Source organism: Klebsiella sp. CN_Kp100, assembly GCF_040065315.1.
In the GTDB taxonomy this organism is placed as follows: Bacteria; Pseudomonadota; Gammaproteobacteria; order Enterobacterales; family Enterobacteriaceae; genus Klebsiella; species Klebsiella oxytoca.
The window spans coordinates 1-55418 of the sequence record NZ_JBEAIJ010000049.1 but is presented as its reverse complement, the minus strand read 5'-3'; the positions used below and the strand labels follow the sequence as shown (position 1 = coordinate 55418).

Sequence of the window (55418 nt, the reverse complement as noted above, 5' to 3'; positions counted from 1 at the left end):
AACTCATTACCCTGAACATGAATTAAATTGCAGTTATCTTGATTGTTTATGCAATGAGGTAAGCGGCCGCGTTGACGATTGATCCAGGTCATCGCCGTCGGTAGCTAAAAATGGCAGGCTTGGCCCCTTTCTTAAGGCCGGTCTATCAGATTATGCAGTTACAAAAATTAGTCAACATGTTTGGTGGGGATCTTGCGCGCCGATATGGAGAAAAGGTTCACAAACTGACGCTGCACGGTGGATTTAGCTGTCCAAATCGCGATGGCACCATTGGTCGTGGCGGCTGTACCTTTTGTAATGTCGCTTCTTTTGCCGATGAAGAGCAGCAGCACCGTTCGATTGCTGAGCAGCTAGCCCATCAGGCGCAGCGGGTAAACCGGGCTAAGCGCTATTTGGCCTATTTCCAGGCCTATACCAGTACGTTTGCCGAAGTTCAGGTACTGCGATCCATGTATCAGCAGGCAATCAGCCAGGCCAGCATCGTCGGGCTGTGCGTGGGCACCCGCCCGGACTGCGTCCCCGGAGCCGTATTGGACCTGCTGAGTGAGTATCGGGAGCAGGGCTACGAAGTATGGCTCGAGCTGGGTTTACAAACCGCGCATGATAAAACGCTGCACCGAATTAACCGCGGCCACGATTTTGCCTGCTATCAGCGAACCACCCGCCTGGCACGCGAGCGCGACCTTAAAGTGTGTAGCCACCTTATCGTGGGCCTGCCGGGCGAGGGACAGGGTGAATGCCTGGAGACCTTAGAGCAGGTAGTGGAGACCGGCGTAGACGGCATTAAGCTGCATCCACTTCATATTGTGAAGGGGAGCATTATGGCCAGGGCCTGGCAGGCAGGAAGGTTAAACGGTATTGCGCTGGACGACTATACGGTTACCGCAGGAGAGATGATCCGTCACACCCCTCCGGAAGTGATTTTTCACCGTATCTCCGCCAGCGCGCGCCGCCCAACGCTGCTGGCGCCGCTGTGGTGTGAGAACCGCTGGACCGGGATGGTTGAACTGGATAAATACCTCAATGAACACGGCGTTCAGGGGTCTGCTCTCGGTCGTCGCTGGATCTCTCCATAGCAGGCGGATAACGTCATCGCTACGGCGGATTTATTTTGCTTTATCCTCTGAAAAAAAGTGGTGTGACCAATGTCACTGTCGTTGATATAAATCTGGTTATTTTATCTTGTATGGTAGTAGGCTATGACCGTTAATAATATTGAATCAGGTGATTTCGTATGCAAATGACAATGCGTTGGTTTGGGCCGGAGGAAGACAAGGTCTCTCTGGAATATATCCGCCAGGTTCCCGGCGTTGAAGGCGTGGTGGGGGCGCTCTATGATGTCGCGGTTGGTGAGGTCTGGCCGCTGGAAAAAATCCAGCGCCTGGTAAATCAGGTTCATGATGCCGGGCTAAAAATGGAAGTTATCGAAAGCGTCAATATTCATGACGATATTAAAATAGGCCTGCCTTCCCGCGATCGCTATATCGCCAACTATCAACAGACTATCCGTAATCTTGCCCGGTTTGGCGTAAAAGTGATTTGCTATAACTTCATGCCGGTTTTTGACTGGATGAAGACCGATATGAACTATGTTCTGCCGGATGGCTCCCGGACGATGGCTTTTGAAAAAAAAGATATTGATAAGAGCCTGGAAGAGGTGGTGAAAGAGGTTCTGGATAACTCAAATGGTTTTGCTCTGCCGGGCTGGGAACCTGAGCGTCTGGCCAAAGTTCAGGAGCTGTTTGCGCAGTACAAAGATGTTGATGACAAGACGCTGCGGGAGAATCTGGTCTATTTCCTGAAGGCGGTTATCCCCGTCTGTGAAGAGTTCGGCGTGAGAATGGCTATTCACCCAGACGATCCGCCGTACTCTATTTTTGGCTTGCCGCGTATCGTGAAAAATCGCGACGATCTGGATTGGATCTGCCGGGCGGTAGATTCTGAGGCCAATGGCATCACGCTCTGCACCGGTTCAATCGCGGAAGATCCTGCCAATGACGTCTACTCGATTCTGGCCGAGTTTACACGGCGCAAGCGTATCCATTTTGCCCATTTGCGTAATATTAATCTTATTAAAGATAAAGACTTTTATGAATGCGCTCATCCGTCAGAATTCGGCTCTTTGGACATGTATAAAGTGATGCAGGCGCTCTATGACAATGGTTTTAGTGGCTATATACGCCCGGATCATGGACGTTTTATCTGGGGTGAAACAGGGCGGCCAGGTTATGGATTATACGACCGTGCGCTGGGCGTGACCTACCTGAAGGGGCTGTGGGAAGCGCTCAGTAAACGCTAACGCTCGTTTTGTTCTCTTCTCTATTTCCGGCTGACGCCAGTTCAGCGTCAGCCGCGTAACTCCAATCCTTCCCGCATTTTTTGCACAACTTACAGCGTCTTGCTCAGAATTGAGTATTATTGTGCGAAGTTGTCGCGAAGGAATCCCTTATGAAGCAAATCCGTATGCTGGCGCAGTATTATGTTGACCTGATGATGAAGCTGGGTCTGGTGCGCTTTTCAATGCTGCTGGCCTTTGCGCTGGTGGTGCTGGCGATAGTTGTGCAGATGGCCGTTACGATGGTGCTGCATGGCCAGGTGGAAAGTATTGATGTGATCCGCTCCATCTTCTTCGGCCTGCTGATTACCCCATGGGCGGTCTATTTCCTTTCGGTGGTGGTTGAGCAACTGGAAGAGTCCCGGCAGCGCCTCTCGCGGCTGGTAGAGAAACTGGAGGAGATGCGCGAGCGCGATCTCAAGCTGAATGTGCAGCTCAAGGACAATATCGCCCAGCTTAATCAGGAAATCGGCGAACGTGAAAAGGCGGAAGCGGAACGTGAAACGACGCTTGAGCAGCTCAAAATTGAGATGAAAGAGCGTGAAGAGGCGCAAATTCAGCTTGAGCAACAATCCTCTTTTCTGCGCTCCTTCCTTGATGCTTCTCCGGATCTGGTTTTCTATCGTAATGAAGATAAAGAGTTTTCCGGTTGTAACCGTGCGATGGAGCTTTTGACAGGCAAAAGTGAAAAGCAGCTTATCCATCTGAAGCCGCAGGATGTTTATACCGAAGAAGTGGCGGAAAAGGTGCTGGAAACGGATGAGAAAGTCTTCCGCCATAACGTCTCACTAACCTACGAACAGTGGCTGGATTATCCGGACGGGCGTAAGGCCTGCTTTGAAATCCGTAAGGTTCCTTATTACGACCGCGTAGGTAAGCGGCGCGGCCTGATGGGTTTTGGCCGCGATATCACGGAGCGTAAGCGCTATCAGGACGCTCTGGAGCGAGCCAGCCGAGATAAGACCACCTTTATCTCAACGATCAGCCACGAGCTGCGTACGCCGCTTAACGGCATTGTAGGGCTTAGCCGAATTCTGCTGGATACCGATTTGACCGGCGAACAGGAAAGATACCTGAAAACCATCCATGTCTCAGCGGTAACCCTTGGTAATATCTTCAATGATATTATTGAGATGGATAAGATGGAGCGGCGTAAAATTCAGCTGGACAACCAGCCGGTTGATTTTACCGGTTTCCTTGCGGACCTGGAAAACCTCTCCGGCCTGCAGGCGCAGCAGAAAGGCCTGCATTTTGTGCTGGAACCCACGCTTCCGCTGCCGCATAAAGTGATCACCGACGGAACGCGTTTACGCCAAATCTTGTGGAATCTTATTAGTAATGCGGTGAAATTTACTCCGCAAGGCGGGAATGTGAACGTCCGCGTGCGCTATGACGAGGGGAATATACTGCACTTCGAAGTGGAAGATTCAGGTATCGGCATCCCTGAAGCGGAGCAGGATAAGATTTTCGCCATGTACTACCAGGTTAAAGATAGCCAGGGCGGCAAGCCTGCGACGGGCACCGGTATCGGTCTTGCCGTATCACGTCGCCTGGCGCGAAATATGGGGGGGGATATCTGCGTTTCCAGCCTGCCGGGTAAAGGCGCGACATTTACCCTCACCGTACATGCTCCGGCCGTTGCGGAAGAGGTTGAAGATACGCTGGCGGAAGATGAAATGCCATTACCTGCGCTGAATGTGCTGCTGGTGGAAGATATTGAGCTAAACGTGATCGTTGCGCGATCGGTACTTGAGAAGCTTGGCAATAGCGTCGATGTGGCGATGACCGGTAAGGCTGCGCTGGAGATGTTCGTCCCCGGCGAATACGATCTGGTGCTGCTTGATATCCAGCTGCCGGATATGACCGGCCTTGATATCTCTCGTCAGCTTAAACAGCGCTTTGCCGCCGACGAGCTTCCGCCGTTGGTTGCGCTTACCGCTAACGTACTGAAGAACAAGAATGAGTATCTGGAAGCGGGAATGGATGATGTCCTGAGTAAGCCGTTATCGGTTCCGGCATTAACCGCGATTATCAAAAAATTCTGGGATGCGCCGGAAGAAGAGGAGAATGAGATGCCATCTGTAGATAGCAGTAAATCGGCTTCAGTACTGGATATTCCGATGCTTGAGCAGTACATCGAACTGGTAGGGCCGAAGCTTATTTATGACGGTCTGGCCGTCTTTGAAAGAATGATGCCGGGCTATATGGCGGTTCTGGAGTCTAATTTGACCGCTCGCGACCAGAAAGGAATTGTTGAAGAGGGGCACAAGATTAAAGGGGCTGCGGGCTCGATCGGTTTGCGCCATATTCAACAGTTAGGTCAGCAGATCCAGACGCCGGATTTACCCGCATGGTCGGATAACGTTGGCGAATGGGTTGAAGAGATGAAATCCGAATGGCAAAGCGATGTCGCGGTACTGAAAGCGTGGGTCGCGGCGGCAGATAAAAAATGACCCCGGATAAACCGGGGTGCGCGAATACTGCGCCAACACCAGGGAACTGGACATTGCGCCAGAATCATTTAAGTGATTTTTTTACACGGCGCAACCTGAGGATTTGGCTTACTCGCTCATTAAGATAGCAAACCTTAAATATTTTGTTACGTGAAACAGTAAAATATGTGAAGCATAGCGAGTAAATCAAAATTTTTGACTGCTTTCATAAACTTGTACTAAGGGGCTGATGTGATGAAGAAAATTGGTGTCGTGCTGAGCGGATGCGGCGTTTATGACGGAAGTGAAATCCATGAAGCCGTCATTACCCTGCTGGCAATTGCCCGCAGCGGGGCTCAGGCCGTTTGCTATGCGCCGGATAAAGTACAAACCGATGTTATCAATCATCTGACCGGCGAAGCGCAGGCGGAAAGCCGTAATGTGCTGGTGGAAGCGGCGCGTATCGCGCGCGGAGAGATTCAGCCTTTGGCCAATGCCCGAGCGGATGAGCTGGACGCGCTGATTGTGCCCGGCGGTTTTGGCGCGGCAAAGAATCTCAGTAGCTTTGCCTCGCAGGGGAGCGAATGTGAAGTGGATAGCGATCTTAAAGCGTTGGCTCTGGCGATGCATCAGGCCGGTAAGCCGCTGGGCTTTATCTGCATCGCTCCGGCGCTGTTGCCGAAAATTTTCGCTATTCCGCTACGCGTGACCATCGGTACCGATCTCGATACCGCCGATGCGGTAGAGGAAATGGGCGCTGAGCACGTGCCTTGCCCGGTGGATGATATTGTAGTTGATGAAGATAACAAAGTGGTGACGACTCCGGCGTACATGCTGGCGCAGAACATCGCGGAGGCGGCGAACGGAATTGAAAAACTGGTCGCTCGCGTCCTGGTGCTGGCCGCATGACCCTCCGCTTTTCGCCGCTGCGGATGATGAAGCGTTTTGTTCTGAGGCTGCTGTTGGCTTGCGTGGTGCTTTGGGGCGGCGGAATTGCGCTGTTTAGTATCGTGCCCGTCCCTTTTTCGGCAGTGATGCTGGAGCGCCAGGTCAGCGCCTGGCTTTCCGGGAATTTTCATTATGTCGCCCATTCCGATTGGGTGGGGATGGATGAAATCTCGCCGTGGATGGGGCTTGCCGTTATTGCTGCAGAAGATCAGAAATTCCCGGAGCACTGGGGATTTGATGTTTCGGCCATTGAGAAGGCGCTGGCGCATAACGAGCGCAATGACAGCCGGATCCGCGGAGCGTCAACGCTGTCGCAGCAAACGGCAAAAAACCTGTTCCTGTGGGATGGCCGCAGCTGGCTGAGAAAAGGGCTGGAGGCGGGGCTGACCGTCGGCATCGAGACGGTCTGGAGCAAAAAACGGATCCTCACCGTTTATCTCAATATTGCTGAGTTTGGCGACGGAACGTTTGGCGTAGAAGCCGCATCGCAGCGCTATTTTCACAAACCTGCCAGTAGACTGACGGCTGCAGAAGCCGCGCTTTTAGCTGCGGTTTTGCCCAATCCCATTCGCTTTCGCGCCGATGCGCCGTCGGGTTATGTTCACCGCCGTCAGGCGTGGATCCTGCGCCAGATGAGGCAGTTAGGTGGGGAAGGTTTTATGCGGGCGAATAAGCTACTTCAATAAACTTGCTATCAGATCTCCCCGGTAAGCACCGCTGCAGCCGGGGAATACCTCTAGTCTTCATCAAACCCGGCGTTGAATAGCGCGATAACGGCGGCCAGCGCTTCAACCTCCTGCGGGCCGTTGGCTTCAATCTCAATCTGACGGCCTTTAGCCGAGTCGAGCATCAGCAAGGCAATCACGCTATTCGCTTCAGCTTCAGTACCTTCATCATTGCGCAGCAGGACTTCAGCATCATAATTCTGCATTAATTCAAACAGCTTCATCGCCGGGCGAGCGTGCATGCCCAGCTTATTGGTGATTTCAACGGTTTGCTTAACGGTCATGATTTGCGTTTTTCCAGCGTCCGATGACGGGACTGCACGTTCTTACCGCGCGAGCGGAAGTAGTCAGCCAGCTGTTCGGCGATATAAACCGAACGGTGTTTACCACCGGTACAACCAATAGCTACCGTCAGATAGCTGCGGTTATTGGTCTCCAGCATAGGTAACCATAGCTCAAGATAGCTGCGGGTCTGGTAAATGAAATTATGAACTTCCGTGTGCCGGTCGAGGAAAGCGGCCACGGGTTTATCAAGGCCGGTCATCGGGCGCAGCTTCGGATCCCAGTGCGGGTTCGGCAGAAAGCGCACGTCAAAAACGTAGTCGGCATCGATAGGGATGCCGTGCTTAAAGCCAAAGGATTCAAACACCATCGTCAGTTCGCGTTCGCGTTTACCCAGCAAACGCGTGCGCAACATTTCTGCCAGCTCATGCACCGACATTTCAGAAGTATCGACGATCAGGTCGGCGCGGGAGCGCAGAGGTTCCAGCAGATCGCTCTCTTCATCAATGGCGCTTTCCAGCGACAGGTTTTTGCTCGATAGAGGATGTAAACGACGGGTGTCGCTATAGCGGCGAATCAGGGTGTTACGATCGGCATCAAGGAACAGCAGCTGAGGTGAAAACTCTGCGGGCAGATTTTTCATCGCCTGCTCGAAGATTTCCGGCGATTCGGGCATGTTTCGCACGTCAATACTGACGGCCGCCGAGATGTTTCTGTCGGCGAGCGAACGCGCCAGCTCTGGCAACAGCACAACCGGCAGGTTATCGACGCAGTAAAAACCCATATCTTCCAGCGCTCGCAGGGCGACGGATTTCCCCGACCCTGAACGGCCGCTGACGATCATCAGTACCATGTACCGTTTCTCCTCAGTACGAAAAAGAGTAAGGTGCGACTTCCGTTATGCCTCATTGTTGCTTCCCGCTTCAGTGATGATTTCATAGAGCTCTTCATCACTTTGTGCAGCGCGCAGACGGCGGCAAATAGTTTTATCTGCCAGGCGCTTCGCCACCAGCGAGAGCGTATGCAGATGCGTTTTAGTTTGATCGGCCGGGACGAGAAGGGCAAACAGCAGATCGACAGGTTGATTGTCGATAGCATCAAAGGCAATCGGGGTTTCCAGTTGAACAAAAACGCCCACGGCGCGCAGCGTATCCTCTTCGAGTTTACCGTGGGGGATCGCAATGCCGTTACCAATCCCGGTACTGCCCATTTTCTCACGGGTGAGAATCGCCTCGAACACCACCTGGGGCGCTAAGCCTAACTGCTTTGCCGCCAGCTCGCTGATGATTTCCAGCGCGCGCTTTTTGCTCTGGCAGTGAACCTGGCTACGGGTACATTCCTGGTTAAGGACATTGCTCAGTTGTAGAGCCGAATCGTTATTTATCATAATTTCACCTGAGCTCACCCTGGCCAACCGCCTGCAGGCGGTTGGCGTAGGCTATTGCCCGGACAATTAGTGTTGTTTCAGTTTATCTTTATGTTTTGTTAACTGTCTTGCCAGCTTATCGATAAGGCCATCGATAGCAGCATACATATCCTGCCCTTCCGCACTGGCATGGATTTCGCCACCGTTGACATGCAGATTGGCGTCCGCAATTTGCGTCACCTTCTCCACTTTTAACACAATATAGACCTGATTGATCCTGTCGAAAAACTGCTCCAGTTTGCTGAACTTCGCCGTCACGAAATCGCGCATGGCGGGAGTTATTTCGACGTTGTGTCCTGTAATGTTGAGCTGCATAGTGTCTTCCTTATCGGTTGGGTCAAACCAGCTGCTTGCGCTGATTCGACGGCGGGATGGATAAAGACTCTCGGTACTTAGCAACGGTTCGCCGCGCCACCATAATACCCTGATCGGACAGCATGGTGGTGAGCTTACTGTCACTCAATGGTTTCGCGGGGTTTTCCGCGGCGATTAATTTCTTCACCAGCGCGCGAATGGCCGTCGACGATGCTTCGCCGCCGCCTTCGGTGTTCACATGGCTTGAGAAGAAATACTTCAGCTCAAAAATACCGCGTGGACTGTGCAGGTATTTTTGCGTGGTAACGCGTGAAATAGTGGATTCATGCATTTCGACGGCCTGAGCGATATCCGCCAGCACCATCGGCTTCATAAACTCTTCACCTTGTTCAAAAAAGGCCTGCTGCTGTTCGACGATGCAGCGGCTGACGCGCAGCAGGGTGTCGTTGCGGCTCTCCAGGCTCTTGATAAGCCAGCGGGCTTCCTGGAGATTGCTGCGGATAAACTGGCCGTCAGCATCATTGCGCGCACTGTTGCCCATTGCCGCATAGTGCTGATTGATCTTCAGGCGGGGAAGGCTATCTGAATTGAGTTCGACAACCCAACGATCGTGAACCTTACGCACCAGCACGTCAGGGATGACATATTCCGGCTCGCCAGTTTGAATCGACTGGCCCGGGCGCGGATCCAGCGATTGGATCAGATTCACCGCTTCCTTTAACACCTCTTCTTTCAGGCGGGTAACGCGCATCAGAGTACGGAAGTCATGGTTGGCCAGCAGATCGAGATGATCGCTGATGATCAGGCGAGCTTCATCAATCCACGGCGTCTCTTTGGCAAACTGTGAAAGCTGAACCAGCAGGCAATCGCGCAAGTCTTTCGCCGCCACGCCGACGGGGTCGAAACGCTGGATGCGCTTGAGCACCGCTTCAACTTCTTCAAGTCCGATTTCATCATCGCCAATACTTTCAACGATCTCTTCGACAGGAATAGTCAGGTACCCTGTGTCATCAACGGCATCGACGATTGAGGTCGCAATGGCGCGATCGGTATCGGTAAATGGCGTGAGTTCAACCTGCCACATCAGGTAATCCTGCAGGCTTTGCGTGGTCTCGCCCTGATAGACGGGCAGTTCATCATCCTGATAATCGACGCCGTTGCCTGAGGGCGTTCCCGCGGTATAGATCTCATCCCAGCTGGCATCAAGCGGCAGCTCGTCGGGCATCTCTTTCTGCTCAAGGGCATCGACGGTATCCAGAGATTCGCGATCCTCGGCCTCTTTGGTTTCTACCTCATCGTGAAGATCGGTTTGCTCCAGCAACGGGTTGCTGTCCAGCGCCTGCTGGAGTTCTTGCTGGAGTTCTAACGTAGACAACTGCAGTAAACGAATCGCCTGCTGCAGTTGTGGCGTCATGGCAAGCTGTTGGCTTAGCCTTAATTGCAAACCTTGCTTCATATTCAGGGCCAATATCTCCGGCTAAAACGTCTGGAACCTCTACCCTATCAGAGTCTGAAGTCTTCCCCAAGATACACGCGCTTAACCTGCTCGTCTTCAAGGATTTGCTGTGGCGTACCGTGAGCAATCAGGTGGCCCTGGCTGACGATATAAGCGCGTTCGCAAACGGCCAGCGTTTCCCTGACGTTATGGTCGGTAATCAACACGCCGAGGCCGCTGTCGCGCAGGTGTTCAATAATACGTTTGATGTCGATAACGGAAATGGGGTCAACGCCGGCGAAGGGTTCATCAAGCAGGATGAATTTCGGATTAGCGGCCAGCGCGCGGGCGATTTCAACGCGGCGGCGTTCACCACCGGAGAGCGCCTGACCGAGACTGTCGCGCAGGTGCTCAATGTGAAACTCTTCCATGAGCTCTTTCGCGCGATCTTCACGCTGTTCGGTGCTCAGGTCGTCGCGAATCTGCAATACCGCCATCAGGTTATCGTATACGCTCAGGCGGCGAAAAATAGAGGCTTCCTGAGGGAGATAGCCGATTCCGCGACGCGCGCGCGCGTGCAGCGGCAGCAGGCTAATATCTTCGTCATCGATGATAATGTTCCCTGCGTCGCGCGGTACGATGCCAACGACCATATAGAAGGTGGTCGTTTTACCGGCGCCGTTTGGGCCGAGCAGGCCTACAATTTCGCCCGAGTTCACGGTCAGACTGACATCTTCCACGACGCGGCGGCCTTTATAGGCTTTAGCAAGGTTCTTTGCAGTTAATGTTGCCATAACGAATTACTTACCTTTCTTTGACTGATCGCCACTTTTGTCCTGCAGCTGCGAAGGAACCAGAACCGTGGTCACGCGCCCGCCTTTATTGCTGAAAGCCTGCATTTTTTGTTCTTTCACCAGGTAAGTGATTTTGTCACCCTGGATATTGCTATCGACCTGCTCCAGATGCGCATTGCCGGTCAGGACGACAAAGTCATTTTGCAGTTCATAATGCATTTTCGACGCGCGGCCTTTCACCGGCTTGCCGTTGTCCTGCATCTGGTAGAAGGTGGCAGGGTTACCGTAGCCATCGATAACCTCTTTACCTTTTTCGCCGCCAGGACGGGTCACAACGACTTTGTCGGCATTGATTTTGATGGTTCCCTGAGTGACGACAACATTCCCCGTAAAGGTCACGACGTTGCCCTGCATATCCAGCGACTGCTGATCGGATTCAATGTGAATCGGCTGATCGGTATCACCCGTCTTTGCCTGAGCCGACAGGCTGGCCGCCAGTAAGGCGCTGGCGAGCGCAATCTTAAGGCTGAGTTTGTTTGTTCTGAATTTCATATGAGGTTCTAACCTTTTCAATCAGCTCGGCATTTTTGCTGCGCAGGTTCCCGCGCATTTTCAGGCCGCTGGAATTAAATGTTGTTCCGTACAACGTCACCATGTCATCGGAGGTAACATCCTGCGTCACCAGGTTTATCTGGGCGTTATCCGTCGTAATTTTGCGCAGTTGAGAGTCAGCCGACAGCGCATCGACTTCAACGTGCCCGTAAAGATACAGCATGCGATCATTGGTCAACTTAGCTTTATCCGCTTTGATAGACCAGGTTGGTGCTTTATTCGTATCAAAGGTGGTCATCACCGGTTTGGCAAACCACGACAGCTGCTGCGCGGAGAAGTACTCCACGTGTTCAGCGATGAGCCGGTAGTTAAGCGCCCCCTCGGGACTATACACGACGGTATCGGTATGTTCGCTGGTATACGTTGGGTCATCAGGATTGATCGCTTGCTGGGTCGTATCGTCCGTACTCGCCAGGTTCAGGCCGATCAGAATCAGCGCGACCAGCGACAGTAAAATGATAACCCAACGTCTGGTTTTACTCATATAGATTGCCCTTTGGCCTCATCCAGCTTGCCCTGCGCCAATAGTAGCAAATCGCATACTTCCCGTACCGCTCCGCGACCGCCGTTAATACGCGTGACGTAATCCGCGCGCGGGAGCAGCAACGGATGCGCATCGGCTACCGCTACACTTAAACCCACTTTAGCCATCACCGGCCAGTCAATCAGATCGTCGCCAATGTAGGCGACATCATCAGCATCAACGGCCAGCTTATTCAATAGTTCATGGAACGCCAGCAGCTTATCGGACTGTCCCTGGTACAGATGCCTGATGCCCAGCGTTTGGCAGCGATCTTCCACCAGTTTAGCTTTTCGCCCGGTAATTATCGCCACTTCAATATCTGAAGTCAGGGCGCAGCGGATGCCGTAGCCATCGCGCACGTTAAACGCTTTCAGCTCTTCACCGTTATTGCCCATGTAGATAACGCCATCGGATAGAACGCCGTCCACATCAAGTATGAGTAAACGGATTTTTGCCGCCCGGTCAATAAAGTCCTGGCTCACCGGCCCATAGCAGGTCGCGATCAGGGCATCAGCATTATTCATTATTTTTTCCTTACTTACACTACGCCCGCGCGCAGGAGATCGTGCATATGTATCACACCTACCAGGCGGTCGCCATCGGCAACCAGTACGCAGGTGATATGACGGGACTGCATCAGGTTGAGCGCATCAACGGCCAGAGTGCCGGGACGGATACGGATACCGCCTCGCGTCATCACCTCGGCAATGCTGGCGTTACGCATATCAATACCGGTATCAAATACGCGGCGCAGATCGCCATCGGTGAAGATGCCGATGATATTCATCTCATCATCGCAAATGGCAGTCATGCCTAAATTTTTGCGCGTGATTTCCAGCAGCGCATCGCGCAGCGTAGCCTCCAGGCTCACGTGCGGAATTTCATCACCGGTGTGCATGATATCATTGACCCGCAGCAGTAGCTTACGGCCCAGCGCGCCGCCGGGATGCGATAGCGCAAAATCCTCTGCGGTAAAACCGCGGGCTTCCAGCAGCGCTACGGCAAGCGCATCGCCCATGACCAGCGCGGCGGTGGTGCTGGATGTCGGAGCCAGCCCTAACGGGCAAGCCTCTTTGGGCACCTTTACGCACAGATGAATATCCGCCGCGCGCGCCATGCTGCTGTCCGGTCGGCTGGTGATACAAATCAGCGACACCTGCTGGCGCTTAAGCACCGGGATCAGGGCGAGGATTTCGTTTGATTCGCCGGAGTTGGACAGCGCAATCACCACATCGCAGGGGGTGACCATACCCAAATCGCCGTGCGCGGCCTCTCCGGGGTGAACGAAGAAAGATGAAGTACCGGTGCTGGCAAACGTCGCCGCCATTTTTCGCCCGATATGACCGGATTTGCCCATCCCCATCACCACAACTTTACCGTTACAGCGGAAGATGGTCTCACAGGCACGGGTAAAATCTTCATTAATATATTGATCGAGCTGGGCCAGACCTTCACGTTCAATTTCCAGAACCTCACGGCCTGCCCGTTGAAAGTCAAAATCCGCTGGCAAATCTGTTTGCGACATAATGTTATCCCGAATCATTCAACGAAGAGCGGCGCTGTCCAGTACAGCATCGCTAACCAAAGCATAAAACCGCCAACCAGCAGGGCGCCGGCAAGGCGACCTGGCTGCTGCTTACGGCGCCAGCACAGCGCAGCGAAGATCAGGCTGACCAGCAGCATAACGCCATAGTCGCGGGTAAAGGCCTCGGCGGCAAAGGTACCCGGCGCAATCAGCGCGGGGAGCCCGAGGACCAGTACAATATTCAGAATATTAGCGCCAATGATATTGCCGATGGCGATATCGTTCTCGCCTTTGCGCGCTCCGGCAATGGCGGTAGCCAGCTCGGGCAGGCTGGTGCCTATCGCGACGACCGTTAAGCCGACGGTCAGTTCGCTGATGGCAAAAAAGTTCGCCAGAACCGTGGCGTTATCAACGACCATTCGCGTGGCCATCGGCATCACTATCATCGCGACGCCCAACCAGAGCAGCGCGACGGGAAGCGAACCCTCCCGCGGCAGCTCCGCCAGCTGTTCGCGGGTCAGGCTGTCGTTCCCCTGACGCTCTGCCAGGCGGGCGATTTTAATGGTAAACAGCAGCCATAATATGGCCAGCGCCAGCAAAAAAAGGCCGTCTATCCGCGTGAGCTGCCCGTCGTACAGCACGAATCCCGCCAGTAAACTGACCAGCAACATTAACGGCAATTCGCGGCGCAGGATATCAGAATGCACGGTAAAAGGTTGAAACAGAGCTGTGAGGCCGAGGATCAGCAGGATGTTGGTGATATTCGATCCGAGAGCCGTTCCGATCGCCAAATCGGTTTGCCCATGCAGAGAAGCGGCGGCGGAAACGATCGTTTCCGGTAAGCTGGTTCCGATGCTAACCACCGTCATGCCAATAATCAGGGGAGGGATCCCCAGCATACGGCAGAGTATTGAAGCGGCGTAGACCAGACGATCGGCGCTGTAGACAACCAGCAATAAACCAATAATTAACAGAGCCGTCGCTAAGAGCATCTAAAGTCCTTTATTCAGGTATAATCGTCGCCTCGCTGGCCGTCCGTAGGCAGCGTAACGAATTCTTAATTTTGACTTTATGTGTGCCAAAAGTAAAACAAATGCCAGCTTTCGCTAACCTGGGCAGGTAAGATTCTGTAAAAATGTTGGGTTTGTGGTGAAAGAAAGCGCCATGCTTAGCCCGAAGGGTGTCTAGTAAGGATGATTTTATGAGCCAGAGTTTGGCGAATCTAGTCGAAGTGCGCGGTATTCGCTTCTCGCGGGGCGATCGCGTGATCTTCGATGATATCTCGCTATCGGTACCCCGCGGAAAGATCACCGCGATTATGGGGCCATCAGGGATCGGCAAAACCACCCTGTTACGCCTGATCGGCGGCCAGATCCCGCCGGACAAGGGCGAGATCCTGTTTGATGGTGAAAACGTACCGCAGATGTCGCGCTCGCGCCTGTACACCGTGCGCAAGCGTATGAGCATGCTGTTTCAATCCGGCGCGCTGTTCACCGACATGAACGTGTTTGATAACGTCGCCTATCCGCTGCGCGAGCATACTCGTCTGCCGGAAGCGCTGCTGCACAGCACGGTAATGATGAAGCTGGAAGCCGTCGGCCTTCGCGGAGCCGCTAAGCTGATGCCTTCCGAACTTTCGGGGGGGATGGCGCGCCGTGCTGCGCTGGCGAGGGCGATTGCGCTGGAACCTGATCTCATCATGTTCGATGAGCCCTTTGTCGGACAGGACCCCATTACGATGGGGGTACTGGTGAAATTGATTTCTGAACTCAACAGCACCCTGGGTGTCACCTGTATCGTAGTTTCGCATGATGTGCCGGAAGTGCTCAGCATTGCGGACTTTGCGTATATTGTGGCGGACAAAAAAGTCGTGGCGCATGGGAGCGCGCAGTCGCTGCGTGAAAATGCCGATCCTCGCGTTCGTCAGTTCATTGATGGTATCGCTGACGGCCCGGTGCCGTTCCGCTATCCGGCGGGTGATTATCATCATGATTTATTGGGCAAAGGGAGTTAAGCGACTCATGTTGTTAAATGCGCTAGCCGCGCTCGGACATCGCGGTATTAAAACTATCGCGACGTTCGGGCGTGCTGGATTGATGCTCTTCAACGCAGTTGTGGGCAGGCCTGAGTTTCGCAAGCATGCGCCGCTGCTGGTACGCCAGTTGTATAACGTTGGCGTGCTGTCGATGCTGATCATTATTGTATCGGGGCTGTTCATCGGTATGGTGCTGGGTCTGCAGGGCTATCTGGTGTTAACCACCTATAGCGCTGAAACCAGCCTCGGCATGCTGGTGGCGCTGTCGCTGCTGCGTGAACTGGGGCCGGTTGTTGCCGCGCTGCTGTTTGCCGGACGTGCCGGTTCGGCATTGACGGCCGAAATTGGCCTGATGCGCGCCACTGAACAGCTCTCCAGCATGGAGATGATGGCGGTCGACCCGCTTCGCCGCGTGATTTCACCGCGTTTCTGGGCCGGGGTGATTTCACTGCCGTTACTAACCATTATTTTTGTGGCGGTCGGCGTATGGGGCGGTTCGCTGGTTGGGGTTAACTGGAAGGGCATTGATGCCGGCTTCTTCTGGACGGCGATGCAAAATGCCGTCGACTGGCGGATGGATCTGGTCAACTGCCTGATTAAGAGTCTGGTTTTCGCCATTACGGTAACATGGATCGCGTTATTTAACGGTTATGACGCTATCCCCACTTCCGCCGGGATTAGCCGGGCGACGACGCGTACGGTAGTACATGCGTCGCTGGCGGTTCTGGGGCTGGATTTTGTGCTGACTGCGCTGATGTTTGGGAATTGAGTTCATGCAAACGAGAAAAAATGAAATCTGGGTTGGGGTATTCTTACTGGTTGCGCTGCTGGCGGCGCTGTTTGTCTGCCTGAAGGCGGCAAACGTGACCTCGATACGTACTGAACCGACCTACCGGCTCTATGCCACTTTTGACAATATCGGCGGTCTGAAAGCGCGCTCACCGGTGCGAATTGGCGGCGTGGTCGTAGGACGCGTGGCGGATATCACCCTCGATCCTAAAACCTACCTGCCTCGCGTGGCTCTCGATATTGATGAGCGTTATAACCATATCCCCGATACCAGCTCGCTGGCGATCAGAACTTCCGGTCTGCTGGGCGAACAGTACCTGGCGATGAACATCGGGTTTGAAGACCCTGAGCTGGGAACGGCTATCCTTAAAGATGGCGGCACCATTCAGGACACCAAATCCGCCATGGTGCTGGAAGATTTGATAGGCCAGTTCCTCTACAACAGTAAAGGTAGTGACAATAAGAATTCTGGCGATGAACAGGCTGCTGGAGAGAGTCATACTGACGCTACGCCGCCTGCCGGCACGACGCATTAATTTCAGGAGAGAGAAGACATGTTTAAACGCTTACTAATGGTCGCCATGCTGGTGATTGCCCCATTGACTGCGGCTACCGCCGCGGACCAGTCCAATCCGTATAAGCTGATGAACGAAGCGGCGCAGAAAACCTTCGACCGCCTGAAAAACGAGCAGCCGAAGATTCAGGCTAACCCGAACTACCTGCGCGAAATCGTCGATCAGGAATTGCTGCCGTACGTTCAGGTAAAATACGCCGGTGCGCTGGTGCTGGGGCGTTATTACAAAGAAGCGACCCCGGCGCAGCGTGAAGCCTATTTTGCCGCCTTCCGTGAATATCTGAAGCAGGCCTACGGCCAGGCGCTGGCGATGTACCACGGTCAGACCTACCAGATAGCGCCGGAGCAGCCTCTGGGCGATGCGACTATTATCCCTATCCGCGTCACGATCCTTGACCCGAATGGCCGTCCGCCGGTGCGCCTGGATTTCCAGTGGCGTAAAAATACCCAGACCGGCAACTGGCAGGCGTACGACATGATTGCGGAAGGGGTGAGCATGATCACCACTAAACAAAATGAGTGGAGCGACCTGCTGCGCACCAAAGGCGTTGATGGTCTGACGGCGCAGCTGAAGGCAAGCTCCGCGCAGCCGATTACCCTGGAACAGAAAAAATAATGACCGGGCAGCTGAGCTGGGCTCGCGATGGTGAGACGCTGGCGCTGCGCGGAGAGCTGGATCAGGATCTCCTGGTCCCGCTGTGGGATGCACGCGCTCAGGCGACGGATGGCGTGTCGGCAATTGACCTGAGCGCAGTATCCCGCGTGGACACCGCCGGACTGGCGCTATTGGTGCATTTTATCGCGCTGATTCGTCGGCAGGGTCGGGAAGCGAAATTGATCGGTAAGAGTGAAAATCTGCAAACCCTGGTCAGGTTATATAACCTTCCTGCTGATATGATCCCATAAATTTTTCAGTGCCTTACTGCTGAAGCTATTCTGAAAGCCCCATCAAACTTTTCGATGGGGCTTTTTGCTTGTTTAAGACAGCGCCACTTTCCTCTAAGATGTTGGGCTGTTTTCACTATCAGATAAATGTAGCCCATGGAAAATCATGAAATTCAGACCGTGCTGATGAACGCACTCTCCCTTCAGGAAGTCCACGTCTCTGGCGATGGCAGCCACTTTCAGGTTATTGCTGTGGGTGAGATGTTCGACGGCATGAGCCGGGTCAAGAAGCAACAGGCTATCTACGCCCCGCTGATGGAATATATTGCCGATAACCGCATCCATGCTCTGTCGATTAAAGCGTTTACTCCGCAGGAGTGGGCGCGAGACCGCAAACTTAATGGCTTATAAGCTGTGGGGATGTTCCCCGCAGCGTATGTGAATTCTTAACAGAGAACAGAATCAATGGATAAATTCCGTGTTCAGGGGCCAACTCGCCTTCAGGGCGAGGTCACCATTTCCGGCGCGAAAAACGCCGCCCTGCCAATCCTCTTTTCCGCGCTATTAGCCGAAGAGCCGATTGAGATCCAAAACGTACCGAAGCTGAAAGACATCGATACCACCATGAAACTGCTGAGCCAGCTGGGCGCGAACGTTAAGCGCAACGGCTCCGTCTGGATTGATGCCGGCCCGGTCGACGTTTTCTGTGCTCCGTATGATCTCGTTAAAACTATGCGCGCGTCTATTTGGGCGCTGGGGCCGCTGGTGGCCCGCTTTGGCCAGGGTCAGGTATCTCTGCCTGGCGGCTGCGCTATCGGCGCGCGCCCCGTTGATTTACACATTACCGGCCTTGAGCAGCTGGGCGCGGAAATCAAACTGGAAGAAGGGTATGTTAAGGCGTCGGTCAACGGCCGTCTGAAAGGCGCGCATATCGTGATGGACAAGGTCAGCGTTGGCGCAACCGTGACCATCATGAGCGCAGCGACGCTGGCGGAAGGCACGACCGTTATCGAAAACGCCGCGCGTGAGCCGGAAATTGTTGATACCGCAAACTTCCTTAATACGCTGGGCGCGAAAATCAAAGGTCAGGGTACCGATCGTATCACCATCGAAGGCGTAGCGCGCCTCGGTGGCGGCGTGTACCGCGTTCTGCCGGATCGTATTGAAACCGGGACGTTCCTGGTGGCAGCGGCGATTTCTGGCGGTAAGATTCTGTGCCGCAATGCTCAGCCCGATACCCTGGATGCGGTTCTGGCGAAGCTACGTGATGCCGGCGCGGATATCGAAACGGGCGAGGACTGGATTAGCCTCGACATGCATGGCAACCGGCCGAAGGCTGTCAACGTGCGTACTGCCCCGCACCCGGGCTTCCCGACCGACATGCAGGCCCAGTTCACATTATTGAATCTGGTTGCTGAGGGAACAGGGGTGATCACCGAGACGATCTTCGAAAACCGTTTTATGCATATTCCGGAACTGATCCGTATGGGTGCGCATGCTGAAATCGAAAGCAACACGGCGATTTGCCACGGCGTGCAGCAGCTTTCTGGCGCTCAGGTAATGGCGACGGATCTGCGCGCGTCAGCCAGCCTGGTACTGGCGGGCTGTATCGCGGAAGGTACGACGATTGTCGATCGTATTTACCACATTGACCGCGGCTACGAGCGTATCGAAGACAAACTGCAGGCGCTGGGCGCAAATATCGAACGCGTCAAAGGCGAATAAGCCTGTAGCAGCAGCCCTCTGACGTTGGTCCGGGGGCTGTTTTCTGCAACCTCGCTTTACTTGTTATTCTTCCTCTGACGCATCATCTGCGTTCTGTCGATAAACTGATGGGTATGGGGGTCGTGATAGCGCGATGGCCATATCACCCACGGATCGGTTTCCAGCGCATTCGCAATAATTAGCTCGCCTTTGGGCCAGGGACGAGTCAACGCGTTGGCAAGCGTTGAAGAACTTAAACCATTACGCCGCGATTCAGCTGCCAGCGACGTCCCTTTTTTGCGTAATCCGGCAATAATATCCGCCGGATGCCAGTCGATGAACTTATCCATAAATTCTCCTGGTATTAAACATTCCGTTCGTCCTTAATGGGCGACAAAATGACTATACCTTGAGTTCCAGTAATGTTCTAACAAGTTCTTTTAATGGATGGGATATTAGGAATATATCAAGAAACAAAGCAGCTTTTGAGTTTACAGGAGTTTATTGGAACTTTCCCGCGATTGACGCGGGAAAGGAGGGCGGGAATTAATGATCGCGCTGTACAGCGATGTGGGCGAGGCCAATTAGCGCTTCCCGCCATGGAGAATCGGGAAGGACCTGAAGCGCGGCAATAGCTTTATCAGCTTCTTCCTCCGCGCGTTTTTGGGTCCATTCAAGCGAACCACAGGTGGCCATGGTTTCCAGCACGGCTTCAAGAAGATGACGACCGTTACCCTGTTCAATCGCTCCGCGGATCATGGCGGATTGTTCGGCGTTGCCGTGCCGCATCGCGTGCAGCAGCGGAAGGGTAGGTTTGCCTTCATTCAGATCGTCACCGACGTTTTTACCGAGTCGCTCGCCGTCTGAACTGTAGTCCAGCAAATCATCGATCAGCTGGAAAGCGGTCCCCAGATAGCGTCCGTAATCCTGTAACGCTTTTTCTTGTTCCGCGGTACAGTCGGCCAGAATACCGGAGCACTGAGCTGCGGCTTCAAACAGACGGGCAGTCTTGCTGTAAATAACCCGCATGTAGTTTTCTTCGGTAATGTCCGGATCGTTGACGTTCATCAACTGCAGCACTTCGCCTTCAGCGATAACGTTAACGGCTTCCGACATCACTTCCAGAACTCTCAGCGAGCCAAGGCTGGTCATCATCTGAAAGGCGCGGGTGTAGATGAAATCACCAACCAGCACGCTAGCGGCATTACCAAAAGCGGCGTTTGCTGTGGCTTTTCCGCGGCGCATATCAGACTCATCGACGACATCATCATGCAGCAGGGTGGCGGTGTGGATAAATTCGATCAGCGCGGCAATGGCGACATGAGCGTTGCCCTGATATCCAACGGCACGCGCGGCCAGTACGGCGATCATCGGACGAATGCGTTTACCGCCTCCGCTAACAATGTAATAGCCTAACTGATTGATAAGCTGAACATCAGAGTCGAGTTGCTCAAGAATTGTCGCATTGACGCCCGCCATATCCTGCGCGGTTAACTCATTGATTTTTTCTAAATTCATCGCAAAAGCCGGGCCAAATGTCCTGTTATCGCGTATCCGAATAGGATCACAGAAGGATTAAGACAGAATTAAAAGAAGATGTGATTGTACTGAAAAATTGCCGTAGATAAACGCTGGAGTGAAAGTTGTGTTTTTTTTCTGCGTTGATCGCTGATCGCTCTTGTCAAAGGCTCGCGTTTTGCGTAATATTCGCGCCCTATTGTGAATATTTATAGCGCACTCTGAATCATACGAAGAGGTGCGCGGAAGCGGAGTTCTATATGTACGCGGTTTTCCAAAGTGGTGGTAAACAACACCGAGTAAGCGAAGGTCAAACCATTCGCCTGGAAAAGCTGGACATCGCAACTGGCGAAGCTGTTGAGTTCGCTGAAGTGCTGATGATCGCAAACGGTGAAGAAATTAAAATCGGCGTTCCTTTCGTTGAGGGCGGCGTAATTAAAGCTGAAGTTGTTGCACACGGTCGTGGCGAGAAAGTTAAAATCGTTAAGTTTCGTCGTCGTAAACACTACCGTAAGCAGCAGGGCCATCGTCAGTGGTTCACTGATGTGAAAATTACTGGCATCAGCGCCTAAGACCTGAGGAGAGATTTAAATGGCACATAAAAAGGCTGGCGGCTCAACTCGTAACGGTCGCGATTCAGAAGCTAAACGCTTGGGCGTTAAGCGTTTCGGTGGCGAATCCGTTCTGGCGGGTAGCATCATCGTTCGTCAACGTGGTACCAAATTCCACGCTGGCACTAACGTAGGTTGCGGTCGTGACCACACTCTGTTTGCTAAAGCAGACGGTAAAGTGAAATTCGAAGTTAAAGGCCCGAACAACCGTAAATACATCAGCATCGTTGCTGAGTAAGTTTTTCGTGGTCCGGTAACGGATTAAAGCCCCGCAACGTGTTGCGGGGCTTTTTACATTGAAAACCCGGAAAATTTTCTGCAGGGAAAACGGGCATGAAGCAGCAGGCCGGCATCGGCATTATTTTAGCGCTCACCACGGCGATGTGTTGGGGCGCTTTGCCGATCGCAATGAAGCAGGTTCTTGAAGTGATGGAACCGCCGACGGTGGTGTTTTACCGCTTTTTGATGGCAAGTATTGGTCTCGGCGCCATTCTGGTCATGAAAAGAAAACTGCCTCCGCTGCGTATTTTTCGCAAGCCGCGCTGGTTGATACTGCTGGTCATTGCGACGGGTGGTTTGTTCGGTAACTTCATTCTGTTTAGTTCTTCCTTGCAATATCTCAGCCCCACCGCTTCTCAGGTGATTGGCCAGCTGTCCCCGGTCGGCATGATGGTGGCCAGCGTTTTTATCCTTAAAGAGAAAATGCGCGGCACCCAGGTTGCGGGAGCGCTAATGCTGGTGAGCGGTCTGGTGATGTTTTTTAACACCAGCCTGATTGAGATTTTTACCCGCCTGACGGACTACACATGGGGGGTAATTTTCGGCGTAGGCGCCGCGACGGTGTGGGTGAGCTACGGCGTCGCGCAAAAGGTGTTATTGCGCCGTCTGGCATCGCAGCAAATCCTTTTTTTGCTGTACACTTTATGTACGATATCGCTATTGCCATTAGCAACGCCTTCACAGGTGCTGGCATTAAGCGACTGGCAGCTGGCCTGTCTGGTTTTTTGCGGGCTCAATACCCTGGTGGGCTACGGTGCGCTGGCGGAAGCCATGGCGCGCTGGCAGGCGGCGCAGGTGAGCGCGTTGATTACCTTAACGCCGTTATTTACGCTGCTATTTTCAGATTTATTATCACTGGCCTGGCCCGACGTTTTCGCCAGACCGCTGTTAAACCTGATGGGTTATCTCGGTGCGTTTGTCGTGGTTGCGGGCGCGATGTATTCCGCCGTCGGCCACCGTCTTTGGGGACGGTGGCGTAAGCGAGAAGCGGTTGTGCCGCTCCCCCGCTCAGGCGAATGATTTACGGAGAGTAAAATGAAGTTTGTTGATGAAGCAACGATCCTGGTCGTAGCAGGTGATGGCGGCAATGGTTGCGTTAGCTTCCGCCGCGAAAAATATATCCCGAAAGGCGGCCCCGACGGCGGCGACGGCGGCGACGGTGGTGATGTCTGGCTCGAGGCGGACGAAAACCTGAATACCCTGATCGACTACCGTTTTGAGAAGTCTTTCCGCGCCGAACGCGGGCAGAACGGCCAGAGCCGCGATTGTACCGGCAAACGCGGTAAAGACGTGACGGTGAAAGTGCCGGTAGGGACCCGCGTGATTGACCAGGGCACCGGCGAGACGATGGGTGATATGACCAAACATGGTCAGCGCCTGATGGTCGCCAAAGGCGGCTGGCACGGTCTCGGCAACACCCGTTTCAAATCGTCCGTTAACCGTACTCCGCGTCAAAAGACGATGGGGACGCCGGGCGATAAGCGCGATCTGCAGCTGGAGCTGATGCTGCTGGCGGATGTCGGAATGCTGGGGATGCCTAATGCGGGTAAATCGACCTTCATTCGCGCCGTTTCCGCGGCGAAGCCTAAAGTTGCTGACTACCCGTTCACTACGCTGGTACCGAGCCTCGGCGTGGTGCGTATGGACAACGAGAAGAGCTTCGTGGTGGCCGACATCCCTGGGCTGATTGAAGGCGCAGCTGAAGGCGCAGGCCTCGGCATTCGCTTCCTGAAGCACCTGGAGCGTTGCCGCGTACTGCTGCATCTCATCGATATCGAGCCGATTGACGGTTCCGATCCGGTTGAGAATGCGCGGATCATCATCGGCGAGCTGGAAAAATACAGTGAGAAACTGGCTTCTAAGCCGCGCTGGCTAGTCTTTAACAAGATTGACCTGATGGATAAAGCTGAGGCGGAAGAGAAAGCGAAAGCCATCGCGCAAGCGCTGGGCTGGGAAGATAAGTTCTATCTGATTTCCGCCGCCAGCCAGCAGGGCGTAAAAGACCTGTGCTGGGATGTCATGACCTTTATCATCGAAAACCCGATAGTGCATGCGGAAGAAGCGAAGCCCGCAGAAAAAGTCGAGTTTATGTGGGATGACTACCACCGTCAGCAGCTTGAAGAAGCTGAAGTGGAAGATGATGAAGACTGGGATGACGATTGGGACGAAGACGACGAAGAAGGTGTCGAATTCATCTATAAACGTTAATTCCGGGTAAACTAAAAGGGCCGCAGAAGATGCGGCCCTTTTGCTTAATTATTCTGATACAGGTCTTTATACAAGCGGCTTTCGAAGCGCACCAGCGGAATACGTCGGTTACGCTGGTCGGCCGGAGGCACGGCGTAGCCTGATAAATACTGCACGAACGCCATCTTCTGCCCGCTGGCCGTAGTAATGAATCCAGCCAGGTTATACACCCCCTGCAGTGAGCCCGTTTTCGCCGAAACTTTGCCGTCAACGCCTGCCTGATGCAGACCCGCGCGGTATTGCAGAGAGCCATCGTGGCCAGCCAGGGGCAGCATCGAGATAAAGTTAAGCGCGTTATCATGCTGGGCGATGTACTGTAGCACCTGCATCATCGTCGCTGGCGCGATCAGGTTATGACGCGACAGGCCTGAGCCATCGGCAATGATCGTATTCCCGAGATCGACACCGGCCTGCTGACGCAGGATCTGCCGTACGGCATCGGATCCGGCTCGCCAGGTTCCCGGCACGCCGAAGCGAGCATGGCCAATGGTGCGAAACACCGTATCGGCGATCATGTTGTCCGATTTTTTCAACATAATACGCAGCAAATCGTGCAGCGGCGCAGATTGCGTACTCGCCAGTACGGTACCCGGCTCGTTTGCCAGCGTCTGACGTAGCAGCGTACCGCTCCAGGTGATATCGGCGTCGGTCAGCTCCGCTTTCAGAATCGCGCCGGCATAGCTGGCGCCATCCTGAATGGCAAAAGCCAGCGGCAGCGGCTCGCTGCGCTGCGGTAGACAGCCGGTCAGGGTGTAACGGTTGAGATCGCCGGGAACCACGTCCAGCTCACAGTACTGTGCTTCAGAAGAGCCGCGAGCGAGGGTACGCACCTGGCTGAACATGGTCACCGGGTAATAAGACGCCACGCGGATAAACGCCAAATCGCCCGGCTTTTGCGCGCTATAAAGCGAGATGGAGAAACAGTTTCGATCGACAATCGCCGCCGCCGGAGGTGCGCTAAAGCACTGCGTCATATCGTTCCATGGCCAGCCTGGCGCTTTATCATGACTGGCGAAAATGGAGGTATCGATCAGAACATTGCCTTCAATTCGCTGGACGCCTGCTTTCTTCAGCGTGGCAACCATATTACGAATATCCTGGCGCTTGAGGGTAGGGTCGCCGCCAAAGCGCGCAATCAGGTCTCCTTTCAGGATGCCACCGCTGAGGCTGCCTTTCGTTTCCAGCGTCGTGGTGAAGCGGAAATCCGGACCCAGCTGCAGCAGCGCGGCCAGCGCGGTGATCACTTTTTGGGTGCTGGCGGGTAGCGCCATCTGCTGGCTATGGTAGTCTATCTCCGGCGTCGGGGAGCCTACCTTCTGCGCCATAAAGGCAAGGTTTGCGCCCGCAGGAAGCTGATTGATGTACTCGTCAATATTCGCCGCATGAGCGCTAATCGCTATACCGGCAGTCAATCCGATGATAAATCTGGGAAATCGCATAATCTCGCGCTAACAACCTGAAACCAGTCCGTCATACTACGGTGCAACGCCCTGTAAAGTAAACGATGACCCATAATGAACTTCGGGTTAAAATACGTATCAAATTGAAAATTGCTGCTGGCCTGGGGATCGCTTTCCGGGTCGGTTTTCTTTTGCTCCGGCCATGCTCAAGACTTGACCGGCTGCGGAGCAGCGGCGTCTGCTCCATGAAGGATCGATAAAGAGGTATAACAAATGCAAGCTATTCCGATGACCTTACGTGGCGCTGAAAAACTGCGCGAAGAACTGGATTTCCTGAAGTCCGTACGTCGTCCTGAAATCATCGCGGCTATCGCTGAGGCGCGCGAGCACGGCGATCTGAAAGAAAATGCTGAGTATCACGCTGCCCGCGAACAGCAGGGTTTCTGTGAAGGACGCATCAAGGATATCGAGGCGAAGCTGTCTAACGCGCAGGTCATCGATATCACCAAAATGCCTAACAATGGCCGAGTGATTTTTGGTTCCACAGTCAGCGTTCTGAATCTTGATACCGATGAAGAGCAAACTTATCGTATCGTCGGCGATGACGAGGCCGATTTTAAGCAAAATCTGATCTCTGTAAACTCACCGATTGCGCGTGGTTTAATCGGTAAAGAACAGGATGATGTTGTCGTCATCCGTACACCGGGCGGCGAAGTTGAATTCGAAATTATCAAGGTTGAGTACCTTTAATCCGAATTTAACGCTACGATGTTGATGGATTGTAAAGAAAGGAAAAAGGCCGCGTAGCGGCCTTTTATCAACGTCCGGAGCATGGCATTTTGCTCGTCTACCCGCAGAAAACCCTCGATTTACACAAAGTTGTGTCGATAACCAGGATATTCTTAGCGTGGCAGCGAGATTTTACGCTCTTTAGTCGGGCGGTACAGAACCAGCGTTTTACCGATGACCTGTACATTACAGGCGCCGGTTTCGCGCACGATAGCTTCCACGATCAAGGTTTTAGTTTCGCGATCTTCCGAGGCGATCTTCACCTTGATAAGTTCATGGTGCTCTAACGCTTGTTCAATCTCGGCCAGTACCCCTTCGGTCAAACCATTGTTGCCAAGCATAACTACCGGCTTGAGCGGATGTGCCAGACCTTTCAGGTGCTGTTTTTGTTTAGTACTCAGATTCATCGTATTTTTTTGCTTACGTTGGGATTGAAAACGGTTCATTCTACCGCCATCTCCCATATATCGCCAAACTACCGCGTCGATTTTTACGTCGCGAAGTACGATGAACCCGAAATGGGAATGTTAAATGACAGGTAAAAAGCGTTCTGCCAGCTCAAGTCGTTGGCTTCAGGAACACTTTAGCGATAAATATGTTCAGCAGGCACAGAAAAAGGGGTTACGTTCCCGTGCCTGGTTTAAACTTGATGAAATACAGCAAAGTGACAAGATTTTTAAACCGGGGATGACGATAGTTGACCTCGGCGCTGCACCCGGTGGCTGGTCGCAATACGCGGTTACGCAGATCGGTAACAGCGGCCGCATCATTGCTTGCGATCTTTTACCTATGGATCCAATCGTTGGTGTGGATTTCCTTCAGGGCGACTTTCGTGATGAATTAGTCCTGAAAGCGTTACTTGAGCGTGTAGGTGACAGTAAAGTACAAGTTGTCATGTCCGATATGGCGCCAAATATGTGTGGAACACCGGCGGTGGATATTCCCCGGGCCATGTATCTGGTGGAGCTGGCGCTTGGAATGGCTCGAGATGTATTAGCGCCAGGTGGTAGTTTTGTAGTGAAGGTGTTCCAGGGCGAAGGCTTCGATGAGTATCTAAGAGAGATTCGCTCCCTGTTTACGAAGGTCAAAGTTCGTAAGCCGGACTCTTCTCGCGCCCGTTCGCGTGAAGTGTATATTGTAGCGACCGGGCGTAAACCATAACCGGCAGATTTCAAACGAAAGTTTGAAAGACGCGGGATATAGAGTATCCTGACGCTGTTTTTAACACAGTTGTAATAAGAGGTTAATCCCTTGAGTGACATGGCGAAAAACCTAATACTCTGGCTGGTCATTGCCGTTGTGCTGATGTCAGTTTTCCAGAGCTTTGGGCCCAGCGAGTCGAATGGCCGAAAGGTAGATTATTCAACCTTCCTGCAAGAGGTCAATCAGGACCAGGTTCGCGAAGCGCGTATCAACGGACGTGAGATCAACGTTACCAAGAAAGATAGTAACCGTTACACGACTTACATTCCGGTTAACGATCCGAAGCTGCTTGATAACCTGTTGACGAAAAACGTCAAAGTGGTTGGCGAACCGCCGGAAGAGCCAAGCCTGCTGGCTTCTATCTTCATTTCCTGGTTCCCGATGCTGCTTCTTATCGGCGTCTGGATCTTCTTCATGCGTCAGATGCAGGGCGGCGGTGGCAAAGGCGCCATGTCGTTCGGTAAGAGCAAGGCGCGCATGCTGACGGAAGACCAGATCAAAACCACTTTTGCCGACGTCGCCGGTTGTGACGAAGCGAAAGAAGAAGTCGGTGAACTGGTTGAATACCTGCGTGAACCGAGCCGTTTCCAGAAGCTGGGCGGCAAGATCCCGAAAGGCGTCCTGATGGTCGGCCCTCCGGGTACCGGTAAAACCCTGCTGGCCAAGGCCATTGCAGGCGAAGCGAAGGTTCCATTCTTTACAATTTCAGGTTCTGACTTCGTTGAAATGTTCGTGGGCGTTGGCGCATCTCGCGTGCGCGACATGTTCGAACAGGCCAAGAAAGCGGCACCGTGCATCATCTTTATCGATGAAATCGACGCCGTAGGCCGCCAGCGTGGCGCGGGCTTAGGCGGCGGTCACGATGAACGTGAGCAGACGTTGAACCAGATGCTGGTTGAGATGGATGGTTTTGAGGGTAACGAAGGTATCATCGTTATCGCGGCAACCAACCGTCCGGACGTTCTTGACCCTGCGCTGCTGCGTCCGGGCCGCTTCGACCGTCAGGTTGTTGTTGGTCTGCCGGATGTTCGCGGTCGTGAACAGATCCTGAAAGTGCATATGCGTCGCGTACCGCTGGCGCCGGATATCGATGCGGCAATTATTGCCCGCGGTACGCCAGGCTTCTCCGGTGCTGACCTCGCGAACCTGGTAAACGAAGCTGCGCTGTTTGCCGCTCGTGGCAACAAGCGCGTGGTCTCGATGGTTGAGTTCGAGAAAGCGAAAGACAAAATCATGATGGGTGCGGAACGTCGCTCCATGGTGATGACGGAAGCACAGAAAGAGTCCACCGCGTACCACGAAGCGGGTCATGCGATTATCGGTCGCCTGGTGCCGGAACACGATCCGGTGCACAAAGTGACGATTATTCCGCGCGGTCGTGCGCTCGGTGTTACCTTCTTCCTGCCTGAAGGCGACGCTATCAGCGCCAGCCGTCAGAAGCTGGAAAGTCAGATTTCGACCCTGTACGGCGGTCGTCTGGCTGAAGAAATTATCTACGGCGTAGAGCATGTTTCTACCGGTGCGTCTAACGACATTAAAGTCGCGACTAACCTGGCGCGTAACATGGTGACCCAGTGGGGCTTCTCTGACAAACTCGGCCCGCTGCTGTATGCCGAAGAAGAAGGCGAAGTTTTCCTTGGCCGCAGCGTCGCGAAAGCGAAACATATGTCCGATGAAACGGCTCGTATCATCGACCAGGAAGTGAAGTCACTGATTGAGCGTAACTACAATCGTGCACGCCAGCTTCTGAACGATAACATGGACATCCTGCACGCGATGAAAGATGCGCTCATGAAATATGAGACCATCGATGCTCCGCAGATTGATGACCTGATGGCTCGCCGCGATGTTCGCCCGCCAGCTGGCTGGGAAGAACCGGGTTCGTCCAACAATTCTGACAATAACGGCACGCCTCGTGCGCCGCGTCCTGTTGATGAACCGCGTACGCCAAACCCGGGTAATACCATGTCAGAACAGCTGGGCGACAAATAAGTTAGCCGTCATTGATGCTGTTGTACTTTTAAAACCCCAGGGCGTTTGCTCCGGGGTTTTTCTTTTTCAATCTTTCTCTGACTCAGGGACATAGCGATGAAACTTGAAGCCCAGGGTTCAACCCTCGATCTCTCCCACCCCCATGTAATGGGAATTCTTAACGTCACCCCGGATTCGTTCTCTGACGGCGGGACTCACAATACGCTGGTAGAAGCCGTTAAACATGCCAATCTGATGATTAATGCCGGAGCGACTATTATTGATATCGGTGGGGAATCGACGCGCCCGGGGGCCGCAGATGTCAGCGTTGAGGAAGAGCTCGCTCGAGTCATTCCGACGGTAGAGGCCATTGCCCAGCGCTTCGAAGTGTGGATCTCCGTTGATACCTCTAAACCGGAGGTGATTCGTGAATCAGCGCGCGTGGGGGCGCATATCATCAATGATATCCGTTCGTTAACCGAGCCGGGAGCGCTGGAGGCTGCGGCGGAAACCGGCTTGCCGGTGTGCCTGATGCATATGCAGGGCCAGCCCAAGACCATGCAGGATGCCCCTAAATACGCGGATGTCTTTGCTGACGTTGAACGCTTTTTTGTCGAACATATTGTGCGCTGCGAGCGGGCCGGTATCGCAAAAGATAAATTGCTGCTCGACCCGGGATTCGGTTTCGGTAAAAATCTTTCCCATAATTATGAACTGCTTGCCCGACTCAGCGAGTTCCATCATTTCGGTCTTCCGCTACTGGTCGGTATGTCGCGTAAGTCGATGGTAGGCCAGTTGCTTAATGTCGGGCCGAAAGAACGCCTGAATGGCAGCCTGGCTTGCGCAGTCATTGCTGCAATGCAGGGCGCGCAGATTATTCGCGTCCATGATGTCAAAGAAACGGTAGAAGCGCTGCGTGTGGTGGAAGCTACCCTGGCCGCTAAGGAAAATAAACGTTATGAGTAACCGCAAATATTTTGGTACTGATGGTATCCGTGGCCGCGTAGGCGATGCGCCAATAACGCCAGAATTTGTCTTAAAGCTGGGCTGGGCGGCTGGAAAGGTGCTGGCGCGCCACGGTTCGCGCAAGATTATTATCGGTAAAGATACCCGTATTTCAGGCTATATGCTGGAGTCCGCGCTGGAGGCTGGCCTGGCTGCCGCAGGGTTATCCGCTTCTTTCACCGGCCCAATGCCAACGCCGGCAATTGCCTATCTGACGCGAACCTTCCGCGCGGAGGCCGGAATTGTGATCTCCGCTTCGCATAATCCGTTCTATGATAACGGTATTAAATTCTTCTCTATCGAAGGGACTAAGCTCCCGGATGAAGTTGAAGAAGCCATTGAAGCCGAAATGGAGAAAGAGCTGACCTGCGTTGATTCCGCCGAGCTGGGCAAAGCCAGCCGTATCGTCGACGCGGCTGGTCGCTATATCGAGTTTTGCAAAGGCACCTTTCCGAACGAGCTGAGCCTCAACTCCTTGAAAGTGGTGGTCGATTGCGCTCACGGCGCGACTTACCATATCGCCCCGAGTGTTTTCCGCGAGCTGGGCGCTCAGGTGATCGCCATGGGCTGTGAGCCTGATGGACTCAACATCAATGAAGAAGTCGGAGCGACGGATGTTCGTGCTCTGCAGGCGCGCGTGCTGGAGGAAAAAGCCGACCTGGGTATTGCCTACGATGGCGATGGCGATCGGGTCATAATGGTGGACCATGAAGGCAATAAAGTCGACGGTGATCAGATCCTCTACATCATAGCTCGCGAGGGTCTGCGCCAGGGGCAACTGCGTGGCGGCGCCGTCGGGACGCTCATGAGCAACATGGGGCTTGAACTGGCGCTCAAACAGCTGGGTATTCCTTTCGTTCGCGCGAAGGTAGGTGACCGTTATGTGCTGGAAAAACTGCAGGAGAAAGGCTGGCGCATCGGTGCCGAAAACTCCGGCCATGTGATCCTGCTGGACAAAACCACCACGGGGGATGGGATTGTCGCCAGCCTGCAGGTGGTGGCGGCGATGGTGCGTAACCATATGAGCCTGCACGATCTGTGTAGCGGAATGAAAATGTTCCCGCAGCTGCTGGTTAATGTCCGCTTTACCGAAGGTAGCGGTAACCCGCTGGAACATGAACACGTAAAAGCGGTCACGGCAGAAGTGGAGGCCGAGCTGGGCAATCGTGGCCGCGTCCTGCTGCGTAAATCAGGCACCGAGCCGCTGATTCGCGTTATGGTGGAAGGCGAGCATGAAGAAAAGGTGCACGAGTTCGCCCATCGTATCGCTGATGCCGTAAAAAGCGTGTAATTTGTCTGGCTAAGTAATTAAAAAGGCGACGCTTGCCGCCTTTTTAATCGACAAAAAATCGCTTTTTGCTGTTTTTTTCCGCACTTGATACAATGCGTTGAAATTGCCCTTGCGAAGGTCATTCGCTTTGGTTAGTATTCACACCCGCTTCAGTGGGAAACGTTAATACGTCCCGCTTTATTGGTCGAAGCACTTGGTATGCGGCGAATCCGCAAGGAACAGGTTGATTATGTACGAAGCTCTTTTAGTTGTTTTCCTTATTGTGGCAATTGGCCTTGTTGGTCTGATTATGCTGCAGCAAGGTAAAGGCGCTGATATGGGAGCCTCCTTCGGAGCAGGCGCTTCCGGCACTCTGTTTGGATCCAGCGGTTCTGGTAACTTCATGACCCGCATGACTGGTATCCTGGCTGCGCTGTTCTTCATCATCAGTCTGGCGCTGGGCAATATCAACAGCAACAAGACCAACAAAGGAAGTGAGTGGGATAACCTGAGCGCTCCGAAAACCGAGCAAACTCAGCCGACAGCTCCGGCACAGCCGAGCAGCGACATCCCGCACTGATAAGTAGTATCCGTACCGAGGTGGTGGAATTGGTAGACACGCTACCTTGAGGTGGTAGTGCCCTAACGGGCTTGTGGGTTCGAGTCCCATCCTCGGTACCAATTTCCTGAAAAAAGACGCTGAAAAGCGTCTTTTTTTTCGTCCAGAGAAAAGTGCGCAGTCGCATAAGCGGCTGATATTCCTCTTCAGTTGGGGGCGGGATTTCACAGCATAAAAAAGGCCGCTTGCGCGGCCTTTACTGTTTTCTCAGGGATGTTACTTAGCTTTATTTTCCAGGTTTTCCACCTGCGGCAAGCCGGTGGCGGAAGAGGCAGTCAGCAGTCCGGACTGAGCGTAGCCAAACAGCTTATCGCGGGTATCGGTGATATCCAGATTGCGCATTGTCAGCTGGCCGATACGGTCCTCAGCGGAGAACATTGAGTCGCCTTTTTCCATGGTCAGGCGTTCTGCTTTATAGGTCAGATTATCTGACACGGTATTCAGGATGGAATAGTCGTTGCCGCGACGCAGTTCAAGGGTCACTTCGCCGGTGATTTGGCTGGCCACCCAGCGCTGCAGGCCGTCGCGCAGCATCAGAGCCTGTGAGTCGAACCAGCGCCCCTGATACAGCAGACGACCCAGCTGACGACCGTGTGCGTGATATTGTTCGATGGTATCTTCATTATGAATACCGGTCAGCAGACGCTCATAGGCAATATGCAGCAGCGCCATCCCGGGGGCTTCATAAATGCCGCGGCTCTTCGCTTCGATGATACGGTTTTCGATCTGATCGCTCATGCCGAGTCCATGGCGGCCGCCGATGCGATTAGCTTCCAGCATCAGCTCAACGTCATCGCTAAAGGTCTGTCCATTCAGCGCAACCGGGTGGCCTTGTTCAAAGCGGACGGTGACTTCTTCCGCAGGAATTTTGACGCTTTCATCCCAGAACTTCACGCCCATAATTGGGTTCACAATCTTGACGCTGGAGTTCAGGAACTCAAGATCTTTAGCCTCGTGCGTAGCTCCCAGCATATTGGAGTCGGTTGAGTAGGCTTTTTCAACGGACATTTTATAGTCAAACCCGCAGGAAATCATAAATTCTGACATTTCCTGGCGGCCGCCTAACTCGTCGATAAAGTCGCTATCCAGCCACGGTTTGTAAATTTTCAGCTCTGCGTTGGTCAGCAGGCCGTAACGATAGAAACGTTCGATATCGTTGCCTTTATAGGTACTGCCGTCGCCCCAGATGTTAACGCCGTCTTCTTTCATCGCGGCAACCAGCATAGTACCGGTCACTGCGCGGCCCAGCGGAGTGGTATTAAAGTAGGTCAACCCGCCGGTGGTGTTATGAAACGCGCCGCACTGGATTGCAGCAATACCTTCCGCAACCAGCTGCTTACGGCAGTCGATCAGACGAGCTCCTTCAGCACCATACTCTTTGGCACGACGAGGAATGGCTTCGTAATCGTCTTCGTCTGGCTGTCCCAGGTTAGCGGTATATGCATAAGGGACTGCTCCCTTTTTACGCATCCACAGCAGCGCGGCGCTGGTATCCAGCCCACCAGAAAAAGCAATACCAATACGTTGTCCTACCGGGAGATGCTTGAGAATCGTCGTCATAAAATAAAACCCTGCTAGAGAGACTGTGGTGAGTTTGACTCAACAATCTTTATTGCATTTTTATGCATTAATTGTGAGTTTTCATTTAATCATCTTTTGCTGGTGACAGGAAGAGGCGAAACCGCTTTTTACCAAAAAACCCTGAAATACCAGCACGAACCGAAACCCGCTATGTGAAATTCATGTTGACAAAATATATGAAGTATCAATACAATTCACTACGATTTTATGTCCCGTCTCTCGGTACCAAATCCCAGCAGTATTTGCGTCTTTTGCTCAAAACGAGTAAAATATGCCACGTTTCAGGCGCGGGGTGGAGCAGCCTGGTAGCTCGTCGGGCTCATAACCCGAAGGTCGTCGGTTCAAATCCGGCCCCCGCAACCACTTTCCCATTAAGTACTTTTTCAAATATACTGTGAGGACCGGGTCCTTCGTAGACGAATTTGAAAGAATTCTTCTGGAAAGTGTTCCAGATCGCAGTTGCGATCTCAGGGTTCAGTTATCTAAAGCCCCGATTTATCGGGGTTTTTTGTTATCTGACTTCAGAATAACTGGGCTATACGCCCTTTTTTTATGTCTTGGGGGTGGGTTTGTCCACATTAGAGCAAAAATTAACAGAGATGCTCACAGCGCCAGTTGAAGCGCTTGGCTTTGAGCTGGTCGGCATCGAATTTATTCGCGGTCGCACATCCACACTGCGCATCTATATTGATAGTGAAGATGGCATCAATGTTGATGATTGTGCTGATGTGAGTCACCAGGTCAGTGCTGTTATGGACGTAGAAGACCCGATTACAGTCGCTTATAACCTGGAAGTTTCTTCCCCTGGTCTCGATCGTCCTATGTTTACCGCCGAACACTATGAGCGTTTCATCGGCGAAGAAGTTTCGCTGGTTTTGCGCATGGCGGTACAGAACCGACGCAAATGGCAGGGCCTTATCAAAGCGGTAGACGGTGAGATGATCACGGTAACCGTCGAAGGCAAAGATGAAGTGTTCGCGCTGAGTAACATCCAGAAGGCGAACCTGGTTCCCCACTTTTAACAGTCTGGATTGAGGTGAAAGGCCCCGATGAACAAAGAAATTTTGGCTGTTGTTGAAGCCGTTTCCAACGAAAAGGCGCTGCCGCGTGAGAAAATTTTCGAAGCGTTGGAAAGTGCGTTAGCAACGGCTACTAAGAAAAAATATGAACAAGAGATCGACGTTCGCGTAGAAATCGATCGTAAAAGCGGTGATTTCGACACATTCCGTCGCTGGCTGGTTGTGGAAGAAGTCACCCAGCCGACGCGCGAAATCACGCTGGAAGCTGCGCGTTTCGAAGATGAAAGCATGAATCCTGGCGATTACGTCGAAGACCAGATTGAATCTGTCACCTTTGACCGTATCACTACGCAGACTGCGAAGCAGGTTATCGTACAAAAAGTACGTGAAGCCGAACGCGCAATGGTCGTTGATCAGTTCCGTGAGCACGAAGGTGAAATTATCACGGGCGTAGTGAAGAAAGTGAATCGCGACAACATTACGCTGGATCTGGGCAACAACGCTGAAGCCGTGATCCTGCGTGAAGACATGCTGCCGCGTGAAAACTTCCGTCCGGGTGACCGTATCCGCGGCGTACTGTACGCAGTCCGTCCGGAAGCGCGTGGCGCGCAGCTGTTCGTGACGCGTTCCAAGCCGGAAATGCTGATTGAACTGTTCCGCATTGAAGTTCCGGAAATTGGTGAAGAAGTTCTCGAAATTAAAGCGGCGGCTCGCGATCCTGGCTCTCGTGCCAAAATCGCGGTTAAAACCAACGATAAGCGCATCGATCCGGTGGGTGCCTGCGTCGGTATGCGCGGCGCGCGCGTTCAGGCGGTCTCGACTGAACTGGGCGGCGAGCGTATTGATATCGTGCTGTGGGACGATAACCCGGCGCAATTTGTCATTAACGCCATGGCTCCGGCTGACGTCGCCTCTATCGTGGTAGATGAAGACAAGCACACCATGGATATCGCAGTCGAAGCGGGCAACCTGGCGCAGGCCATTGGCCGTAACGGTCAGAACGTCCGTCTGGCGTCTCAGCTGAGCGGCTGGGAACTGAACGTCATGACCGTTGATGACCTCCAGGCTAAGCATCAGGCTGAAGCCCATGCAGCGATTGATACCTTCACTAAATATCTTGATATTGATGAAGATTTCGCCACGCTGCTGGTTGAAGAAGGTTTCGCCACTCTGGAAGAACTGGCCTATGTGCCAATGAAAGAACTGCTGGAAATTGACGGTCTGGATGAACCGACCGTTGAAGCACTTCGTGAGCGGGCGAAAAACGCGCTGACCACGCTGGCGCTGGCCAAAGAAGAGAGCCTGGGAGACAGCAAACCTGCCGACGATCTGTTGAATCTGGAAGGTATGGATCGCACCCTGGCATTCACCCTGGCCGCCCGTGGTGTTTGTACGCTGGAAGATCTCGCCGAGCAGGGCATTGATGATCTGGCTGATATCGAAGGCTTGACCGACGAGAAAGCCGGAGAACTTATCATGGCCGCTCGTAATATTTGTTGGTTCGGCGACGAAGCGTAATAAACTGTAGCAGGAAGGAACAGCATGACAGATGTGACCATTAAAGCGCTGGCCTCAGAGATTCAGACCTCTGTGGATCGCCTGATACAGCAATTTGCTGATGCAGGGATCCGCAAATCGGCTGATGATTCTGTGACCGCGCAAGAGAAGCAAACCTTGTTGACGCACCTGAACCGTGAACACGGCTCAGCGCCCGACAAGCTGACGCTGCAGCGCAAAACGCGCAGCACGTTAAATATTCCGGGTACCGGTGGAAAGAGTAAGTCGGTACAAATCGAAGTCCGCAAGAAACGCACCTTTGTGAAACGCGATCCGCAAGAGGCCGAACGCCTTGCCGCGGAAGAGCAGGCGCAGCGTGAAGCGGAAGAGCAAGCCCGTCGTGAGGCAGAAGAAGCTGCCAAACGCGAGGCGCAATTAAAAGCTGAACGTGAGGCCGCAGAACAAGCGAAACGTGAACTCGCCGATAAAGCGAAACGTGAAGCCGCGGAAAAAGACAAAGTGAGCAATCAACAAACCGACGATATGACCAAAACCGCCCAGGCTGAAAAGCAACGCCGCGAAAACGAAGCTGCGGAGCTGAAGCGCAAATCGGAAGAAGAAGCACGCCGCAAACTTGAAGAAGAAGCGCGCCGTGTAGCGGAAGAAGCACGCCGTATGGCTCAAGAAAACGAAAAGAACTGGACTGAAGCGCCAGAAACGCCTGAAGAGACCACTGACTATCACGTAACAACTTCTCAGCATGCGCGTCAGGCTGAAGACGATAACGATCGTGAAGTTGAAGGCGGTCGCGGCCGTGGACGTAATGCGAAAGCAGCGCGTCCGGCTAAGAAAGGCAACAAACACGCTGAATCGAAAGCCGATCGTGAAGAAGCCCGTGCGGCCGTTCGCGGCGGTAAAGGTGGTAAACATCGTAAGGGTTCGGCTCTGCAGCAAGGCTTCCAGAAGCCGGCTCAGGCGGTTAACCGTGATGTTATCATCGGTGAAACCATCACCGTTGGCGATCTGGCCAACAAGATGGCCGTTAAAGGCTCTCAGGTCATCAAAGCGATGATGAAGCTGGGCGCGATGGCGACGATTAACCAGGTCATCGACCAGGAAACCGCACAGCTGGTTGCCGAAGAGATGGGCCACAAAGTTATCCTGCGTCGTGAAAACGAGCTGGAAGAAGCGGTAATGAGCGACCGTGACACCGGCGCTGCGGCGGAACCGCGCGCACCGGTTGTGACTATCATGGGTCACGTTGACCACGGTAAAACCTCTCTGCTGGACTACATTCGTTCAACGAAAGTGGCCTCTGGCGAAGCGGGCGGCATTACCCAGCATATCGGTGCGTACCACGTCGAAACCGACAACGGTATGATCACCTTCCTGGATACCCCGGGCCACGCCGCGTTCACCTCTATGCGTGCTCGTGGTGCTCAGGCGACGGATATCGTGGTTCTGGTTGTGGCCGCAGACGACGGCGTGATGCCGCAGACCATCGAAGCTATTCAGCACGCGAAAGCGGCGGGTGTGCCGGTCGTGGTTGCGGTGAACAAAATCGATAAGCCGGAAGCGGATCCGGATCGCGTTAAAAACGAACTGTCCCAGTACGGCATTCTGCCGGAAGAGTGGGGCGGTGAAAGCCAGTTCGTTCACGTGTCTGCTAAAGCGGGTACCGGCATCGACGAACTGCTGGACGCAATCCTGCTGCAGGCTGAAGTTCTGGAGCTGAAAGCGGTTCGTAAAGGTATGGCGAGCGGCGCGGTTATCGAATCCTTCCTGGATAAAGGTCGTGGTCCGGTTGCTACCGTTCTGGTACGCGAAGGTACGCTGCACAAGGGTGACATCGTTCTGTGCGGTTTCGAATATGGTCGCGTTCGTGCGATGCGTAACGAACTGGGTCAGGAAGTGCTGGAAGCGGGTCCATCCATTCCGGTGGAAATCCTCGGCCTGTCAGGCGTACCGGCTGCCGGTGACGAAGTGACCGTCGTTCGTGACGAGAAGAAAGCACGTGAAGTTGCGCTGTATCGTCAGGGTAAATTCCGTGAAGTTAAGCTGGCTCGTCAGCAGAAATCTAAACTTGAGAACATGTTCGCCAACATGACCGAAGGCGAAGTTCACGAAGTGAACATCGTCCTCAAAGCGGACGTGCAGGGTTCTGTGGAAGCGATCTCCGACTCCTTGCTGAAACTGTCTACTGACGAAGTGAAAGTGAAGATTATCGGTTCCGGCGTAGGTGGTATCACCGAAACCGACGCAACCCTGGCCGCTGCCTCCAACGCGATTCTGGTTGGCTTTAACGTTCGTGCTGATGCATCCGCACGTAAAGTTATCGACGCGGAAAGCCTGGATCTGCGCTACTACTCCGTCATCTATCATCTGATCGACGAAGTGAAAGCAGCGATGAGCGGCATGCTGTCTCCGGAACTGAAACAGCAGATCATTGGTCTGGCCGAAGTCCGTGATGTGTTCAAATCGCCGAAATTCGGCGCCATCGCAGGCTGTATGGTTACTGAAGGTACGATTAAGCGTCATAACCCAATCCGCGTACTGCGCGACAACGTGGTTATCTATGAAGGCGAGCTGGAATCCCTGCGCCGCTTCAAAGATGACGTTAACGAAGTTCGTAACGGCATGGAGTGTGGTATCGGCGTTAAGAACTACAACGACGTTCGCGTTGGCGATATGATCGAAGTGTTCGAAATCATCGAGATTCAACGTACCATCGATTAATCGTTTAGTAGGCCGGGGAAGCGCAGCGCCACCCGGTTATACAAAATTAAAGGGGGCCGCGTGGCCCCCTTATTTGTCTGGAGAATTTATTATGGCGAAAGAATTTGGTCGCCCGCAGCGCGTGGCTCAGGAGATGCAAAAAGAGATCGCAATCATCCTGCAGCGCGAAATTAAAGACCCGCGTCTGGGCATGATGACCACGGTTTCAGGCGTCGAGATGTCCCGCGACCTGGCCTATGCCAAAGTGTTTGTGACCTTCCTGAACGACAAAGACGAAGCCGCCGTGAAAGCGGGCATCAAGGCTTTGCAGGAAGCGTCTGGTTTTATTCGCTCGCTGCTGGGCAAAGCAATGCGCCTGCGTATCGTGCCGGAATTGACCTTCTTCTACGACAATTCATTAGTCGAAGGAATGCGCATGTCGAACCTGGTGACCAGCGTGGTGAAACATGACGATGAGCGTCGTGTGAACCCGGACGACAGTAAGGAGGACTAATGAGTCGTCCTCGTCGTCGCGGTCGCGACGTGCACGGCGTACTGTTGCTGGATAAACCGCAAGGCGCATCCAGCAACGACGTGCTGCAGAAAGTTAAACGACTTTATAATGCTAACCGGGCAGGGCATACGGGAGCGCTGGATCCGCTGGCGACCGGCATGTTGCCGATTTGCCTCGGGGAAGCGACAAAGTTTTCCCAGTATCTGCTCGATTCTGACAAGCGCTACCGCGTGATTGCTAAACTTGGCCAGCGCACCGATACCTCTGATGCCGACGGCCAGGTGGTGGAAGAACGTCCGCTGACTTTTAGTCCTGAGCAGCTGGCAGCCGCGCTCGATGGCTTTCGTGGTGAAACCCAGCAGGTGCCGTCGATGTATTCGGCGCTGAAATACCAGGGGAAAAAACTGTACGAATATGCCCGTCAGGGGATTGAAGTACCGCGTGAATCCCGGCCGATTACGGTTTACGAGCTGCTGTTTATCCGCCATGAGGGGACGGAGCTTGAGCTGGAAATTCACTGCTCCAAAGGCACCTACATTCGCACGATTATTGATGATTTAGGCGAGAAACTTGGATGCGGCGCGCACGTCACTTTCCTGCGTCGCCTGGCGGTCAGTAAATATCCCGTCGAACGGATGGTGACGCTGGAGCAGCTGCAGGCGCTGGTTGAACAAGCCAATGCGCAGGATATTCCCGCAGCCCAGCTGTTGGACCCGCTGTTGATGCCGATGGACAGCCCGGCTTCGGATTACCCGCTGGTGAATATTCCGGAAACCTCCGCCATCTACTTTAAAAACGGTAATCCGGTGCGGACATCGGGTGCGCCGCTGCAGGGGCTGGTTCGCGTCACTGAAGGTGATGACGAGAAGTTTCTTGGCATGGGGGAAATCGATGATGAAGGCCGCGTGGCGCCTCGTCGTCTGGTGGTTGAATACCCTGCCTGAGCGCTTTCCTTGCGATAAAAGGCTGCTGCGAGTAGAATATCGCCGCTTAACGTCCGCCAAAGTGTTTTAACATTTGCGAGCGTTATATCAGGGGTTGCTGAATTAGAGATCGGCACCCTTTCTTTCTTTTAATTTTGGAGTTCGAAAATGTCTCTAAGCGTTGAAGCTAAAGCAAAAATCGTTTCTGAGTTCGGTCGTGGCGAAAACGACAGCGGTTCTACTGAAGTTCAGGTTGCACTGCTGACTGCACAGATCAACCACCTGCAGGGTCACTTTGCAGAGCACAAAAAAGATCACCACAGCCGTCGTGGTCTGCTGCGCATGGTTTCTCAGCGTCGTAAACTGCTCGACTACCTGAAACGTAAAGATGTTGCACGTTACTCTTCGCTGATCGAGCGTCTGGGTCTGCGTCGCTAATTCTGCGAGTTTCAGAAGAAGGGGCCTCACGGCCCCTTTTTTCGACCGGGCGGCAGCAATTCATTAAAAACTCATGTATTGTTGCTATTAATGATCTTCATGCAGAGGTTCGCGCGGCTAATGAGAGGCTTGACTCGCAGGGGCGGGTAAAGGTTGTCATTAGTCGCGAGGATGCAGAAGATCGGGTCATACGATGTCTTATCGTGGATTTGACATCATCTATAGATAAAAGGATAGAATTTTGCTTAATCCGATCGTTCGTAAATTCCAGTACGGCCAACATACCGTAACGCTGGAGACCGGCATGATGGCGCGCCAGGCAACTGCCGCCGTTATGGTTAGCATGGATGACACCGCGGTATTCGTTACCGTAGTCGGCCAGAAAAAAGCGAAGCCAGGCCAGGATTTCTTCCCGCTGACCGTTAACTATCAGGAGCGTACTTACGCTGCTGGTAAAATCCCGGGTGGTTTCTTCCGTCGTGAAGGCCGTCCGAGCGAAGGCGAAACCCTGATTGCGCGTCTGATTGACCGCCCGGTTCGCCCGCTGTTCCCGGAAGGCTTCGTTAACGAAGTTCAGGTTATTGCGACCGTCGTTTCCGTTAACCCACAGGTTAACCCGGATATCGTCGCGATGATCGGCGCTTCCGCTGCGCTGTCTCTGTCCGGTATTCCGTTTAACGGCCCAATTGGCGCCGCGCGCGTGGGTTATATTAATGACCAGTACGTGCTGAACCCGACCCAGGAAGAGCTGAAGTCCAGCAAACTGGATCTGGTTGTTGCGGGTACCGAAGCCGCAGTACTGATGGTTGAATCCGAAGCTGAACTGCTGAGCGAAGACCAGATGCTGGGCGCGGTCGTGTTTGGTCACGACCAGCAGCAGGTTGTTATTCAGAACATCAACGACCTGGTGAAAGAAGCCGGTAAACCGCGTTGGGACTGGCAGCCGGAAGTGGTTGATGCCGCGCTGAACGCGCGCGTCGCTGCGCTGGCTGAATCTCGCCTGAGCGATGCGTACCGTATCACCGACAAACAGGAGCGTTATGCTCAGGTTGACGTGATCAAATCCGAAACTATCGCGACCCTGGTTGCGGAAGATGAAACCCTGGACGCTAACGAACTGGGCGAAATCCTGCACGCAATCGAGAAAAACGTGGTGCGTAGCCGCGTACTGGCCGGTGAGCCGCGTATCGATGGTCGTGAAAAAGATATGATTCGTGGTCTGGACGTTCGTACCGGCGTTCTGCCGCGTACCCACGGTTCAGCACTGTTTACCCGTGGTGAAACTCAGGCGCTGGTTACCGCGACCCTGGGCACCGCACGTGACGCGCAGAACATCGATGAGCTGATGGGCGAGCGTACCGACTCCTTCCTGTTCCACTATAACTTCCCTCCGTACTCCGTAGGCGAAACGGGAATGGTCGGCTCTCCGAAGCGTCGTGAAATCGGTCACGGTCGTCTGGCTAAGCGCGGCGTACTGGCCGTGATGCCGACTATCGAAGAGTTCCCGTACACCGTACGCGTGGTTTCTGAAATCACCGAATCGAACGGTTCCTCCTCCATGGCTTCCGTTTGTGGCGCTTCTCTGGCGCTGATGGACGCAGGTGTGCCGGTGAAAGCCGCCGTTGCGGGTATCGCAATGGGTCTGGTGAAAGAAGGCGACAACTTCGTCGTACTGTCTGACATTCTGGGCGATGAAGATCACCTGGGCGATATGGACTTCAAAGTTGCGGGTTCCCGTGAAGGTATCTCTGCTCTGCAGATGGATATCAAAATTGAAGGTATCACCAAAGAGATCATGCAGGTTGCTCTGAACCAGGCTAAGGGTGCGCGTCTGCACATCCTGGGCGTGATGGAACAGGCGATTAACGCGCCGCGCGGCGATATCTCTGAGTTCGCACCGCGTATTCACACGATCAAGATCAGCCCGGACAAAATTAAAGACGTTATCGGTAAAGGCGGCTCCGTTATTCGCGCGCTTACCGAAGAAACCGGCACCACTATCGAAATCGAAGATGACGGTACCGTCAAAATCGCAGCAACCGATGGCGACAAAGCGCAGCATGCGATTCGTCGTATCGAAGAGATCACCGCTGAGATCGAAGTTGGCCGTATCTATAACGGTAAAGTGACCCGCATCGTTGACTTTGGCGCATTCGTTGCCATTGGCGGCGGTAAAGAGGGTCTGGTTCACATCTCTCAGATCGCCGACAAGCGCGTTGAGAAAGTGACCGACTATCTGCAGATGGGTCAGGAAGTGCCGGTTAAGGTTCTGGAAGTTGACCGTCAGGGCCGTGTCCGTCTGAGCATCAAAGAAGCAACTGAACAAACTCAGCCTGCGGCTGCGCCGGAAGCTCCGGCTGCCGAACAGCAGGGCGAGTAAGGTTGCCGTTTGCCCTCCGCATTGCGGAGGGCGCATTGCGGGCAGGAAGCCCTGTTTGCAGCCGGGGAACTGGACGTTCATCCAATCGTTGTCTTCGGGAGTGGGAAATGAAGCCTTTTTTGCGCTGGTGTTTCGTGGCGACAGCTCTCACGCTGGCAGGATGCAGCAACTCTGCCTGGCGTAAGGACGCAGTCCTCGCGGTGCCATTGCAACCGACTTTGCAGCAGGAAGTGATTCTGGCGCGCATGGAACAAATTCTTGCCAGTCGGGCTTTAACCGATGACGAACGCGCACAGCTTTTATATGAGCGCGGAGTGTTGTATGATAGTCTCGGTCTGAGGGCATTAGCGCGAAATGATTTTTCACAAGCGCTGGCAATCCGACCGGATATGCCTGAAGTATTCAATTACTTAGGCATTTATTTAACGCAGGCAGGCAATTTTGATGCTGCCTATGAAGCGTTTGATTCTGTACTTGAGCTTGATCCAACTTACAACTACGCGCACTTAAATCGCGGCATCGCTCTGTATTACGGCGGTCGTGCTAAGTTAGCGCAAGATGATCTGCTGGCGTTTTATCAAGACGATCCCAATGATCCTTTCCGAAGCCTGTGGCTTTATCTCGCTGAGCGTCAGCTCGATGAGAAGCGGGCGCTTGAAGCACTGAGACAGCGCTTAAACAAGTCGGACAAAGAACAATGGGGATGGAACATTGTCGGGTTCTACCTTGGCGACATTAGCGAAAAAGAGCTAATGGACCGTCTGAAGGCAGACGCAACGGATAACACCTCGCTCGCTGAGCATCTCAGTGAAACCAACTTCTATTTAGGTAAGTACTACCTAAGTCTGGGGGACAAGGACAGCGCTACGGCACTGTTCAAACTGGCGGTCGCAAACAACGTTCATAACTACGTTGAGCACCGATACGCATTGTTGGAATTATCGCTCCTGGGCCAGGAGCAAGATGACCTGGCAGAATCGGACCAGCAATAGCTGACGAACACATCAGCCCTTTTTTGATTGCCATCACCTTAGCGGGTGAGGGCGTTGTTGTTCGTTAATACACCTACTTTGAGCCGGTTCACACTTTTCAATGAAAATTACCGTAAATTTTCACGATGAGTTATGTAGACTGGCCGCCATTAATTTTGAGGCACACGTACTACATGGCTGAATTCGAAACCACATTTGCAGATCTGGGCCTGAAGGCTCCCATCCTTGAAGCGCTTAACGATCTGGGTTACGAAAAACCATCTCCGATCCAGGCTGAGTGCATTCCGCATCTGCTGGGCGGCCGCGACGTTCTGGGTATGGCCCAGACGGGTAGCGGTAAAACCGCAGCGTTCTCTTTACCGCTGCTGAACAACATTGATCCTGAGCTGAGAGCACCGCAGATTCTGGTGCTGGCGCCGACCCGCGAACTGGCGGTTCAGGTTGCTGAAGCAATGACGGAGTTCTCTAAACATATGCGCGGCGTAAACGTGGTTGCCCTGTACGGCGGCCAGCGTTATGACGTGCAGCTGCGCGCACTGCGTCAGGGGCCGCAAATCGTTGTCGGTACCCCGGGTCGTCTGCTGGACCACCTGAAACGCGGTACGCTGGATCTCTCTAAACTGAGCGGTCTGGTACTGGATGAAGCTGACGAAATGCTGCGCATGGGCTTCATCGAAGACGTAGAAACCATTATGGCGCAGATCCCGGAGGGTCATCAGACCGCTCTGTTCTCTGCCACCATGCCGGAAGCGATTCGTCGTATTACCCGCCGCTTTATGAAAGAGCCGCAGGAAGTACGCATCCAGTCCAGCGTCACGACTCGCCCGGACATCAGCCAGAGCTACTGGACTGCTTACGGTATGCGTAAAAACGAAGCGCTGGTGCGTTTCCTGGAAGCGGAAGATTTTGATGCGGCGATTATCTTCGTTCGTACCAAAAATGCGACCCTGGAAGTGGCCGAAGCGCTGGAGCGTAGCGGCTATAGCAGCGCTGCGCTGAACGGCGACATGAACCAGTCCCTGCGTGAGCAGACTCTGGAGCGTCTGAAAGACGGTCGTCTGGATATCCTGATTGCAACCGACGTTGCGGCTCGTGGCCTGGACGTTGAGCGTATTAGCCTGGTGGTTAACTACGATATCCCGATGGATTCCGAGTCTTACGTTCACCGTATCGGCCGTACCGGTCGTGCGGGTCGCGCTGGCCGCGCGCTGCTGTTCGTTGAGAACCGCGAGCGTCGTCTGCTGCGCAATATCGAACGTACGATGAAGCTGACCATTCCGGAAGTTGAACTGCCGAACGCAGAGCTGCTGGGCAAACGTCGCCTGGAAAAATTTGCCGCGAAAGTTCAGCAGCAGCTGGAAAGCAGCGATCTGGATCAGTACCGCGCGCTGCTGGCGAAAATCCAGCCGTCTGCCGAAGGCGAAGAACTGGACGTGGAAACGCTGGCCGCAGCGCTGCTGAAAATGGCGCAGGGCGAACGTCCGCTGATCCTGCCGCCGGATGCGCCTATGCGTCCTAAGCGCGAGTTCCGCGACCGTGACGATCGTTTCGAACGTCGTGGCGACCGTAACGATCGTGGCCCGCGCGGCGATCGCGGTGGCGAAGATCGTCCGAAGCGTGAGCGTCGTGACGTTGGCGATATGGAACTGTACCGCATTGAAGTGGGCCGTGATGACGGCGTTGAAGTTCGTCATATCGTTGGCGCCATCGCGAACGAAGGCGATATCAGCAGCCGTTACATTGGTAACATCAAGCTGTTTGGTTCTCACTCCACCATCGAACTGCCGAAAGGCATGCCGGGCGAAGTGCTGCAGCACTTTACGCGTACTCGCATCCTGAACAAGCCGATGAACATGCAGTTGCTGGGCGATGCTCAGCCGCGCCCTGAGCGCAGCGGCGAACGTCGTGGCGGCGGTGAGCGTCGTGAAGGCGGCCGTAGCTTCGGCGGCGGTGAACGTCGTGAAGGTCGTGGTTTCGGCGGTGAGCGTCGCGAAGGCGGCCGTGGTGAAGGTCGCCGTTTCAGCGGTGAACGTCGCGAAGGTGGCCGCGCGCCGCGCCGCGATGATGCTTCAGCGCCGCGTCGTGACGACTCCGCAGGTCGTCGTCGTTTCGGTGGCGATGCATAATTAGCGCTTTCCGCTAACGTAAAGTAAACGATACAGCCCCGATCTTAACGATTGGGGCTTTTTTTATTTCCTTTGTACTCGTGTACTGGTACAGTGCGTCACGTTGATAACAAAAAAAGTATTTTCGACTGGAGATTTCGGCAAATGGCGACACTTACCACTACGGCAACCCGACCGTCCTTATTTGGCGGCGTAGTGATTATCGGCGGGACAATTATTGGCGCGGGCATGTTTTCGCTGCCGGTTGTAATGTCCGGCGCATGGTTCTTCTGGTCTCTGGCGGCGCTGGTTTTTACCTGGTTTTGTATGCTGCATTCCGGGTTGATGATCCTCGAAGCGAACCTGAATTATCGGATTGGTTCGAGCTTCGATACCATTACTAAAGATCTGCTCGGTAAAGGCTGGAATCTGGTTAACGGCGTGTCGATCGCCTTTGTACTTTATATTCTGACTTACGCCTATATCTCCGCCAGCGGCTCGATCCTGCACCATACGTTTAGCGAAATGTCGCTGAACGTACCGGCAAGAGCGGCTGGTTTTGGTTTTGCGCTACTGGTGGCGTTTATCGTCTGGTTGAGCACCAAAGCGGTGAGCCGCATGACGGCCATTGTGCTGGGAGCTAAGGTCATTACCTTCTTTCTGACATTTGGCAGCCTGTTGGGACACGTCCAGCCGACCACGCTGTTTAACGTGGCTGAACAAAATGCCTCGTATATGCCCTATCTGCTGATGACGCTGCCGTTCTGTCTCGCATCTTTCGGCTATCATGGCAACGTGCCGAGCCTGATGAAGTACTACGGCAAAGATCCGCGCACAATCGTGAAATGCCTGGTTTACGGTACGCTGCTGGCGCTGGGTCTGTACGTGGTGTGGCTGCTGGTGACGATGGGCAATATCCCACGCCCTGAATTTATCGGTATCGCGCAGAAGGGGGGCAATATAGATGTCCTGGTCCAGGCGCTCAGTGGAGTGCTGAACAGCCGGAGCCTGGATCTGCTGTTAGTCATCTTTTCGAACTTTGCCGTTGCCAGTTCATTCCTTGGCGTAACGCTAGGCCTGTTTGATTATCTGGCGGATCTGTTCGGCTTCGATGACTCCGCGCTGGGACGTTTTAAAACAGCGGTACTGACCTTCGTTCCGCCGATGGCGGGAGGCTTGCTGTGGCCGAACGGATTCCTCTATGCGATCGGCTATGCAGGTCTGGCCGCGACGATCTGGGCGGCAATTGTACCGGCGCTGCTGGCTCGCGCATCGCGTAAACGTTTTGGCAGCCCATTGTTTCGCGTTTGGGGTGGAAAGCCGATGATCGCTTTGGTGCTGCTGTTTGGGCTGGGTAACGTTATCGTGCATTTCCTGTCGAGCTTTAACGTATTACCCACCTATCAATAATTGAAAATGCGGCAAAAATGCCGCATTGCTCACTACCCGATCAGCTCTTCTTTCACCTGCATCGCCAAATCAAATGAATGCAGGCGCGCCTGATGATCGAAGATTTGGCCGTTAACCATGATCTCATCAGCCTGGGTCTCCCGTAGGATCGATGCCAGCCCGTGGCGGATTTTCGCTTTATCGCCGACCAGCGACATGCTCAGCGCCTGCTGAACGCCGTACTGCTCTGAAGCGGACCACAGCTGATGCATATTTTGCACCGGCGGCGGCAGCTGTCCGGTCTCGCCGCGGCGCAGTTTGACGAACGCCTGCTGCATGGACGTAAACAGAAATTCCGCATCTCTGTCGCTATCGGCGGCAATAATGTTAATGCATACCATCGCATACGGCTTCGCTAACCGTTCTGACGGCTGGAAGTGGGTGCGGTAGAGGTGCAGGGCCTGGAAGAGCATATCCGGCGCGAAGTGCGAGGCAAAGGCGAACGGCAGCCCCAGCTGCGCCGCCAGCTGAGCGCTGTAAAGGCTTGAGCCGAGCAGCCAGACAGGTATCTTCTCGCCATAGCCGGGAACCGGCCGTACGTGCGGATTAGGATCGCGGGCATCGAACCAGTCCACCAGCTCCGCGACATCGCGCGGGAAGTTATCAACATCGCCGCTCATATGGCGACGCAGCGCGCGCATGGTCGGCTGATCGCTACCCGGTGCGCGCCCAAGGCCGAGATCGATACGACCGGGGTAGAGCGTATTGAGCGTGCCGAACTGCTCGGCAATCACCAGCGGCGAATGGTTAGGCAGCATCACGCCGCCGGAGCCCAGATGCAGAGTGGTGGTATGGGCGGCAAGATAGCCAATCAGCACCGAGGTCGCGGCGCTGGCAATACCGACCATATTATGGTGCTCGGCCAGCCAGTAGCGATGATAACCGCGTTTTTCCGCCAGCTGCGCCAGATCTAAAGAGTGGGAGAAAGCTTCCTTTGCGGAAGATCCTTGCGGGATTGGCGCCAGGTCGAGCACCGAGAATGAAACAGATTTGTCAGTCATAAAGGCTCACTTTGCTACAGCATAGTCATCAGATTGAAGGTCTTCTTCCAGCCTGGCGCATCCGCGATACGCCTGCCAGAAAAGCTGCATCTTTAATAGTGCATTAAAAAGCAGCGATAGCCATTAACAAAGTGAGCGGTTAATCAGCTCTGCAGTTCCAGTCCGGCCAGCCGCCGCCAGTAGCCGTTGCAGTCGCTGTTCGCCGTCAGCGGTAGCGGCGCTGCGCCGTTCTCATTTGCCCGGAAGGCGTCCAGCATCGCAAAGGTCTCGATGCCCAGCGGCGACAGGCGGACCATATCCACCAGCCCGTGCATGGTGCTCAGCTCATTCCCGAGGTTATAGACGTAGCCGCTCATGGTCTGAATGCCGTTGAGGACGAATACCTGCTGGTTCTCTTGTGAGAGCACGTCGCGCCCGTTAGGATATTTAATGCAGCAGGTTTCGCACTCGTCTTTGGGTCGGTCTTCCGAACGGGCGGTAAAGCAGCGGGCGGAGTAGGCCAGCGGCAGATGGCCGTAGCTCAGCACCTCCACCTCAAACTGGTTGCGAATGCCCAGTTCGTCGCACTGGGTCAGCAAGTTCGCCAGCCAGTCGCGGGAAAGCTCGACCGGCATACACCAGCGCACCATACCTTGCTTAAGCAGCAGACGCAGGGTGACGGCGTTGTAGCAGTTGAGCGCATGGCCGGCGACGAACGGCAGTTTACGTTCCGCGCACAGGTTAACGACGCCGAGATCGCTGGCTTCAATCAGAAATTCGCCGTTATCGACATAGCGCTTCAGTTCGCCCAGTTCCGAAGACGCCTGCACCAGCGCGAGGGTGGAAAGCACTACCTGTTTGCCGCTTCCCGCCAGCGCTTTCGCCATCTCGATCCAGTCGCCGACTTTGGTGGCGCGGCGTTTGCTGCATACCGCTTCGCCGAGATAAATCGTGTCCGCGCTGCAGCTGGCTGCCTGCTGGTAAAAATCTTCCAGCGTCTCTTTTGGCCAGTAATAAAGCACCGGCCCTAATGAATATTTCATTGCTGTTCTCACTGCCATTTACGGTGATAGGCGCCAAGGGTGGTTTGCGTCCCTTCGGACATCGAACCGAGGGTCTCCATCCACGCGGACTGCGGCACGAAGTTTTGCGGATCGGCTTTGCAGCGATCGATCGCCTGACGCCAGACTTTCGCCACTTGGGTGACGTACGCCGGACTGCGCTGGCGGCCCTCGATTTTGACCGAGGCAATATTTGCCGCCATCAGCTCCGGCAGCAGCTCCAGGGTGTTCAGGCTGGTGGGCTCTTCCAGTGCGTGGTAGCGCTCGCCGTCGACCAGATACCGCCCTTTACAGAGGGTGGGATAGCCGGCATTTTCACCATCTCGATAGCGGTCAATCAGCACTTCGTTAAGGCGTGATTCCAGTCCCTGCGGCGTTTGCTGCCAGCGCACGAAGCGTGCCGGCGAACAGGCGCCGACGGTATTCGGTGATTCGCCGGTCAGATAAGAGGAAAGATAGCAGCGGCCTTCCGCCATAATGCACAGGCTGCCGAAGGCGAAGACCTCCAGCGGCACCGGCGTGGCGCGGGCCAGCTGTTTGACCTGGTGAATCGACAGTACGCGCGGCAGCACCACGCGGGCGACGTCAAAGTTGCGATGATAAAATTTTACCGCTTCTTCGTTAGTGGCCGAGGCCTGAACGGAAACGTGACGCTCGATGTGCGGATAGCGCTCGGCGGCATACTCCAGCATTGCGATATCGGCGAGGATCAGCGCGTCGGCGCCCAGCTGGGCCGCCATATCTACCGCGCGCTGCCAGCGGGCATAGCCATCAGGATGCGCGAAGGTATTGATGGCAATATGCAGTTTACGACGATGCTGGTGCACAAAGCTGACGGCTTCCTGCAGTTTCTTTTCGGTGAAATTAAGGCCGGCAAAGTGGCGGGCGTTGGTGTCATCTTTCAGCCCGATATAGACGGCATCGGCGCCGTTTTCGATGGCCGCCTTAAGCGCCGGAAGGTTACCGGCTGGGCAGAGCAGCTCCATAATTTTTCCTGAAAAACGCGGCCCGTCAGGGACGCTGGATGGTTAATGAGCTGGGATTTTAGTTAACCTTCTGGTGACAATTTTTGATTTGAGGCAGTTAAAAGCGTATTGGCGGGATCAATACCAGCGGCCCGACATTGTGATTTTGTTGATTTACGCCGCTATGTCGTTTATTTGATATGGCACAATAGAGGAACTATTGCATTCATGGAGTAAAGCTTGTGTTGGATAAACTGCGTTCCCAACTGGTTCACTTTGGCCCGTCGTTAATAAGCGTGCCGGTTAAGCTGGCGCCTTTTGCCCTCAAGCGCCAGGTGCTGGAACAAGTATTAAGCTGGCAGTTTCGCCAGGCGCTGGCGGATGGGGAGCTGGATTTTCTCGAGGGGCGCTGGTTAAGTATTCATGTGCGTGATATCGGCCTGCTGTGGTATACCTCGGTGATTAACGGCCGTCTGGTGGTCAGCCCGGCGGCAGAAGCGGACGTCAGCTTTAGCGCCGACGCCAGCGACCTGCTGATGATTGCGGCGCGCAAGCAGGATCCGGATACGTTGTTCTTCCAGCGTCGCCTGGTTATCGAAGGCGATACCGAGCTGGGTCTTTATGTAAAAAACCTGATGGATGCCATTGAGCTGGAGCAGATGCCCAAGGCGCTGCGTATTATGCTGCTGCAGCTGGCGGACTTTGTTGAAGCAGGCCTGAAAGGCCCGCAGAAACCTGAACAGACATCGGTAGGTGAGGCATGCTGATTCGAGTAGAAATTGGGATTGATGCACCGGGAATCGACGCGCTATTGCGTCGTACCTTCGGCAGCGATGCGGAAGCGCAGCTGGTGCACAGCCTACGTGAAGATGGCCTGATCACGCTGGGCGTGGTGGCGACGGATGACGAAGGTCAGGTCGTGGGCTATGCGGCCTTTAGCCCGGTTGCCGTTGAAGGCGAAGAGCTGCAGTGGGTTGGACTGGCTCCGCTGGCGGTCGATGAAAGCTACCGCGGTCAGGGCATCGGTCGTCAGCTGGTCTATGAAGGGCTCGATTCACTGAACGAGTTTGGCTATGCCGCTGTTGTCACCTTTGGCGATCCGGCGCTTTATGGTCGTCTGGGCTTTGAACCCGCAGCGCGTTTTAATCTGCACTGCCGTTGGCCGGATAGCGCGGATGCTTTCCAGGTTCACCGCCTGGCCGATAACGCCCTTGATGGCGTCAGCGGGCTGGTCGAATACAGCGACCACTTTAACCGCTTCTGAGGCTTTCCAGCAGCGCCTCAAACGAACCGTCTCCGGCAACGAGGCGCTCTTTCTGGCGCTTCGTTAGCTGCTTGATACGATACTCCAGTCGTAATGCTAGTGAGTGTTCACCAACTTCCTGGCTGAAGGCCAGCTGAAGCTCTCCCTTACCACGCAGCGCTTTCGCGCCTTTGCCGTCCTGGTGCTGGCAAAAGCGGCGTGAGACATCGGTAGTAATCCCGGTATAAAGGCGATTATCGGCGGTACGAATCAGATAGAGAAACCAGCACACGGTACAGAGGTCGCTATGTTAAGGTGTGAGCACCATAACATACTGGAGAGTAAAGATGGATACGCTCGCCGCTATCAGCCGTTGGCTGGGAAAGCAGCATGTCGTGACCTGGTGCGTCACCCGCGATGACGAGCTGTGGTGCGCCAATGCCTTTTACGTTTATGACCCGGAAAAGGTCGCCTTCTATTTGCTTAGCGATGAAAAAACGCGCCACGGCCAGATGACCGGGAAAGGCGCCAGGGTGGCCGGAACGGTAAACGGCCAGCCGAAGACCGTCGCCTTGATCCGCGGCGTCCAGTTTAAAGGCCAAATTCGCCGCCTGTCCGGGGAGGAAGAGGCGGCGATGCGTAAGCGTTACGTCAGCCGTTTTCCGGTTGCCCGCATGCTATCGGCTCCCGTCTGGGAGATTCTCCCCGATGAGCTTAAGTTCACCGATAACACGCTGGGTTTTGGTAAAAAGCTGCACTGGCTGCGTGAATCAGGCACCGAGCAGACGTAAAGCTTCTCGATTAAACGCCGGCAGGTCGTCCGGGGTTCTGCTGGTCACCAGCTGCTCGTTGTCGATAACCACTTCCTGATCGTAGAATTCGCCACCGGCGTTTTTCACGTCGACGATGATAGGCTTCACGGCCGTCAGCTTACGCCCGCGAATCACATCGGCGCTAATCAACAGCTGCGGACCGTGACAGATGGCGAATACCGGTTTGCCGCTGTTCACAAAATCGCGGGTGAAGGTGACAAAGCGTTCTTCTCCGCGCAGCGCGTCCGGTGAATAACCGCCCGGTAGCAGCAGAGCGTCGAAGTCGGCAGGGGTGACGTCATCAATGGCTTTATCGATAACGACTTCAGCTTCCCCTTTTTTCCCTTTTACCTTCTTCCCCGCCTGTTTTTCAATCGTCACGACCTCATGACCGGCCAGACGATAGGCGTCCGCGGGTGAGGTGAACTCCGAGTCTTCAAAGTCGTCGGTAATTAAAACGGCTATCTTCTTACTCATTCTTCCTCCAGTGTTTTGGTGTGGAATGAGGCATTTCCCTGATGATGATGGATAATTACCTCGTAGAGTATTAAGTCTGGAACATGAGGCTGGGATCGCAACATAGAAAAATCTGCAAAGGAGTTTCGATGAGTCAGGTACTGATAACGGGGGCAACCGGGTTAGTTGGCGGTCACTTACTTCGAATGCTACTCAACGCGCCGGGCGTTAAGTCCGTTGCCGCCCCGACGCGTCGGCCGCTGGCCGATATCTCCGGCGTCTTTAACCCCCACGATCCGCAGCTAACGGACGCCCTGGCGCAGGTTGTCGATCCGATAGATATCGTTTTCTGCTGTCTGGGGACTACCCGCCGGGAAGCGGGTAGCAAAGAGGCGTTTGTGCATGCCGATTATACGCTGGTCATTGATACCGCGCTGGTGGGAAAAAAGCTGGGCGCGCAGCATATGCTGGTCGTCAGCGCGATGGGGGCCAATGCGCATTCGCCCTTTTTCTATAATCGTGTAAAGGGTGAGATGGAAGAGGCGCTGATTGCGCAGCAGTGGCCGCGCCTGACCATTGCCCGCCCGTCAATGCTGATAGGCGAGCGCGAAAAAAAACGCGCCGGCGAAACGCTCTTTGCGCCGATTTTCAATCTGCTGCCGGGAAATCTGAAGTCAATAGAGGCGCGGGACGTGGCGAGCGCGCTACTCGCGGAGGCGCTATCGCCCACGCAGGAGGGCGTACAAATTCTCTCTTCGTCGCAGCTGCGCGAAAGGGCGGCACGCTCGGGGGATTACTGATTTCCAAAATTTCCCCGGAGGCGTAGTATTCATGTCCTCAATTTATCATGACACTCCCCGGGGAATGCTATGGCTGGTCAGTCTTCATCTCAGGCGGCATCACCGTTTCAATGGTGGAAGCCCGCGCTCTTTTTTCTCGTCGTTATCGTTGGTCTGTGGTTCGTTAAATGGCAACCCTACTATGGCAAAGCCTTCACCGCCGCAGAGACGCACAGTATCGGCAAATCCATCCTTGCTAACAGTAACGCTAATCCTTTCGCTGCGGCCTGGGATTACGCCCTGGTCTATTTCCTGGCCGTATGGAAAGCGGCGGTCCTGGGCGTACTGCTGGGTTCGCTGATTCAGGTGCTGATCCCGCGTGACTGGCTGCTGCGCACGCTGGGGCAGGCGCGTTTTCGCGGTACGCTGCTGGGAACCGTATTCTCTCTGCCGGGCATGATGTGCACCTGCTGCGCCGCGCCGGTGGCGGCAGGAATGCGTAAACAGCAGGCCTCGATGGGCGGCGCGCTGGCGTTCTGGCTGGGCAATCCGCTGCTCAATCCGGCGACGCTGGTGTTTATGGGCTTTGTGCTGGGCTGGCAGTTTGCGCTGGTGCGCCTGCTGGCTGGGCTAGCGACGGTGCTGGTGGTCGCAACGCTGGTGCAGAAATGGGTAAAAGAGGCGGCGACGCAGCCGGTTTCGATGCCTGAACAGCCGGTTGCAACCGTGCAGGACGGTTTCTTTAGCCGCTGGCTGCGCGCGCTCTGGACGCTGTTCTGGAACACTATCCCGGTTTATATTCTGGCGGTGCTGGTGCTGGGAGCCGCGCGGGTGTGGTTATTCCCTCATGCCGATGGGGTGGTAGATAACACGCTGTTCTGGGTGATTGCTATGGCGATTGCCGGCTGCCTGTTTGTTATTCCGACGGCGGCGGAGATTCCGATAGTGCAGACGATGATGCTGGCAGGTATGGGCGTGGCGCCCGCGCTGGCGCTGCTGATTACGCTGCCTGCTGTCAGCGTACCGTCACTGATTATGCTGCGGAAAGCGTTTCCGGCGAAGGCGCTGTGGCTGACCGGCGGGCTGGTGGCGCTGTGTGGCGCGGTGGTTGGCGGGCTGGCTTTAATCTGATGACTTTCCCGGAGGCGGCGCTGCGCGCCTGTCCGGGCTACTTGCTGATGACCTTCCCGGAGGCGGCGCTGTGCGCCTGTCCGTATATGGACACCTCCCGTTATGCAAGCCATCTCTGCATTTTGTG

At 54.2% G+C, this 55418-nt stretch carries 59 protein-coding genes and 2 tRNA genes; 40 read left to right on the top strand and 21 right to left on the bottom strand.

Features of this window, described 5'->3' with window-relative positions; translation table 11 throughout:
* Positions 1-152 precede the first annotated feature (152 nt).
* The 5 genes from ABLV12_RS22545 (at position 153) to mtgA (ending at position 6401) form a co-directional block, all read left to right on the top strand.
* Positions 153-1076 (top strand): TIGR01212 family radical SAM protein, encoded by a 924-nt coding sequence (locus tag ABLV12_RS22545; protein ID WP_017145348.1) that lies wholly within the window; start codon positions 153-155, stop codon positions 1074-1076.
* Between the two features lie 158 nt (positions 1077-1234).
* On the top strand, positions 1235-2299 hold the full coding sequence (uxuA, locus tag ABLV12_RS22540; RefSeq protein ID WP_348867362.1) for a mannonate dehydratase: 1065 nt from the start codon (positions 1235-1237) through the stop codon (positions 2297-2299).
* A gap of 149 nt (positions 2300-2448) precedes the next feature.
* On the top strand, positions 2449-4788 hold the full coding sequence (arcB, locus tag ABLV12_RS22535) for an aerobic respiration two-component sensor histidine kinase ArcB (RefSeq protein WP_049591507.1): 2340 nt from the start codon (positions 2449-2451) through the stop codon (positions 4786-4788).
* 234 nt (positions 4789-5022) lie between these two features.
* Positions 5023-5676 carry an isoprenoid biosynthesis glyoxalase ElbB gene (elbB, locus tag ABLV12_RS22530; RefSeq protein ID WP_004106173.1) on the top strand — a complete coding sequence of 218 codons (654 nt, stop codon included), beginning with the start codon at positions 5023-5025 and terminating at the stop codon, positions 5674-5676.
* Positions 5673-6401: a monofunctional biosynthetic peptidoglycan transglycosylase gene (gene mtgA, locus ABLV12_RS22525; RefSeq protein ID WP_064397216.1), complete on the top strand. Its 729-nt coding sequence runs from the start codon at positions 5673-5675 to the stop codon at positions 6399-6401. Before elbB ends, mtgA begins: the two co-directional genes overlap by 4 nt.
* A gap of 50 nt (positions 6402-6451) precedes the next feature.
* On the opposite strand, the gene npr is transcribed toward mtgA, so the two are convergent.
* The 11 genes from npr to ABLV12_RS22470 form a co-directional block, all read right to left on the bottom strand.
* Positions 6452-6724 carry a PTS phosphocarrier protein NPr gene (npr, locus tag ABLV12_RS22520; protein WP_004106170.1) on the bottom strand — a complete coding sequence of 91 codons (273 nt, stop codon included), beginning with the start codon at positions 6722-6724 and terminating at the stop codon, positions 6452-6454.
* Positions 6721-7575 carry an RNase adapter RapZ gene (gene rapZ, locus ABLV12_RS22515; protein WP_004106169.1) on the bottom strand — a complete coding sequence of 285 codons (855 nt, stop codon included), beginning with the start codon at positions 7573-7575 and terminating at the stop codon, positions 6721-6723. The genes npr and rapZ overlap by 4 nt, the downstream gene beginning before the upstream one ends.
* 45 nt (positions 7576-7620) lie before the next feature.
* A complete protein-coding gene (gene ptsN, locus ABLV12_RS22510) occupies positions 7621-8109 on the bottom strand; it encodes a PTS IIA-like nitrogen regulatory protein PtsN (protein WP_004106168.1) in 489 nt (162 codons plus the stop codon).
* A 66-nt stretch (positions 8110-8175) separates the two neighbouring features.
* A complete protein-coding gene (gene hpf, locus ABLV12_RS22505; RefSeq protein WP_004106167.1) occupies positions 8176-8463 on the bottom strand; it encodes a ribosome hibernation promoting factor in 288 nt (95 codons plus the stop codon).
* A gap of 22 nt (positions 8464-8485) precedes the next feature.
* Entirely contained in the window at positions 8486-9919 is a 1434-nt protein-coding gene (gene rpoN, locus ABLV12_RS22500; protein ID WP_004106166.1) for an RNA polymerase factor sigma-54, read from the bottom strand.
* A 47-nt stretch (positions 9920-9966) separates the two neighbouring features.
* Positions 9967-10692, bottom strand: a complete 726-nt coding sequence (gene lptB, locus ABLV12_RS22495; RefSeq protein WP_004106165.1) for an LPS export ABC transporter ATP-binding protein — start codon at positions 10690-10692, stop codon at positions 9967-9969.
* A 6-nt stretch (positions 10693-10698) separates the two neighbouring features.
* Positions 10699-11244: a lipopolysaccharide ABC transporter substrate-binding protein LptA gene (lptA, locus tag ABLV12_RS22490; protein ID WP_004106163.1), complete on the bottom strand. Its 546-nt coding sequence runs from the start codon at positions 11242-11244 to the stop codon at positions 10699-10701.
* On the bottom strand, positions 11213-11788 hold the full coding sequence (gene lptC, locus ABLV12_RS22485) for an LPS export ABC transporter periplasmic protein LptC (protein WP_004106160.1): 576 nt from the start codon (positions 11786-11788) through the stop codon (positions 11213-11215). Before lptC ends, lptA begins: the two co-directional genes overlap by 32 nt.
* Positions 11785-12351, bottom strand: coding sequence for a 3-deoxy-manno-octulosonate-8-phosphatase KdsC (kdsC, locus tag ABLV12_RS22480; protein WP_160886171.1), 567 nt, complete (start codon positions 12349-12351; stop codon positions 11785-11787). Before kdsC ends, lptC begins: the two co-directional genes overlap by 4 nt.
* Positions 12352-12365: 14 nt before the next feature.
* A complete protein-coding gene (gene kdsD / locus ABLV12_RS22475; RefSeq protein WP_004115845.1) occupies positions 12366-13370 on the bottom strand; it encodes an arabinose-5-phosphate isomerase KdsD in 1005 nt (334 codons plus the stop codon).
* On the bottom strand, positions 13367-14344 hold the full coding sequence (locus ABLV12_RS22470; protein ID WP_004106154.1) for a calcium/sodium antiporter: 978 nt from the start codon (positions 14342-14344) through the stop codon (positions 13367-13369). The genes kdsD and ABLV12_RS22470 overlap by 4 nt, the downstream gene beginning before the upstream one ends.
* 209 nt (positions 14345-14553) lie before the next feature.
* Here ABLV12_RS22470 and mlaF point away from each other — a divergent pair, with 209 nt between their 5' ends.
* The 7 genes from mlaF (at position 14554) to murA (ending at position 19360) form a co-directional block, all read left to right on the top strand.
* Positions 14554-15366: a phospholipid ABC transporter ATP-binding protein MlaF gene (gene mlaF / locus ABLV12_RS22465; protein ID WP_004106152.1), complete on the top strand. Its 813-nt coding sequence runs from the start codon at positions 14554-14556 to the stop codon at positions 15364-15366.
* Positions 15367-15373: 7 nt separating this feature from the next.
* Positions 15374-16156 (top strand): lipid asymmetry maintenance ABC transporter permease subunit MlaE, encoded by a 783-nt coding sequence (mlaE, locus tag ABLV12_RS22460; RefSeq protein WP_064397215.1) that lies wholly within the window; start codon positions 15374-15376, stop codon positions 16154-16156.
* A 4-nt stretch (positions 16157-16160) separates the two neighbouring features.
* Positions 16161-16712, top strand: a complete 552-nt coding sequence (mlaD, locus tag ABLV12_RS22455; RefSeq protein WP_004106149.1) for an outer membrane lipid asymmetry maintenance protein MlaD — start codon at positions 16161-16163, stop codon at positions 16710-16712.
* An 18-nt stretch (positions 16713-16730) separates the two neighbouring features.
* Positions 16731-17366, top strand: a complete 636-nt coding sequence (mlaC, locus tag ABLV12_RS22450) for a phospholipid-binding protein MlaC (protein WP_004106146.1) — start codon at positions 16731-16733, stop codon at positions 17364-17366.
* Entirely contained in the window at positions 17366-17656 is a 291-nt protein-coding gene (gene mlaB, locus ABLV12_RS22445) for a lipid asymmetry maintenance protein MlaB (protein ID WP_064397213.1), read from the top strand. The genes mlaC and mlaB overlap by 1 nt, the downstream gene beginning before the upstream one ends.
* A gap of 135 nt (positions 17657-17791) precedes the next feature.
* On the top strand, positions 17792-18046 hold the full coding sequence (gene ibaG, locus ABLV12_RS22440) for a BolA family iron metabolism protein IbaG (RefSeq protein WP_004106141.1): 255 nt from the start codon (positions 17792-17794) through the stop codon (positions 18044-18046).
* Positions 18047-18100: 54 nt separating this feature from the next.
* The gene (gene murA / locus ABLV12_RS22435; protein WP_004106129.1) at positions 18101-19360 is read left to right on the top strand and encodes a UDP-N-acetylglucosamine 1-carboxyvinyltransferase; all 1260 of its coding nucleotides are present in this window, start codon (positions 18101-18103) and stop codon (positions 19358-19360) included.
* Positions 19361-19416: 56 nt separating this feature from the next.
* On the opposite strand, the gene sfsB is transcribed toward murA, so the two are convergent.
* A complete protein-coding gene (gene sfsB, locus ABLV12_RS22430) occupies positions 19417-19689 on the bottom strand; it encodes a DNA-binding transcriptional regulator SfsB (RefSeq protein WP_004106127.1) in 273 nt (90 codons plus the stop codon).
* Positions 19690-19885: 196 nt separating this feature from the next.
* Complete coding sequence (gene ispB, locus ABLV12_RS22425) at positions 19886-20857, bottom strand: octaprenyl diphosphate synthase (protein WP_004106125.1); 972 nt, start codon at positions 20855-20857, stop codon at positions 19886-19888.
* Between the two features lie 260 nt (positions 20858-21117).
* On the opposite strand from ispB, the gene rplU reads away from it, so the two are divergent.
* The 4 genes from rplU (at position 21118) to cgtA (ending at position 23955) form a co-directional block, all read left to right on the top strand.
* Positions 21118-21429, top strand: a complete 312-nt coding sequence (gene rplU, locus ABLV12_RS22420) for a 50S ribosomal protein L21 (RefSeq protein ID WP_004106123.1) — start codon at positions 21118-21120, stop codon at positions 21427-21429.
* A gap of 19 nt (positions 21430-21448) precedes the next feature.
* Entirely contained in the window at positions 21449-21706 is a 258-nt protein-coding gene (gene rpmA / locus ABLV12_RS22415; RefSeq protein ID WP_003861831.1) for a 50S ribosomal protein L27, read from the top strand.
* Positions 21707-21801: 95 nt separating this feature from the next.
* A complete protein-coding gene (locus tag ABLV12_RS22410; protein ID WP_160886173.1) occupies positions 21802-22767 on the top strand; it encodes a DMT family transporter in 966 nt (321 codons plus the stop codon).
* A gap of 15 nt (positions 22768-22782) precedes the next feature.
* Complete coding sequence (gene cgtA, locus ABLV12_RS22405) at positions 22783-23955, top strand: Obg family GTPase CgtA (RefSeq protein WP_004106119.1); 1173 nt, start codon at positions 22783-22785, stop codon at positions 23953-23955.
* Between the two features lie 44 nt (positions 23956-23999).
* Here cgtA and dacB read toward each other — a convergent pair whose 3' ends face one another.
* Complete coding sequence (gene dacB / locus ABLV12_RS22400) at positions 24000-25433, bottom strand: serine-type D-Ala-D-Ala carboxypeptidase (RefSeq protein ID WP_004106117.1); 1434 nt, start codon at positions 25431-25433, stop codon at positions 24000-24002.
* Between the two features lie 234 nt (positions 25434-25667).
* Here dacB and greA point away from each other — a divergent pair, with 234 nt between their 5' ends.
* Positions 25668-26144, top strand: a complete 477-nt coding sequence (greA, locus tag ABLV12_RS22395; protein ID WP_004106115.1) for a transcription elongation factor GreA — start codon at positions 25668-25670, stop codon at positions 26142-26144.
* Positions 26145-26296: 152 nt separating this feature from the next.
* On the opposite strand, the gene yhbY is transcribed toward greA, so the two are convergent.
* Positions 26297-26590 carry a ribosome assembly RNA-binding protein YhbY gene (yhbY, locus tag ABLV12_RS22390; RefSeq protein ID WP_004139797.1) on the bottom strand — a complete coding sequence of 98 codons (294 nt, stop codon included), beginning with the start codon at positions 26588-26590 and terminating at the stop codon, positions 26297-26299.
* Positions 26591-26714: 124 nt separating this feature from the next.
* Here yhbY and rlmE point away from each other — a divergent pair, with 124 nt between their 5' ends.
* The 6 genes from rlmE to ABLV12_RS22360 all read left to right on the top strand — a co-directional run bounded on the left by rlmE (position 26715) and on the right by ABLV12_RS22360 (position 32313).
* The gene (gene rlmE / locus ABLV12_RS22385) at positions 26715-27344 is read left to right on the top strand and encodes a 23S rRNA (uridine(2552)-2'-O)-methyltransferase RlmE (protein ID WP_004106110.1); all 630 of its coding nucleotides are present in this window, start codon (positions 26715-26717) and stop codon (positions 27342-27344) included.
* Between the two features lie 99 nt (positions 27345-27443).
* Positions 27444-29378, top strand: coding sequence for an ATP-dependent zinc metalloprotease FtsH (ftsH, locus tag ABLV12_RS22380; protein ID WP_004854549.1), 1935 nt, complete (start codon positions 27444-27446; stop codon positions 29376-29378).
* A 96-nt stretch (positions 29379-29474) separates the two neighbouring features.
* Positions 29475-30323, top strand: coding sequence for a dihydropteroate synthase (gene folP / locus ABLV12_RS22375; RefSeq protein ID WP_004106106.1), 849 nt, complete (start codon positions 29475-29477; stop codon positions 30321-30323).
* On the top strand, positions 30316-31653 hold the full coding sequence (gene glmM / locus ABLV12_RS22370) for a phosphoglucosamine mutase (RefSeq protein ID WP_004106105.1): 1338 nt from the start codon (positions 30316-30318) through the stop codon (positions 31651-31653). Before folP ends, glmM begins: the two co-directional genes overlap by 8 nt.
* Positions 31654-31882: 229 nt before the next feature.
* On the top strand, positions 31883-32212 hold the full coding sequence (gene secG / locus ABLV12_RS22365; RefSeq protein ID WP_004106103.1) for a preprotein translocase subunit SecG: 330 nt from the start codon (positions 31883-31885) through the stop codon (positions 32210-32212).
* Positions 32213-32226: 14 nt separating this feature from the next.
* Positions 32227-32313: transfer RNA gene (locus ABLV12_RS22360), tRNA-Leu, on the top strand.
* Between the two features lie 154 nt (positions 32314-32467).
* Here the strand turns inward: ABLV12_RS22360 and argG are convergent.
* Entirely contained in the window at positions 32468-33811 is a 1344-nt protein-coding gene (argG, locus tag ABLV12_RS22355; RefSeq protein ID WP_004106101.1) for an argininosuccinate synthase, read from the bottom strand.
* Positions 33812-34118: 307 nt separating this feature from the next.
* On the opposite strand from argG, the gene ABLV12_RS22350 reads away from it, so the two are divergent.
* The 12 genes from ABLV12_RS22350 to mtr all read left to right on the top strand — a co-directional run bounded on the left by ABLV12_RS22350 (position 34119) and on the right by mtr (position 47825).
* Positions 34119-34195: transfer RNA gene (locus ABLV12_RS22350), tRNA-Met, on the top strand.
* Positions 34196-34401: 206 nt separating this feature from the next.
* Positions 34402-34854: a ribosome maturation factor RimP gene (gene rimP / locus ABLV12_RS22345; RefSeq protein WP_004125659.1), complete on the top strand. Its 453-nt coding sequence runs from the start codon at positions 34402-34404 to the stop codon at positions 34852-34854.
* 27 nt (positions 34855-34881) lie between these two features.
* Complete coding sequence (nusA, locus tag ABLV12_RS22340; protein ID WP_004106094.1) at positions 34882-36369, top strand: transcription termination factor NusA; 1488 nt, start codon at positions 34882-34884, stop codon at positions 36367-36369.
* A 24-nt stretch (positions 36370-36393) separates the two neighbouring features.
* Positions 36394-39084 carry a translation initiation factor IF-2 gene (infB, locus tag ABLV12_RS22335; RefSeq protein WP_004106093.1) on the top strand — a complete coding sequence of 897 codons (2691 nt, stop codon included), beginning with the start codon at positions 36394-36396 and terminating at the stop codon, positions 39082-39084.
* A gap of 91 nt (positions 39085-39175) precedes the next feature.
* Positions 39176-39577: a 30S ribosome-binding factor RbfA gene (gene rbfA / locus ABLV12_RS22330; RefSeq protein ID WP_004106092.1), complete on the top strand. Its 402-nt coding sequence runs from the start codon at positions 39176-39178 to the stop codon at positions 39575-39577.
* Positions 39577-40521, top strand: a complete 945-nt coding sequence (gene truB, locus ABLV12_RS22325; RefSeq protein WP_004106091.1) for a tRNA pseudouridine(55) synthase TruB — start codon at positions 39577-39579, stop codon at positions 40519-40521. Before rbfA ends, truB begins: the two co-directional genes overlap by 1 nt.
* Before the next feature lie 147 nt (positions 40522-40668).
* Positions 40669-40938 carry a 30S ribosomal protein S15 gene (rpsO, locus tag ABLV12_RS22320; protein WP_004106090.1) on the top strand — a complete coding sequence of 90 codons (270 nt, stop codon included), beginning with the start codon at positions 40669-40671 and terminating at the stop codon, positions 40936-40938.
* A gap of 241 nt (positions 40939-41179) precedes the next feature.
* Entirely contained in the window at positions 41180-43318 is a 2139-nt protein-coding gene (gene pnp / locus ABLV12_RS22315; RefSeq protein ID WP_004106089.1) for a polyribonucleotide nucleotidyltransferase, read from the top strand.
* 107 nt (positions 43319-43425) lie between these two features.
* Positions 43426-44310, top strand: coding sequence for a lipoprotein NlpI (gene nlpI, locus ABLV12_RS22310; RefSeq protein WP_004106088.1), 885 nt, complete (start codon positions 43426-43428; stop codon positions 44308-44310).
* 100 nt (positions 44311-44410) lie between these two features.
* Complete coding sequence (yrbN, locus tag ABLV12_RS22305) at positions 44411-44491, top strand: protein YrbN (protein ID WP_085903200.1); 81 nt, start codon at positions 44411-44413, stop codon at positions 44489-44491.
* Positions 44484-46436 (top strand): DEAD/DEAH family ATP-dependent RNA helicase, encoded by a 1953-nt coding sequence (locus ABLV12_RS22300; protein ID WP_016809829.1) that lies wholly within the window; start codon positions 44484-44486, stop codon positions 46434-46436. Before yrbN ends, ABLV12_RS22300 begins: the two co-directional genes overlap by 8 nt.
* Positions 46437-46580: 144 nt before the next feature.
* Positions 46581-47825: a tryptophan permease gene (gene mtr, locus ABLV12_RS22295; protein ID WP_017145353.1), complete on the top strand. Its 1245-nt coding sequence runs from the start codon at positions 46581-46583 to the stop codon at positions 47823-47825.
* Between the two features lie 32 nt (positions 47826-47857).
* Here mtr and ABLV12_RS22290 read toward each other — a convergent pair whose 3' ends face one another.
* The 3 genes from ABLV12_RS22290 to ABLV12_RS22280 all read right to left on the bottom strand — a co-directional run bounded on the left by ABLV12_RS22290 (position 47858) and on the right by ABLV12_RS22280 (position 50891).
* Positions 47858-48865, bottom strand: coding sequence for an LLM class flavin-dependent oxidoreductase (locus tag ABLV12_RS22290; RefSeq protein WP_032729219.1), 1008 nt, complete (start codon positions 48863-48865; stop codon positions 47858-47860).
* Positions 48866-49008: 143 nt separating this feature from the next.
* On the bottom strand, positions 49009-49887 hold the full coding sequence (locus tag ABLV12_RS22285; RefSeq protein ID WP_004106060.1) for a U32 family peptidase: 879 nt from the start codon (positions 49885-49887) through the stop codon (positions 49009-49011).
* Between the two features lie 8 nt (positions 49888-49895).
* Complete coding sequence (locus ABLV12_RS22280; RefSeq protein ID WP_004106058.1) at positions 49896-50891, bottom strand: peptidase U32 family protein; 996 nt, start codon at positions 50889-50891, stop codon at positions 49896-49898.
* A 221-nt stretch (positions 50892-51112) separates the two neighbouring features.
* On the opposite strand from ABLV12_RS22280, the gene ABLV12_RS22275 reads away from it, so the two are divergent.
* Both ABLV12_RS22275 and ABLV12_RS22270 read left to right on the top strand, forming a co-directional pair.
* On the top strand, positions 51113-51637 hold the full coding sequence (locus ABLV12_RS22275; RefSeq protein WP_064397200.1) for an SCP2 domain-containing protein: 525 nt from the start codon (positions 51113-51115) through the stop codon (positions 51635-51637).
* Entirely contained in the window at positions 51631-52134 is a 504-nt protein-coding gene (locus ABLV12_RS22270; protein ID WP_049591511.1) for an N-acetyltransferase, read from the top strand. The genes ABLV12_RS22275 and ABLV12_RS22270 overlap by 7 nt, the downstream gene beginning before the upstream one ends.
* Here the strand turns inward: ABLV12_RS22270 and ABLV12_RS22265 are convergent.
* Entirely contained in the window at positions 52121-52405 is a 285-nt protein-coding gene (locus ABLV12_RS22265) for a GIY-YIG nuclease family protein (protein ID WP_004115802.1), read from the bottom strand. The genes ABLV12_RS22270 and ABLV12_RS22265 overlap by 14 nt on opposite strands.
* Positions 52406-52460: 55 nt before the next feature.
* On the opposite strand from ABLV12_RS22265, the gene ABLV12_RS22260 reads away from it, so the two are divergent.
* Positions 52461-52904 carry a YhbP family protein gene (locus ABLV12_RS22260; protein ID WP_064397198.1) on the top strand — a complete coding sequence of 148 codons (444 nt, stop codon included), beginning with the start codon at positions 52461-52463 and terminating at the stop codon, positions 52902-52904.
* On the opposite strand, the gene ABLV12_RS22255 is transcribed toward ABLV12_RS22260, so the two are convergent.
* Positions 52884-53402 (bottom strand): type 1 glutamine amidotransferase domain-containing protein, encoded by a 519-nt coding sequence (locus ABLV12_RS22255; protein WP_348867361.1) that lies wholly within the window; start codon positions 53400-53402, stop codon positions 52884-52886. The two genes, ABLV12_RS22260 and ABLV12_RS22255, sit on opposite strands and share 21 nt — an antisense overlap.
* Before the next feature lie 128 nt (positions 53403-53530).
* Between ABLV12_RS22255 and ABLV12_RS22250 the strand changes: the two genes are divergently transcribed.
* Both ABLV12_RS22250 and ABLV12_RS22245 read left to right on the top strand, forming a co-directional pair.
* The gene (locus ABLV12_RS22250; RefSeq protein ID WP_004106052.1) at positions 53531-54181 is read left to right on the top strand and encodes an NAD(P)H-binding protein; all 651 of its coding nucleotides are present in this window, start codon (positions 53531-53533) and stop codon (positions 54179-54181) included.
* Positions 54182-54250: 69 nt separating this feature from the next.
* Positions 54251-55291 (top strand): permease, encoded by a 1041-nt coding sequence (locus tag ABLV12_RS22245; protein ID WP_325905510.1) that lies wholly within the window; start codon positions 54251-54253, stop codon positions 55289-55291.
* Positions 55292-55418: the final 127 nt, after the last annotated feature.

Excerpts from the sequence above, each read along its gene's own strand:
- ABLV12_RS22545 (WP_017145348.1), top strand. The coding sequence starts at position 153 with ATGCAGTTACAAAAATTAGTCAACATGTTTGGTGGGGATCTTGCGCGC.
- uxuA (WP_348867362.1), top strand. The coding sequence starts at position 1,235 with ATGCAAATGACAATGCGTTGGTTTGGGCCGGAGGAAGACAAGGTCTCT.
- arcB (WP_049591507.1), top strand. The coding sequence starts at position 2,449 with ATGAAGCAAATCCGTATGCTGGCGCAGTATTATGTTGACCTGATGATG.
- elbB (WP_004106173.1), top strand. The coding sequence starts at position 5,023 with ATGAAGAAAATTGGTGTCGTGCTGAGCGGATGCGGCGTTTATGACGGA.
- mtgA (WP_064397216.1), top strand. The coding sequence starts at position 5,673 with ATGACCCTCCGCTTTTCGCCGCTGCGGATGATGAAGCGTTTTGTTCTG.
- npr (WP_004106170.1), bottom strand. The coding sequence starts at position 6,724 with ATGACCGTTAAGCAAACCGTTGAAATCACCAATAAGCTGGGCATGCAC.
- rapZ (WP_004106169.1), bottom strand. The coding sequence starts at position 7,575 with ATGGTACTGATGATCGTCAGCGGCCGTTCAGGGTCGGGGAAATCCGTC.
- ptsN (WP_004106168.1), bottom strand. The coding sequence starts at position 8,109 with ATGATAAATAACGATTCGGCTCTACAACTGAGCAATGTCCTTAACCAG.
- hpf (WP_004106167.1), bottom strand. The coding sequence starts at position 8,463 with ATGCAGCTCAACATTACAGGACACAACGTCGAAATAACTCCCGCCATG.
- rpoN (WP_004106166.1), bottom strand. The coding sequence starts at position 9,919 with ATGAAGCAAGGTTTGCAATTAAGGCTAAGCCAACAGCTTGCCATGACG.
- lptB (WP_004106165.1), bottom strand. The coding sequence starts at position 10,692 with ATGGCAACATTAACTGCAAAGAACCTTGCTAAAGCCTATAAAGGCCGC.
- lptA (WP_004106163.1), bottom strand. The coding sequence starts at position 11,244 with ATGAAATTCAGAACAAACAAACTCAGCCTTAAGATTGCGCTCGCCAGC.
- lptC (WP_004106160.1), bottom strand. The coding sequence starts at position 11,788 with ATGAGTAAAACCAGACGTTGGGTTATCATTTTACTGTCGCTGGTCGCG.
- kdsC (WP_160886171.1), bottom strand. The coding sequence starts at position 12,351 with ATGAATAATGCTGATGCCCTGATCGCGACCTGCTATGGGCCGGTGAGC.
- kdsD (WP_004115845.1), bottom strand. The coding sequence starts at position 13,370 with ATGATTCGGGATAACATTATGTCGCAAACAGATTTGCCAGCGGATTTT.
- ABLV12_RS22470 (WP_004106154.1), bottom strand. The coding sequence starts at position 14,344 with ATGCTCTTAGCGACGGCTCTGTTAATTATTGGTTTATTGCTGGTTGTC.
- mlaF (WP_004106152.1), top strand. The coding sequence starts at position 14,554 with ATGAGCCAGAGTTTGGCGAATCTAGTCGAAGTGCGCGGTATTCGCTTC.
- mlaE (WP_064397215.1), top strand. The coding sequence starts at position 15,374 with ATGTTGTTAAATGCGCTAGCCGCGCTCGGACATCGCGGTATTAAAACT.
- mlaD (WP_004106149.1), top strand. The coding sequence starts at position 16,161 with ATGCAAACGAGAAAAAATGAAATCTGGGTTGGGGTATTCTTACTGGTT.
- mlaC (WP_004106146.1), top strand. The coding sequence starts at position 16,731 with ATGTTTAAACGCTTACTAATGGTCGCCATGCTGGTGATTGCCCCATTG.
- mlaB (WP_064397213.1), top strand. The coding sequence starts at position 17,366 with ATGACCGGGCAGCTGAGCTGGGCTCGCGATGGTGAGACGCTGGCGCTG.
- ibaG (WP_004106141.1), top strand. The coding sequence starts at position 17,792 with ATGGAAAATCATGAAATTCAGACCGTGCTGATGAACGCACTCTCCCTT.
- murA (WP_004106129.1), top strand. The coding sequence starts at position 18,101 with ATGGATAAATTCCGTGTTCAGGGGCCAACTCGCCTTCAGGGCGAGGTC.
- sfsB (WP_004106127.1), bottom strand. The coding sequence starts at position 19,689 with ATGGATAAGTTCATCGACTGGCATCCGGCGGATATTATTGCCGGATTA.
- ispB (WP_004106125.1), bottom strand. The coding sequence starts at position 20,857 with ATGAATTTAGAAAAAATCAATGAGTTAACCGCGCAGGATATGGCGGGC.
- rplU (WP_004106123.1), top strand. The coding sequence starts at position 21,118 with ATGTACGCGGTTTTCCAAAGTGGTGGTAAACAACACCGAGTAAGCGAA.
- rpmA (WP_003861831.1), top strand. The coding sequence starts at position 21,449 with ATGGCACATAAAAAGGCTGGCGGCTCAACTCGTAACGGTCGCGATTCA.
- ABLV12_RS22410 (WP_160886173.1), top strand. The coding sequence starts at position 21,802 with ATGAAGCAGCAGGCCGGCATCGGCATTATTTTAGCGCTCACCACGGCG.
- cgtA (WP_004106119.1), top strand. The coding sequence starts at position 22,783 with ATGAAGTTTGTTGATGAAGCAACGATCCTGGTCGTAGCAGGTGATGGC.
- dacB (WP_004106117.1), bottom strand. The coding sequence starts at position 25,433 with ATGCGATTTCCCAGATTTATCATCGGATTGACTGCCGGTATAGCGATT.
- greA (WP_004106115.1), top strand. The coding sequence starts at position 25,668 with ATGCAAGCTATTCCGATGACCTTACGTGGCGCTGAAAAACTGCGCGAA.
- yhbY (WP_004139797.1), bottom strand. The coding sequence starts at position 26,590 with ATGAATCTGAGTACTAAACAAAAACAGCACCTGAAAGGTCTGGCACAT.
- rlmE (WP_004106110.1), top strand. The coding sequence starts at position 26,715 with ATGACAGGTAAAAAGCGTTCTGCCAGCTCAAGTCGTTGGCTTCAGGAA.
- ftsH (WP_004854549.1), top strand. The coding sequence starts at position 27,444 with ATGGCGAAAAACCTAATACTCTGGCTGGTCATTGCCGTTGTGCTGATG.
- folP (WP_004106106.1), top strand. The coding sequence starts at position 29,475 with ATGAAACTTGAAGCCCAGGGTTCAACCCTCGATCTCTCCCACCCCCAT.
- glmM (WP_004106105.1), top strand. The coding sequence starts at position 30,316 with ATGAGTAACCGCAAATATTTTGGTACTGATGGTATCCGTGGCCGCGTA.
- secG (WP_004106103.1), top strand. The coding sequence starts at position 31,883 with ATGTACGAAGCTCTTTTAGTTGTTTTCCTTATTGTGGCAATTGGCCTT.
- argG (WP_004106101.1), bottom strand. The coding sequence starts at position 33,811 with ATGACGACGATTCTCAAGCATCTCCCGGTAGGACAACGTATTGGTATT.
- nusA (WP_004106094.1), top strand. The coding sequence starts at position 34,882 with ATGAACAAAGAAATTTTGGCTGTTGTTGAAGCCGTTTCCAACGAAAAG.
- infB (WP_004106093.1), top strand. The coding sequence starts at position 36,394 with ATGACAGATGTGACCATTAAAGCGCTGGCCTCAGAGATTCAGACCTCT.
- rbfA (WP_004106092.1), top strand. The coding sequence starts at position 39,176 with ATGGCGAAAGAATTTGGTCGCCCGCAGCGCGTGGCTCAGGAGATGCAA.
- truB (WP_004106091.1), top strand. The coding sequence starts at position 39,577 with ATGAGTCGTCCTCGTCGTCGCGGTCGCGACGTGCACGGCGTACTGTTG.
- rpsO (WP_004106090.1), top strand. The coding sequence starts at position 40,669 with ATGTCTCTAAGCGTTGAAGCTAAAGCAAAAATCGTTTCTGAGTTCGGT.
- nlpI (WP_004106088.1), top strand. The coding sequence starts at position 43,426 with ATGAAGCCTTTTTTGCGCTGGTGTTTCGTGGCGACAGCTCTCACGCTG.
- yrbN (WP_085903200.1), top strand. The coding sequence starts at position 44,411 with ATGAAAATTACCGTAAATTTTCACGATGAGTTATGTAGACTGGCCGCC.
- ABLV12_RS22300 (WP_016809829.1), top strand. The coding sequence starts at position 44,484 with ATGGCTGAATTCGAAACCACATTTGCAGATCTGGGCCTGAAGGCTCCC.
- mtr (WP_017145353.1), top strand. The coding sequence starts at position 46,581 with ATGGCGACACTTACCACTACGGCAACCCGACCGTCCTTATTTGGCGGC.
- ABLV12_RS22290 (WP_032729219.1), bottom strand. The coding sequence starts at position 48,865 with ATGACTGACAAATCTGTTTCATTCTCGGTGCTCGACCTGGCGCCAATC.
- ABLV12_RS22285 (WP_004106060.1), bottom strand. The coding sequence starts at position 49,887 with ATGAAATATTCATTAGGGCCGGTGCTTTATTACTGGCCAAAAGAGACG.
- ABLV12_RS22280 (WP_004106058.1), bottom strand. The coding sequence starts at position 50,891 with ATGGAGCTGCTCTGCCCAGCCGGTAACCTTCCGGCGCTTAAGGCGGCC.
- ABLV12_RS22270 (WP_049591511.1), top strand. The coding sequence starts at position 51,631 with ATGCTGATTCGAGTAGAAATTGGGATTGATGCACCGGGAATCGACGCG.
- ABLV12_RS22260 (WP_064397198.1), top strand. The coding sequence starts at position 52,461 with ATGGATACGCTCGCCGCTATCAGCCGTTGGCTGGGAAAGCAGCATGTC.
- ABLV12_RS22255 (WP_348867361.1), bottom strand. The coding sequence starts at position 53,402 with ATGAGTAAGAAGATAGCCGTTTTAATTACCGACGACTTTGAAGACTCG.
- ABLV12_RS22250 (WP_004106052.1), top strand. The coding sequence starts at position 53,531 with ATGAGTCAGGTACTGATAACGGGGGCAACCGGGTTAGTTGGCGGTCAC.
- ABLV12_RS22245 (WP_325905510.1), top strand. The coding sequence starts at position 54,251 with ATGGCTGGTCAGTCTTCATCTCAGGCGGCATCACCGTTTCAATGGTGG.